Origin of the sequence: Bacillus kalamii (genome assembly GCF_047238185.1) — a bacterium.
In the GTDB taxonomy this organism is placed as follows: Bacteria; Bacillota; Bacilli; order Bacillales; family DSM-1321; genus Bacillus_AD.
In genome coordinates, this window is record NZ_JBDFMI010000001.1 from 3,169,749 (window position 1) to 3,227,419 (window position 57,671).

The 57,671-nt window shown below is 34.9% G+C and carries 53 protein-coding genes and 7 pseudogenes (1 of these 60 only partly in view); 20 read left to right on the plus strand and 40 right to left on the minus strand.

Annotated elements, in window-relative coordinates:
- Both ABC357_RS15695 and ABC357_RS15700 read left to right on the plus strand, forming a co-directional pair.
- A protein-coding gene (locus ABC357_RS15695) for a manganese catalase family protein (protein ID WP_412888413.1) crosses the window boundary here: on the plus strand, nt 1-849 show its 3' portion. The gene continues 6 nt to the left of window position 1, outside the view; the window shows 849 of its 855 coding nt (coding positions 7-855); its start codon lies beyond the left edge, outside the window; its stop codon occupies nt 847-849.
- 426 nt (nt 850-1,275) lie between these two features.
- Complete coding sequence (locus ABC357_RS15700) at nt 1,276-1,533, plus strand: hypothetical protein (RefSeq protein ID WP_412888414.1); 258 nt, start codon at nt 1,276-1,278, stop codon at nt 1,531-1,533.
- A 126-nt stretch (nt 1,534-1,659) separates the two neighbouring features.
- Here the strand turns inward: ABC357_RS15700 and ABC357_RS15705 are convergent, their stop codons facing one another.
- Entirely contained in the window at nt 1,660-2,349 is a 690-nt protein-coding gene (locus ABC357_RS15705) for an HAD family hydrolase (RefSeq protein WP_412888415.1), read from the minus strand.
- A gap of 303 nt (nt 2,350-2,652) precedes the next feature.
- On the opposite strand from ABC357_RS15705, the gene ABC357_RS15710 reads away from it, so the two are divergent.
- Nucleotides 2,653-2,781, plus strand: a complete 129-nt coding sequence (locus tag ABC357_RS15710; RefSeq protein ID WP_412888416.1) for a hypothetical protein — start codon at nt 2,653-2,655, stop codon at nt 2,779-2,781.
- Nucleotides 2,782-2,867: 86 nt separating this feature from the next.
- Complete coding sequence (locus tag ABC357_RS15715) at nt 2,868-3,026, plus strand: hypothetical protein (protein WP_412888417.1); 159 nt, start codon at nt 2,868-2,870, stop codon at nt 3,024-3,026.
- An 86-nt stretch (nt 3,027-3,112) separates the two neighbouring features.
- On the opposite strand, the gene ABC357_RS15720 is transcribed toward ABC357_RS15715, so the two are convergent.
- The 9 genes from ABC357_RS15720 to ABC357_RS15760 form a co-directional block, all read right to left on the minus strand.
- Complete coding sequence (locus ABC357_RS15720; protein WP_412888418.1) at nt 3,113-3,658, minus strand: DUF402 domain-containing protein; 546 nt, start codon at nt 3,656-3,658, stop codon at nt 3,113-3,115.
- 180 nt (nt 3,659-3,838) lie between these two features.
- Nucleotides 3,839-4,414 (minus strand): histidine phosphatase family protein, encoded by a 576-nt coding sequence (locus tag ABC357_RS15725; protein ID WP_412888687.1) that lies wholly within the window; start codon nt 4,412-4,414, stop codon nt 3,839-3,841.
- 142 nt (nt 4,415-4,556) lie between these two features.
- The gene (locus ABC357_RS15730) at nt 4,557-5,381 is read right to left on the minus strand and encodes an MBL fold metallo-hydrolase (RefSeq protein ID WP_412888419.1); all 825 of its coding nucleotides are present in this window, start codon (nt 5,379-5,381) and stop codon (nt 4,557-4,559) included.
- A gap of 267 nt (nt 5,382-5,648) precedes the next feature.
- Complete coding sequence (locus ABC357_RS15735; protein WP_412888420.1) at nt 5,649-6,107, minus strand: GNAT family N-acetyltransferase; 459 nt, start codon at nt 6,105-6,107, stop codon at nt 5,649-5,651.
- A 21-nt stretch (nt 6,108-6,128) separates the two neighbouring features.
- The gene (locus ABC357_RS15740; protein WP_412888421.1) at nt 6,129-6,548 is read right to left on the minus strand and encodes a VOC family protein; all 420 of its coding nucleotides are present in this window, start codon (nt 6,546-6,548) and stop codon (nt 6,129-6,131) included.
- 440 nt (nt 6,549-6,988) lie between these two features.
- On the minus strand, nt 6,989-7,747 hold the full coding sequence (istB, locus tag ABC357_RS15745) for an IS21-like element helper ATPase IstB (RefSeq protein WP_412885551.1): 759 nt from the start codon (nt 7,745-7,747) through the stop codon (nt 6,989-6,991).
- Nucleotides 7,747-9,030 (minus strand): IS21 family transposase, encoded by a 1,284-nt coding sequence (gene istA / locus ABC357_RS15750; RefSeq protein ID WP_412885845.1) that lies wholly within the window; start codon nt 9,028-9,030, stop codon nt 7,747-7,749. The genes istB and istA overlap by 1 nt, the downstream gene beginning before the upstream one ends.
- 889 nt (nt 9,031-9,919) lie before the next feature.
- Complete coding sequence (locus tag ABC357_RS15755) at nt 9,920-11,374, minus strand: sensor histidine kinase (protein WP_412888422.1); 1,455 nt, start codon at nt 11,372-11,374, stop codon at nt 9,920-9,922.
- Between the two features lie 17 nt (nt 11,375-11,391).
- The gene (locus ABC357_RS15760; protein ID WP_412888423.1) at nt 11,392-12,078 is read right to left on the minus strand and encodes a response regulator transcription factor; all 687 of its coding nucleotides are present in this window, start codon (nt 12,076-12,078) and stop codon (nt 11,392-11,394) included.
- 200 nt (nt 12,079-12,278) lie between these two features.
- Between ABC357_RS15760 and ABC357_RS15765 the strand changes: the two genes are divergently transcribed.
- Complete coding sequence (locus ABC357_RS15765; RefSeq protein WP_412888424.1) at nt 12,279-13,049, plus strand: M15 family metallopeptidase; 771 nt, start codon at nt 12,279-12,281, stop codon at nt 13,047-13,049.
- 328 nt (nt 13,050-13,377) lie between these two features.
- On the opposite strand, the pseudogene ABC357_RS15770 reads toward ABC357_RS15765, so the two are convergent.
- The 4 genes and pseudogenes from ABC357_RS15770 to ABC357_RS15785 form a co-directional block, all read right to left on the minus strand.
- Nucleotides 13,378-14,082 (minus strand): annotated as a pseudogene (locus tag ABC357_RS15770) (Type 1 glutamine amidotransferase-like domain-containing protein).
- Nucleotides 14,083-14,256: 174 nt separating this feature from the next.
- Entirely contained in the window at nt 14,257-14,688 is a 432-nt protein-coding gene (locus tag ABC357_RS15775; RefSeq protein ID WP_412888425.1) for a GNAT family N-acetyltransferase, read from the minus strand.
- 176 nt (nt 14,689-14,864) lie between these two features.
- On the minus strand, nt 14,865-15,137 hold the full coding sequence (locus tag ABC357_RS15780) for a CD3324 family protein (protein ID WP_412888426.1): 273 nt from the start codon (nt 15,135-15,137) through the stop codon (nt 14,865-14,867).
- 609 nt (nt 15,138-15,746) lie between these two features.
- Nucleotides 15,747-16,289 (minus strand): TetR/AcrR family transcriptional regulator, encoded by a 543-nt coding sequence (locus tag ABC357_RS15785; protein WP_412888427.1) that lies wholly within the window; start codon nt 16,287-16,289, stop codon nt 15,747-15,749.
- Nucleotides 16,290-16,457: 168 nt separating this feature from the next.
- Between ABC357_RS15785 and ABC357_RS15790 the strand changes: the two genes are divergently transcribed.
- The 3 genes from ABC357_RS15790 to ABC357_RS15800 all read left to right on the plus strand — a co-directional run bounded on the left by ABC357_RS15790 (nt 16,458) and on the right by ABC357_RS15800 (nt 20,099).
- The gene (locus ABC357_RS15790; RefSeq protein WP_412888428.1) at nt 16,458-17,888 is read left to right on the plus strand and encodes a DHA2 family efflux MFS transporter permease subunit; all 1,431 of its coding nucleotides are present in this window, start codon (nt 16,458-16,460) and stop codon (nt 17,886-17,888) included.
- A gap of 880 nt (nt 17,889-18,768) precedes the next feature.
- Nucleotides 18,769-19,470: an immunoglobulin domain-containing protein gene (locus tag ABC357_RS15795; protein ID WP_412888429.1), complete on the plus strand. Its 702-nt coding sequence runs from the start codon at nt 18,769-18,771 to the stop codon at nt 19,468-19,470.
- Nucleotides 19,471-19,766: 296 nt separating this feature from the next.
- Nucleotides 19,767-20,099 (plus strand): cupin domain-containing protein, encoded by a 333-nt coding sequence (locus ABC357_RS15800; RefSeq protein WP_412888430.1) that lies wholly within the window; start codon nt 19,767-19,769, stop codon nt 20,097-20,099.
- A gap of 399 nt (nt 20,100-20,498) precedes the next feature.
- Here the strand turns inward: ABC357_RS15800 and ABC357_RS15805 are convergent, their stop codons facing one another.
- Nucleotides 20,499-20,957 carry a MarR family winged helix-turn-helix transcriptional regulator gene (locus tag ABC357_RS15805; RefSeq protein WP_412888431.1) on the minus strand — a complete coding sequence of 153 codons (459 nt, stop codon included), beginning with the start codon at nt 20,955-20,957 and terminating at the stop codon, nt 20,499-20,501.
- 146 nt (nt 20,958-21,103) lie between these two features.
- On the opposite strand from ABC357_RS15805, the gene ABC357_RS15810 reads away from it, so the two are divergent.
- Both ABC357_RS15810 and gshAB read left to right on the plus strand, forming a co-directional pair.
- The gene (locus ABC357_RS15810; RefSeq protein WP_412888432.1) at nt 21,104-22,426 is read left to right on the plus strand and encodes an MATE family efflux transporter; all 1,323 of its coding nucleotides are present in this window, start codon (nt 21,104-21,106) and stop codon (nt 22,424-22,426) included.
- Entirely contained in the window at nt 22,416-24,713 is a 2,298-nt protein-coding gene (gene gshAB, locus ABC357_RS15815) for a bifunctional glutamate--cysteine ligase GshA/glutathione synthetase GshB (RefSeq protein WP_412888433.1), read from the plus strand. Before ABC357_RS15810 ends, gshAB begins: the two co-directional genes overlap by 11 nt.
- Nucleotides 24,714-24,923: 210 nt before the next feature.
- On the opposite strand, the pseudogene ABC357_RS15820 reads toward gshAB, so the two are convergent.
- The 11 genes and pseudogenes from ABC357_RS15820 to ABC357_RS15870 form a co-directional block, all read right to left on the minus strand.
- Nucleotides 24,924-25,247: pseudogene (locus ABC357_RS15820) on the minus strand (arsenate reductase/protein-tyrosine-phosphatase family protein); the annotation flags it as partial.
- A 329-nt stretch (nt 25,248-25,576) separates the two neighbouring features.
- Nucleotides 25,577-25,951: a hypothetical protein gene (locus tag ABC357_RS15825; protein WP_412888434.1), complete on the minus strand. Its 375-nt coding sequence runs from the start codon at nt 25,949-25,951 to the stop codon at nt 25,577-25,579.
- Nucleotides 25,952-26,213: 262 nt separating this feature from the next.
- Nucleotides 26,214-27,689: a HAMP domain-containing sensor histidine kinase gene (locus tag ABC357_RS15830; protein ID WP_412888435.1), complete on the minus strand. Its 1,476-nt coding sequence runs from the start codon at nt 27,687-27,689 to the stop codon at nt 26,214-26,216.
- A complete protein-coding gene (locus ABC357_RS15835; RefSeq protein WP_412888436.1) occupies nt 27,679-28,356 on the minus strand; it encodes a response regulator transcription factor in 678 nt (225 codons plus the stop codon). Before ABC357_RS15835 ends, ABC357_RS15830 begins: the two co-directional genes overlap by 11 nt.
- A gap of 367 nt (nt 28,357-28,723) precedes the next feature.
- Entirely contained in the window at nt 28,724-28,963 is a 240-nt protein-coding gene (locus tag ABC357_RS15840; RefSeq protein ID WP_412888437.1) for a hypothetical protein, read from the minus strand.
- 715 nt (nt 28,964-29,678) lie between these two features.
- Nucleotides 29,679-30,287 carry an ABC-2 transporter permease gene (locus tag ABC357_RS15845; RefSeq protein WP_412888438.1) on the minus strand — a complete coding sequence of 203 codons (609 nt, stop codon included), beginning with the start codon at nt 30,285-30,287 and terminating at the stop codon, nt 29,679-29,681.
- A complete protein-coding gene (locus ABC357_RS15850; RefSeq protein WP_412888439.1) occupies nt 30,280-31,149 on the minus strand; it encodes an ABC transporter ATP-binding protein in 870 nt (289 codons plus the stop codon). The genes ABC357_RS15845 and ABC357_RS15850 overlap by 8 nt, the downstream gene beginning before the upstream one ends.
- Nucleotides 31,149-31,526 carry a GntR family transcriptional regulator gene (locus tag ABC357_RS15855; RefSeq protein WP_412888440.1) on the minus strand — a complete coding sequence of 126 codons (378 nt, stop codon included), beginning with the start codon at nt 31,524-31,526 and terminating at the stop codon, nt 31,149-31,151. Before ABC357_RS15855 ends, ABC357_RS15850 begins: the two co-directional genes overlap by 1 nt.
- Before the next feature lie 570 nt (nt 31,527-32,096).
- The gene (locus ABC357_RS15860; RefSeq protein WP_412888441.1) at nt 32,097-32,843 is read right to left on the minus strand and encodes an SDR family oxidoreductase; all 747 of its coding nucleotides are present in this window, start codon (nt 32,841-32,843) and stop codon (nt 32,097-32,099) included.
- On the minus strand, nt 32,833-33,324 hold the full coding sequence (locus ABC357_RS15865) for a cyclophilin-like fold protein (RefSeq protein WP_412888442.1): 492 nt from the start codon (nt 33,322-33,324) through the stop codon (nt 32,833-32,835). The genes ABC357_RS15860 and ABC357_RS15865 overlap by 11 nt, the downstream gene beginning before the upstream one ends.
- A gap of 82 nt (nt 33,325-33,406) precedes the next feature.
- Nucleotides 33,407-33,970 carry a DapH/DapD/GlmU-related protein gene (locus ABC357_RS15870; RefSeq protein ID WP_412888443.1) on the minus strand — a complete coding sequence of 188 codons (564 nt, stop codon included), beginning with the start codon at nt 33,968-33,970 and terminating at the stop codon, nt 33,407-33,409.
- A 128-nt stretch (nt 33,971-34,098) separates the two neighbouring features.
- On the opposite strand from ABC357_RS15870, the gene ABC357_RS15875 reads away from it, so the two are divergent.
- A complete protein-coding gene (locus ABC357_RS15875) occupies nt 34,099-34,974 on the plus strand; it encodes a LysR family transcriptional regulator (RefSeq protein WP_412888444.1) in 876 nt (291 codons plus the stop codon).
- A gap of 73 nt (nt 34,975-35,047) precedes the next feature.
- Here the strand turns inward: ABC357_RS15875 and ABC357_RS15880 are convergent.
- Nucleotides 35,048-35,541 (minus strand): annotated as a pseudogene (locus ABC357_RS15880) (SpoVR family protein); the annotation flags it as partial.
- Between the two features lie 164 nt (nt 35,542-35,705).
- Here ABC357_RS15880 and ABC357_RS15885 point away from each other — a divergent pair.
- Genes ABC357_RS15885 through ABC357_RS15895 form a run of 3 tightly spaced genes read left to right on the plus strand, consistent with a single transcriptional unit; the run spans nt 35,706 to nt 36,532 of the window.
- A complete protein-coding gene (locus ABC357_RS15885; protein ID WP_412888445.1) occupies nt 35,706-35,978 on the plus strand; it encodes a hypothetical protein in 273 nt (90 codons plus the stop codon).
- On the plus strand, nt 35,968-36,243 hold the full coding sequence (locus ABC357_RS15890) for a hypothetical protein (protein ID WP_412888446.1): 276 nt from the start codon (nt 35,968-35,970) through the stop codon (nt 36,241-36,243). The genes ABC357_RS15885 and ABC357_RS15890 overlap by 11 nt, the downstream gene beginning before the upstream one ends.
- The gene (locus tag ABC357_RS15895) at nt 36,236-36,532 is read left to right on the plus strand and encodes a hypothetical protein (protein WP_412888447.1); all 297 of its coding nucleotides are present in this window, start codon (nt 36,236-36,238) and stop codon (nt 36,530-36,532) included. The genes ABC357_RS15890 and ABC357_RS15895 overlap by 8 nt, the downstream gene beginning before the upstream one ends.
- A 344-nt stretch (nt 36,533-36,876) precedes the next feature.
- Here ABC357_RS15895 and ABC357_RS15900 read toward each other — a convergent pair whose 3' ends face one another.
- Nucleotides 36,877-38,241, minus strand: a complete 1,365-nt coding sequence (locus ABC357_RS15900; protein ID WP_412888448.1) for an alkaline phosphatase — start codon at nt 38,239-38,241, stop codon at nt 36,877-36,879.
- 677 nt (nt 38,242-38,918) lie between these two features.
- Between ABC357_RS15900 and ABC357_RS15905 the strand changes: the two genes are divergently transcribed.
- From ABC357_RS15905 to ABC357_RS15925, 5 genes are all read left to right on the plus strand, one after another.
- The gene (locus tag ABC357_RS15905; protein ID WP_412888688.1) at nt 38,919-39,284 is read left to right on the plus strand and encodes an ArsR/SmtB family transcription factor; all 366 of its coding nucleotides are present in this window, start codon (nt 38,919-38,921) and stop codon (nt 39,282-39,284) included.
- A gap of 42 nt (nt 39,285-39,326) precedes the next feature.
- Nucleotides 39,327-40,562, plus strand: a complete 1,236-nt coding sequence (locus ABC357_RS15910; RefSeq protein WP_412888449.1) for an NADH:flavin oxidoreductase/NADH oxidase family protein — start codon at nt 39,327-39,329, stop codon at nt 40,560-40,562.
- Nucleotides 40,563-40,741: 179 nt separating this feature from the next.
- Nucleotides 40,742-41,740 carry an NADP-dependent oxidoreductase gene (locus tag ABC357_RS15915; protein ID WP_412888450.1) on the plus strand — a complete coding sequence of 333 codons (999 nt, stop codon included), beginning with the start codon at nt 40,742-40,744 and terminating at the stop codon, nt 41,738-41,740.
- 76 nt (nt 41,741-41,816) lie between these two features.
- On the plus strand, nt 41,817-43,214 hold the full coding sequence (locus ABC357_RS15920) for an aldehyde dehydrogenase (RefSeq protein WP_412888451.1): 1,398 nt from the start codon (nt 41,817-41,819) through the stop codon (nt 43,212-43,214).
- 105 nt (nt 43,215-43,319) lie between these two features.
- A complete protein-coding gene (locus ABC357_RS15925) occupies nt 43,320-44,087 on the plus strand; it encodes an EFR1 family ferrodoxin (RefSeq protein ID WP_412888452.1) in 768 nt (255 codons plus the stop codon).
- A gap of 400 nt (nt 44,088-44,487) precedes the next feature.
- On the opposite strand, the pseudogene ABC357_RS15930 reads toward ABC357_RS15925, so the two are convergent.
- From ABC357_RS15930 to ABC357_RS15965, 8 genes and pseudogenes are all read right to left on the minus strand, one after another.
- A pseudogene (locus ABC357_RS15930) lies at nt 44,488-45,126 on the minus strand (SpoVR family protein); the annotation flags it as partial.
- Nucleotides 45,127-45,248: 122 nt separating this feature from the next.
- Nucleotides 45,249-45,890, minus strand: a complete 642-nt coding sequence (locus tag ABC357_RS15935) for a TVP38/TMEM64 family protein (protein WP_412888453.1) — start codon at nt 45,888-45,890, stop codon at nt 45,249-45,251.
- A 405-nt stretch (nt 45,891-46,295) separates the two neighbouring features.
- A pseudogene (locus ABC357_RS15940) lies at nt 46,296-47,198 on the minus strand (HAMP domain-containing sensor histidine kinase); the annotation flags it as partial.
- A gap of 182 nt (nt 47,199-47,380) precedes the next feature.
- A complete protein-coding gene (locus tag ABC357_RS15945) occupies nt 47,381-48,067 on the minus strand; it encodes a response regulator transcription factor (protein ID WP_412888455.1) in 687 nt (228 codons plus the stop codon).
- Nucleotides 48,042-48,647 (minus strand): class I SAM-dependent methyltransferase, encoded by a 606-nt coding sequence (locus tag ABC357_RS15950; RefSeq protein ID WP_412888456.1) that lies wholly within the window; start codon nt 48,645-48,647, stop codon nt 48,042-48,044. Before ABC357_RS15950 ends, ABC357_RS15945 begins: the two co-directional genes overlap by 26 nt.
- Before the next feature lie 470 nt (nt 48,648-49,117).
- Nucleotides 49,118-49,756 (minus strand): annotated as a pseudogene (locus ABC357_RS15955) (SpoVR family protein); the annotation flags it as partial.
- 150 nt (nt 49,757-49,906) lie between these two features.
- A complete protein-coding gene (locus ABC357_RS15960) occupies nt 49,907-50,737 on the minus strand; it encodes a hypothetical protein (protein ID WP_412888457.1) in 831 nt (276 codons plus the stop codon).
- A 76-nt stretch (nt 50,738-50,813) separates the two neighbouring features.
- Nucleotides 50,814-51,449, minus strand: a pseudogene (locus ABC357_RS15965) (SpoVR family protein); the annotation flags it as partial.
- A 116-nt stretch (nt 51,450-51,565) separates the two neighbouring features.
- Here ABC357_RS15965 and ABC357_RS15970 point away from each other — a divergent pair.
- Nucleotides 51,566-51,829, plus strand: coding sequence for a hypothetical protein (locus ABC357_RS15970; protein ID WP_412888458.1), 264 nt, complete (start codon nt 51,566-51,568; stop codon nt 51,827-51,829).
- A gap of 481 nt (nt 51,830-52,310) precedes the next feature.
- Here ABC357_RS15970 and ABC357_RS15975 read toward each other — a convergent pair whose 3' ends face one another.
- From ABC357_RS15975 to ABC357_RS15990, 4 genes are all read right to left on the minus strand, one after another.
- Entirely contained in the window at nt 52,311-53,375 is a 1,065-nt protein-coding gene (locus ABC357_RS15975) for a DNA sulfur modification protein DndB (protein ID WP_412888459.1), read from the minus strand.
- A 13-nt stretch (nt 53,376-53,388) separates the two neighbouring features.
- Entirely contained in the window at nt 53,389-54,447 is a 1,059-nt protein-coding gene (locus ABC357_RS15980) for a DNA sulfur modification protein DndB (protein ID WP_412888460.1), read from the minus strand.
- 369 nt (nt 54,448-54,816) lie between these two features.
- The gene (locus ABC357_RS15985; RefSeq protein WP_412888461.1) at nt 54,817-55,623 is read right to left on the minus strand and encodes a GIY-YIG nuclease family protein; all 807 of its coding nucleotides are present in this window, start codon (nt 55,621-55,623) and stop codon (nt 54,817-54,819) included.
- Between the two features lie 483 nt (nt 55,624-56,106).
- Complete coding sequence (locus ABC357_RS15990; RefSeq protein ID WP_412888462.1) at nt 56,107-57,516, minus strand: SpoVR family protein; 1,410 nt, start codon at nt 57,514-57,516, stop codon at nt 56,107-56,109.
- Nucleotides 57,517-57,671: the final 155 nt, after the last annotated feature.

Below are 57,671 nucleotides of genomic sequence, written 5' to 3' on the forward strand. Positions count from 1 at the left end.
TTTTATAAAGAAGATTTAATCAATACAATCGTCCCAGACCGGCCTGATCCAGCGGCTGCCAAAGTCATTCAGGAGACTCTTGGCGGACAATTCGGCGAAATGCGGACAATGATGCAGTATTCCTTTCAAAGTGCAAACTTCAGAGGAAAGGATAAAAAATACCGTGATTTAATAAGAGGCGTTTTCCTGGAAGAAATCAGCCATGTAGAGTTGGTGCAGACGACAATCAATCAGCTTTTGAATGGGGCAGGCTTCCCACAGGCAGGAGATGCGGGCACAGATCACGCTCCGTTGGATGAAGCGGTCCTTCATGCGAATCCCCATCATTTCATTATGGGGGCGCAAAGTTCCTTGCCCGTGGATGCTGGAGGCAATCCTTGGAATGCATCCTGGGTTTACAGCCACGGCAACCTCATTGCCGATCTTTTGAATAATCTTGTATTGGAATCAACCGGAGTCCTGCAAAAATCACGCATTTATGAAATGAGTTCCAATAAGACATTCCGGGAAACACTTGCTTTCTTAATGGTCCGTGACAACGCACATCAAAACGCATTCGCCAAAGCACTGGAAACTCTTGGAGTTGAATGGGGAAAATTATTCCCTGTCCCTAATTATGATTTGAACAAATATCCAGAATGCAGAAAGTATGTAGACCTAGGCTACCATAATGCCCAATTCAATTACCGTTTGGACGAAACTTCAATCGGAGAGATTTTCCAAGGGACATCCCCGAGCCGAAACAATGGTGAATTAAAGGTGACTCCGCCGCCTGAAGGCTTCCCGGTACCTGTGCTTCCGGATATGCCCAACGAACATAGTCCTGGCCTAAAAGATATGAATTCATAACAAATACGAACAGCCAATCAATTTGAATAATAATTATAAAAGGAATGCCCAATTCTCATACAGGAATTTTGGGCATTCCTTTTATGGTTATTCAACACATCAATGAACCTTACTTCAAATGCCGTTTACAATTTTTGCATATTGCCTCCATAACTCTTATAGAGGGTAGCTTATTGATCTACTTTATTCCATTACTCATGTTCATTCAAAACCAATCTACTTTACAATAAAGTCAACACAAAATCATTACCCTCTCATGGAAATAAATCCATTACACTGTTTTGCCGATTGTGAATATGGTATTATTTAGGAGGTATAGACCGTTTCAAATACAGAACTGCTCATACACATCCAAAAGAGTTTGCCGGCCTATTTTAACTTGTTCCAAAAATAGTAAGGATGTTCTTATTCAGGAGGAGATTTCCCATGAAACCAGGTTCCATCTCTATAGTATTGGGTCTTATCAATATCATAGTCTATATCCTAAGTATGTTTTTTAACATCGGCCTTGGCCTGATCACTTTTTTCTTCTTGTTTATCAGCACTTTAACTGGCATCATCCTTGCCTTGTTAAGCAAACAGGCCCTCTATAAGGCAATCGGCCTTGTAAGCAATATAGCCATGCTTTTTTTGTCCATAATACTGCCTTTCGCCATTATGCCCCTCATTTGGAGCGGCCCTTAAAACTCTTCCCTGGAAGAGTTTTTCAATGGGAAAATAGTGCTTATTTATTCCTACCAGGAACGCGCATGGATACCTATTAGGGATTAAAGATATCGTTCCTAAATATATGTCTTAGATATCATTTCCTTATGATTTTCCACAATCAATGACATGATTGTTTATGCTTCTGATAAGCCTAGGCAATTCATTCAAATCTTTCACTATATAGTCCGCCTCGGCATCATCCTGTTGATCATCCTTTTTCCAAATGCCTGTCAACCCGATTGCCTGGGCAGCTTTCACGTCATTTTCTGGGTGGTCCCCTACAAATGCACATTCATCGGCAATGACATCTAATCTTTCAATAGCCCGCCTGAATATACGGGGATCAGGCTTTTTGATGCCTTCCCAATCTGAGATCAAAATAGCGTCAAAATATCCTTCCATGTTCAAAGCCACTATATTATCCATCTGGAACCGTCCTCTTCCATTTGTTACGATTCCTAAACGAATAGGCATACTCCGTAATTCATCAAGCATTTGCCTTAAATGAGGAAAAGCAAGACAGTGGTGTTTAAACTCGCTTATATAATCCTCGAGCAAATAACCCCATTCGATTTCTGTAATTCTAAATTCCTCAACCAACTGTTGATAGACCTTATCCTTCCAGACATACCCCCTTTGGTCGAGTTCTATGAATCGATTGATATATCTGTCTTTAGGTATATGCCCAAGATATTGATGCAATCGAACATATTGGTTTTCAATAAACCCTCTTACAGATTCATCCCTGTTTAACAATGTCCCATCCAAATCAAACAATACTGCCTTTATCATCTTATATCGCCTCCCCATTGTGCCTATTTTCCTTTTTTATTCCCCCGAGATATTCCTTGTGGTTATTGCATACAAGCATATTGAAAAAACGTCCCCTTTGCGGATCGGACACTTCTTGCCAAAAGAAATGCACCAAATTTAAAAAGGGGCATAATGGCAAATTTCTACCCATTAATCCATAAGGTGAATAATGATTATATCTTCAAGCACGCTTTCATATTGTGGCTTACTGCCCCATTCAACATAAGATCATTAAAAAGGGACAAACTGTATGTATATGGACAAAGAAAGGAGATGCTCTTCATGACCAAAAAACATAATAACGGAAGCCGCAACCAAAACTCACCCCGATTACATGGACAAACTCCGATTAGTGGGGATAACAGTAAAGGAAATAAACGGAACAAGGACCAAAATGCTAAAACGGACTGATCCATCCAGCAGGGCAACAAGCGTTTTTGCAATCATTGCCTATTGGCAAGCACATATACAAGAATGAATAGAAAGGAGAGAATCCGTTGAGCAGAGGCAAACATTTCAACCATAAAGAAAAAGGGCATCCCGGCGATTTCCCCAAAAATAGTGTCGTTGAGGGAAAAGACCATATCCAGCACGGCAAACCAATCGAAAATATAATTCCGGAAGAAACATTTAAAAATCGGGTTAAAGAAGAATAGGCAGCAGCTATTATGCAAGAAGAGGCTGGGAATGCCCTTATATTCCCAGCCTCTTTCTTTTATACCGATAAATGTATGATTGTTTGTCAATTGCTAAGAAACGGAAAAATTTCTTCATGGCTCCACGTTTTTTGGGTGTCGGACACCAAGCCATGCAGTAAAGAATCCATACACTCGAGCAAAGCATTCAAATGTCGGAGGACAGAGCCTTCTTCAAATAGAGGCAAAGAGACAGGGAGCTCATCCTCATCCAAAATACAATAAGATCCATCCGGGAAAGACAGGACATCAATAATCATATCTTCAAAAGAGACCATATGCTCCATCAAGTTTGTTTGCTGCACTAAATTAAAATAGGCTCCCAAATAAGTTCCCCGGTAATCTCTCCAAACATATACGTTATAGGGCCGGTCTGCCCAATAATGGGCAACCGTATAGCTTCCCTTTGGTATGGTCAGTTCGTAAGACGATCCTTGCATGGTAAAAGGCTCCACTATTTCATGGAATAGAACCATATGCTGGCCTTCCCATTTCAACAACTCACAATCGGTATCGACAACAGTTGAATCATAACGGATCTTTCTCTCTATCATTTTTCGTGCAGGTTGAAAAGATAAGCTTTGAGATTCCATATCCATGCCCCTTTTATTTACTTAGAGTCGAGTTCCTTCACTTAATATAGTCCAAGTTGCATTACCGCTCAATTAAGGGAGAAGGCAGAGACAGCACTTTCTCATCCAGCAGATCAATATAAGCAGGAAGAATCAAATTCTTTCACTATGCTGGATATGGATCAGACGTGAAAAATACCATTATTCGACCTTCCACACTCTTTCAACACCAAGCAATAATTCACCTTCAAATTCCAAGCGGTATACATCGGGCTTGGAGGTTTGCAGCAAAAAATCGAATCCGTACCGGCTGTCATAATACCCCATCATCAGAGTCATGACCGCACCATGTGTACCTATTGCAATCTTTTGATTACTATACATATGCAGCAAATCCTTTAATACGTTTATAGCCCTTTTCTGGCAATCCTCATTGGATTCCCCTCCCGGCAGAGCAAAACCCGGTTCAGCAAACGACTTCTCCAGTATAGGCAGCAGCTCCTCATCGGGCAGCCGCTTGTTTTCACCAGAAAATATTCTCTCCTTCAACTCCTCAAATATCTGCACTTCTTTTCCTGACCGCTCAGCCAGCTGTTCGATTGTCAGGATTGACCGCCTGTATGGGCTCGATACAAACACCTCGATCATTTCACTCTCCAGTAGATTGGCTAACCGGGCAGCGTCCACCTGCCCCTTTTCCGTCAGACCTCTAGTCCTTTCATTTCCTTCGGTTATAGGTGATTCCCCGTGTCTCACCATATAGATTGAAGTTGTCATCATATACCCCTCTCTCCATAAAACTTACTAAAATTTCCATTTTCTATTGTAACAGACTGTAAGAAAACCGATCCATCTGGACTTGGCAGTAGGATAAAAACAGTCCCATCCATAAAAAGGAAGTAATTTATTGTTCTCCTAGCTAAACTGCTTTTTTTACATACTCCTGAATAATCGAATGTATAATATGCATAGAGTCCCATTCCCCAGAAGAAAAACGGACGATGGGGTATTTTTTAGGAAATAGGCTATTTTTGATCTTATTGATCGGCATCCCCTCTTCAAAAAGAGTGATAATTTTCCCTTGGAGATTCACTAAATAATCGAGCTTCCTTTGCAAAGCACCGCGGCCTTCTTCCAAATATCCTGCATGGCAGCAAAAGACGTCCTCAAAATCATAGGCCAATACTCTTTTTAGGGAGGAAATAATCGATGGAATGCTTTCTTCACGCAAAATAACCTTCGTCTTTTCCTGGCAATATAGATCCCCCGTGAACAACTGGCCTGTTTCACGATTTAAAAAAGCTAAATGGTCGATAGCATGTCCCGGTGTTTCAATGACATCCCATGTTGCATGCCTTGATGAAAAAGTGGATCCAATGGCTTCAGCATGAAAAGGGCTACGTTTCCCCCAAAATAGTTTTCGATACAGTGGATAATCCGGTTTCTTTTCACAATAAGGTAGCATCATGCCATTCGTAAAAATAGGCAGATGAAGTTCATTACGTATAAACGCTGCACAACCTGTATGATCCTCATGAAAATGAGTGATGACCGCTTGATCAATATCCTGGTCGTGAAAAAACAACTTAAATTCCTTTTCTAATGATTTTGCACCCGTATCAATCAAAACCCCGTCGACAATGAAGCAATGAACATTTAATTTTACGCCCTGAAAGGCTACTGTACCGTTACCAAGTTCCACACCGTTTATGGATTCCCGTTTGAACCCTTTCCTGAATATCATACGATCTCCCCTTGTTCCCTATTTCAATCCATTTTACCATATATGAATGGCTGTTCATTCAGATGTCGGGAATTGATGTTTTTTTCGGGGGTGTTAAAAAAGTCCGGTATGTACTATACAACTGCAAAATTTGGGAAGCTCTTGTATTGAGATTCCCCTTTCTTCTTAAACTAAGTCCCTTATATGTAGTCTTTCTTTACAATGCTTACTTGAAGAAATGTTTGCCTTAAGTACCATCTATTCTTGACTACCAAATAATAAAAACTATTAGAGTTGAATAACCATTCTAATCTCTTTATATCTCTTTCCACCCGTTACATATTCAAACTCTTCTCTTTTTTCAAAACCTATTTTTTGATATAAAGCAATCGCATTTTGATTTTCTACTTGGGCACTTGTGTATAATGGAATATGGCCATAGTTGTTCACAAAGAATGCTACGAATTTTTTTAAAGCTATCTTTCCAATCCCTTGTTTTTGGTACTTCTTATCCATCATAAATCTGCTCATAGACCAACCATTTAGTTCAACATCAAAATCGTATAGAATAAAACCAACCATTATATTGTCTTTATATATACCTAATGGGTATAAATCTGGCTCATATGCCGCTTGAACCAATGAAAACATATTTGAGGCCACAAATTTTTTTTGTTCTTCCTTCAAACTAAGTTTTATACACTCATTATAATTAGTTCTAGTAATTTCCTTAAAATCAATATTCATTTTGAACCGCCTCTCTGTATCTCATAACCTTTCCCATTCTGGATTCCAAACGACTTCCCACAAATGTCCATCTGGGTCTTGGAAATATCCAGAGTATCCTCCCCAAAAGGTATCGTGTGCTGGAACCGAAATGATTGCACCCGCTTTCCTTGCCTGTTCCATTACCAAATCAACCTCTTCTTTACTCTCAACATTATGTCCGATCGTACATTCAGTTGGACTTATTGGTGTTTGGTTTATGCTTGAATCGTGAGCTATATCCTTACGATTCCATATTGCGAGTTTTAATCCTGGTTGTAAATCAAAAAAGGCAACAGCACCATGCTCAAATTCCTGCCCCACTATTCCTTTTGTCGAGAGTCCAAGCCCGTCCTTATAAAAGGTTAAAGATCTTTCCAGATCATCTACACCCAATGTGATAACTGAAATTCGCGCTTTCATCTAAAACCTCCTAATAAATCTAGTACATACATATTTAATATATTGGAACTAGATGTTGAATGTATCATTTCAAAAATCGAACCTTATGACGTTATTCCCTTCACCATTACCACTTGCATAAAATAGCATATTGCCAGTCTTGTTCCATTTCAAGAAAAACACATTTTTAGAATCCATGTATATCCGCTTTTTCTGTTGTATTTTATCTTCATGGTAATAGGCACTGTATAATTCACTAACTCCGTCATTTTTTATCAACGAGTATGCTAATCGACCGTTAGGAGTTATGCTAAATGTATTTATTTGTCCTTCCACTATCAATTTAAACTTTTTATCATTAAGACTATATGAAAAAAGGCCTTCTTGTCCATTTACTACACCTTGTATTGTAAATGTCAACATAAATATGTACACTTTCGCTTGGATAAGGATGTACAGAATTACTCGTTCTCTTTTGCTAAATGATCCTTTAATCGGTATGAATCACCTATCATAGGCACAACTGTCGCATGATGTAAAATGCGGTCTAATATGGCATTGGCCAGTTTAGGTTCCTGAAATATTTCATCCCACGCTTTGAAATTCACATTGGTTGTTAAGATGGTACTTCTTTTTTCATATCTTCGATCAATCAGCTGGAAAAACAACTTAGCGTCTTCGTGATCAATCGGTAAATAACCGATTTCATCGATGATTAACAGTCTGTATTTGCTGTAATGCTTCAAACGGCTCTCTAACCGATTTTCTAATCGAGCTTTCCTCAAATTTTGAATCAAGTCATGGCACTTAATAAAATAGGTACTCGTCCGTTTCTTTGCTGCCGCAATCCCTATTGCTGTGGCCAAATGGGTTTTACCGACACCACTTGGTCCTAAAAACACAATATTTTCATTCTCCTCGATAAAACGCAATGTAAGGAAGTCTAGAATCTGCTGTTGGTTAATCGATGTTTGAAAGGTAAAATCGAAATCTTTCACCTCCTTAAAATGAGGGAAAGCTGCGACCTTCACCATCGATTGCGTCATGTTTTTCTCCCGTATGTCTATTTCATACGCAGTCAACTTGATTAATGTGTCGATAAATGACATCTGATGCTTTACGCTGAAGTCTACGATTTCATTTAAATGTAAGCTCATTTGCTTTAACTTTAGATAGTCAAGATTCCATAATAATTGTTGATAGTTTGTAGTTGGATTCATTATTTATACACTTCTCCAATCGTTGCTAAATTCCGTTTTGCTAAATCGTCGATTTCAGGATAATGAGGGGTGGAAACAAGTAAGCTTGCCTTATAATGTTCCTCTTGATAATTAAGTTTAGCGTTACTAATTGGATGTTGGGCGATCAGTTTCATGTTATAATAAATCCACAAGTAGTCATCATACACCTGTAAGCCTACTTTTTTTCCTTGATATTCTGGTGGTACAGAGTATTGATTCGATTTGTAGGAAATCATGTTTGATGCATTGACTTTTACATGTGTATGTTTGATGCGATAGGAATCTCTTACTTTGTCAGTTGGTAGCTGGAGTAAGTGGTTCCTTTCTTTTTTGAATTCCATAATCGGTATTTTCCCCGTTCCTTGATGGATCTGGTGATTCATTCTATTCCCTAAATCCTGTATGAATAGATGAAGTTCCTCCATTGTCAGTTGACCTTGGTACGCATGAATTTCATCAAGGAGTTTCATTGTGGATTCAATTTTCCCCTTGGTTCTCGGTCGTCCTGCAATACATGGTTTGACTTTAAAATCAAAGTCCCTCGCAAACTGATCAAATTTCGCATTCACTTTCCCAGGTTGATAATCAGTCCTCGCTTCATCCATTACCGTTTTCATATTATCCGTAAGGATTTCAGCTGGAACTCCGCCAATTGCTTCAAAAGTATCTGTTAAAAAAGAAAGTAAGGTACTCTGTGACTTAGAAAGACTTAATTGAAATGTTCGGAATCTGGAATTTGATAAAATGAAAGCCGCCACATTGACTTCTATCTTTTCTCCCTCTTTGGTTTCGAATAAAATGTTTTCCTTCCAATCTAATTGGGCCTGCTTACCTGGTGGCGTTTCAAATCGGACTGTCCCTTTGGGTGAAGAAATACGTTTATCCTCTTCAAAGTAGGCATTAAATTCAGGTGTACGAGCTATATACGCACGGAAGGTTGAAGCTCCACATTCCAATCCATGATTGTCTTTTAGGTACTGCCAAAGCATACGACGGTAATAAAATACCTGTTTTGAATCTTCTGATAACAATGCGGCTATTATTTCATAATAAGGATCAATCTTTGAGGGCTTTTCCCTTTTTCTTTTTGGGATAAAGCCATTTAGATATTTATCAATTGTCCGCCGATCCACACCCAATTCCTTTGCTAGCTTACTTTTATTGATTTTCATTTTCATATGCTCCATAATCTGTTTGAATTTCGGTAAGTCTGAAAGACTTTTAATCTCAAAATCGATATCAATATTCATTGTTATGTACATACTAATCCCCCCAAGATTAGTATGTAGATTCATATCAAATTTGTACATATTTATTCGAGCAATACTGTACATATTTAAATTAGCATTTCTACCTTGTATTAATAAACTTTCATTAAATACCGTAAAATCCTGAATAATATCGGCTTCTAAAACTTTCTCCATTCTGCCCTTTTTCAAGTTAATCATGTTAATATATGACTTATTTTGGTCTGATTCTATAATAAATGCTCTATCTTTGGTCAAAGATGTATTAAAGCTACTTACCTTAATCTGGCCAATCCTTGTTTTTTGTTTTAAATTCACTGTGTGAATTATTTCCTTCTTTGGAGTGTTCAAGTTCTGAATAAACAATTGATTTTCATCCAAACCCAAAAAAGCATCTCTTTCCGGTAAAAATTCTAGGGCAATACCGGTATATTCTGCTTTGACTTTTTTACTTTCCAAATCATATAAAAAAATAATATTAGGATTATTCCCATTATTAACTACGGAATACAGAAGTTGCGTGCCGTTAGCAGAAACAACCAATCCCCTAGTTGTATTATTTTCATCAATTGCAAAAGAAGTTTGATCGTTTATATTAATTGTGGCCACTTTAGTTTCACCTATACTAGTTGGATTAATAGTAGTATACACAAGATGATTATTATCAATAATATCTAAGTCCCAAATAGGATAGGATGTAATTATTTTTTTGACATTTTTTACTTCGAGATTATTTTTATTTTTATCAGAAGCATCCTTTTCGAACAATGCATCACTAAGTACAATAAGCCGTTCTGTTTTATTGCTGGATTTTAAAAAGTCACTTAGGATATTAAATCCAAACATAAAAAATAGTAATAATCCAATAAAAATAAAAAAACTACTATATTTTTTATTAAAACCGTTAATTGCAATCAGACCCTTCCAACTCTACAATTACTTCCGTACCCTTAGAGTGTTCACTCTTTATTTGAATACTGCCTCCATGTCTTTCAATAATGCTTTTTACAATAGCTAAACCCAATCCTGAACTGCCTTTTTCTCCAACCGTTCTTTGGGGTGCTCTATAAAAAGGTTCAAATAACCGATCTAAATACTCCTCTTTAATGCCTTCTCCTTCATCCTTAACTTTAATTAGAATCTTTTTTCCTTCTTTATATGCAAGGACACGTACAGAAGAGTTAACCCTACTGTACTTTATTGCATTATCAATTAAATTAAGCAGTACTTCTTTAAGCTTACTTTTGTCACCTATTTTCATAAGATTGTTTTGAACGTCACTTAAAATCGTTATATTATATCTTTTCGCTTTTATTTCCATCTCATTAGCAGTGGCCTTAATTAATTCGGATAGATTTACATTCTCAAAAAAATAGGTATATTTAATTGACGTGGACTTCGATAGTTCTAATATGTCAATAACTAAATCATTCAATCTCTTACTCTCGCTAATCATATAAGACAGACCTTTATTAAAAAAAGCTTTATCAGTAAAACCATTATCTTTTAACACCTGAGAATAGCCTAGAATGGTGGTCAGTGGTGTTTTTAATTCATGAGTAACATTATCAAAAAAAGCCTTATTTTGTGCCTGTACCTTTTTTATTGTATCCCTATCCTTTTCAATCATATCAATTTGCTCTTTTATTCTCTCAGCCATTTTTGTAAATCTTTCTGCTAATTCTCCCATTTCATCCCTTGTTTTAATCGGTATATCAATATCATAATTACCCACAGATAATTGTTCCGAGCTTTTTATTAGTTGCCTTACTGGTTTTGTAATACGTCTAGATAAAATGAAAGAAGTAATAAATATAAAGATAAAAATAAGAACAGCAAAAAAATGAATTAGATTGTTAAATTCATTATTATAATCAAAGATTTCTGTATAATCCTTGCTGTATCTAATAAACCCCACAATATTTTCATAAGATTTAATCGGAAATGATAGAGTTACGATTACTTTGTTTTCTAAATAATTAATACTATATGCTGTCTCACCCCTTAAAGCCTTTTTTAAATCTTCGCCTACTTCCTTATCAATGTTTGGTGAAGACTCTTTTTTTGTTCCAGATGAATCGAAAACTTCAACCCTGCCACCCATTTGCGAACTCAATAGGCTTGAGATATTTCCATTCTCCCCAATAAGTGACTTTTCATCCAACTCGATATTGTTCATTAGGAAATACTGAGTTAAATAAACATCAAGATTTTTTTTTGAACTAATCATGTCATTTTCTATCGTTTGCAAAGTGTGTTTCTTATTAATATTGTTAGATACAAAAAGCAATGAAGATAGTCCAATAAATAGAATGATGGAAAATGGTATTAGTATTTTATATTGAATCGTAAATCTCATTGTCATCCTTTTCCTTTTTATACGATTTTATATCCAACTCCAAATACTGTCTCAACAAATGAATTTTTACTATCATCTATCTTTTTCCTCAACCTTTGTATATGGATATCGACCGTTCTTGTATCTCCTACATAATCAAAACCCCATACCTTATCTAATAAATTTGCTCTAGTAAAAACCTTCCCCTTATTTTCTGCAAGGAACAAAAGAAGTTCATACTCTTTATTTGTCAAATCAATCCTTGTTTTATTTTTATAAACCTCTCTTCTTTCTTTATAAATCACCACTTCTTTTCCTACATTAATTGTTTTAAATGATTCTGATTCAAAAGATTCTTCTATTAAATCAATTCTTCTAAAAATAGCCTTTACTCTCACAATGACTTCTCTTATATCAAATGGTTTAGTAATATAATCATCTGCACCTAGTTCCATTCCAAGGATTTTATCTACAGAATCCGATTTTGCAGTAACCATGATAATTGGAATACTAGAATCCTTAACAATACTCTTACAAACTTCAAAACCACTAGTATCTGGTAGCATCAAGTCCAAAATAATCATATCGGGATCACATTCTCTAACAAGTTTGATCCCCTGATCGCCTGTATAAGCCAAAAATGTTATAAATCCTTCTTTTTCTAAGGAATACGATAATAAATCTGATATAGCTACTTCATCTTCTATAATAAGTATCCTTTTCATTATTTCTCCCCACCCTCCCTAGTATCATATCTTTTCCTCATTCCTTCTGAAAGATATATCAGGAGAGTTTACAAATTAGATACAACTATTTTAATAATCGGAAAAAAGATATGCATATTCTGAAAAGTTCATCTACTACTATTGTGACATAGCAACAAAGACAATGTAAATCCGAAGTAAAAGTGAAGAAGGAGAAGAATATGCTAAAATTCATACAGAAACCAGCACCCAAAATAATAGTAATACTCATTGTTAGTCTTTTATTTAATTCCGGATGTAGTGTCAATCAATTGGAGGATACTAAAGCGCCTTCCTCCAATTTAAAACAAGCTACTAAAAAACCCCATGCTTCATCTAATGATTCGAATGCTATTGAAGTAGTCTCTAAGCCAGATGATATTACCGTTCTAGTGAATAAAAAGTATCGACTTCCAGACCACTATGTCCCGAATGATTTAGTATACCCGAATGTTCCCTTTATCTTTGATGAAAAAATAGACAAGCGTAAAATGAGAAAAAAGGCTGCTGAGGCATTAAAGAAAATGTTTGATGCTGCTAAGCTCGATGGAATCTATTTAGCTGGCGCCTCTGGGTATCGTTCAGAAGCTACACAAAAAACACTATTTGATAACTATGTTAATAAGGATGGGCTTGAAGAAGCTGATAAATATAGTGCTCACCCAGGACACAGTGAACATCAAACAGGCCTTTCTATAGACGTTTCAGGTATTACCGGAGAATTTGCAATTGAAGATGGATTTGCTAATACAGTAGAAGCGAAATGGTTAGAACAACATGCACCCGAATATGGATTTATCATCCGATTTCCAAAAGGAAAAGAAAACATAACTGGCTATAAGTATGAACCTTGGCATATTCGTTATTTGGGAATAAAACTAGCTACGGAAATAACCCAAAAGGGCATGACACTAGAAGAATACTACGATCGTTATCTTCTAGTTAATAAGTAAAATAACATGGCTAAATAATTCCTAATAAGTTATAAAGAGCGGTCCGAAAAAGCTTGAAACTAACTACATTAAAGTAAAGAACGATTTTCTTCTTTCGCCAATCCAAAAAGGGAACTGTGAGCAGTTCCCCCTTATACCATTCCACACACTAAGATTGTATTGTTCTTTTAAACCGTCACCGCATTACCTGAAGGTTCAGGAACGCCGGTAGCATATTCACTTTATTTACCAGAGGGCAATTTAATGGCCAATTAATCATGTTTTTCCTTATTGATAGAACACCCATTTCTCCTTCAGCCCTGCTGTTGTACTAATCACGCCAGCTGGCTCAATAAGAACCTAAAAATTCCGTTTCAATTTCTTCTTCTTTTATTTGTTTATCTTTATTTTTATAGACTTTATATGCCTTTGAATTAGGCCTTGAACTAACAATTTTACTTAAGTCTTCCTCAATGCAATGAATAGCAACGCCATCATCTGTCGCAATTCCATATTTTATTTTGTTAGAACCAATTAATTTATGATAGGCCGGTCTTCTGCCTTTTTCACCATCATAATGTGGACAATTACTACCCTTTAAAAAACCTAAACAATTTAATGGCTCAAGTCCGTCACCATATGAATCCGTTACTCCTTCTTCAAACCAACAAATGGAACCAGCGCTTATTCCGGCCAATAACACTCCTTGTTCCCAAGCCCTTCTTAAAATAATATCTAATCCCCATTCCTTCCATAAGACTAGTAAATTCTTAGTGTTGCCACCACCAACATAAATAATTTCTTTTTCTAATAAACAGCTCTCCAAATCTTTGGTGGGTGGTTTAAATAGTGATAAGTGAGAAGGCTGGCACTGCTGTTATTCAAAAAAACGATAATACCTGTAGATATAACGATCCGAATCTCCACTGGCAGTAGGAAGGAAACAGATTTTTGGATTTGTTTTACCCGACTGTTGAAGAATATATTTATCTAACAGTGGATTTTTAGGCTCCATAGAGAAACCTCCACCCCCGAGAGCAATTATTTGTCTCATCATCTTACATCCCTTCGAATTAAAGCACTTTAATAATAACTTCTCCTTAACCAATTTCAATTCCTTCTTGAATTAACCTGCACCGGTAGCTTCATAAGAAAAAAGAACTGCATTCACAGTTCCCCCATTCATTAAAGCCCCAGTTTGTTTTAGTTTTTTACAAATTATAATCATTCAAAAACTCTTTAATTCTTTCTTCAAATAATAATGCTCATATTCCCTACCTACATTATCTATACTTCCGAATACTTGATAACCGTTCTTTTTATAAAAATCCAACGCTTGAAAACTCAATGTATCTACTTTTATAAAATCACATTCTTTTTCCAAAGCTATTTTCTCCAGTTCTAACAGTAATCTAGTTCCATACCCTGATTTTCTTATACTCTCATCTATCATAAAAATGTGAATCTCCAACCAATTCCAACATACCTCACTCAGGATTCCACCACGAACATTATCATTATCATCCTTAAGAAACAAACAAATTTCTTCATATCTGCCTTCCAAATCTTTGGGAAAGTGCTTTAAATTAAACCTGTAAAGTTCATCGTTAATATATTGCTTACCCTTACTATTTAACTCTTTAGTAATATGAAGTGACATTGTACTTTTCTCCTATTGTATAGTTATATTTATCAATTCTTGAAGTAGGTATTTTATTTAGGCATTTGACTTATTTAGATTATATATTTTAAGAGCTGTTAGAAACGCCTCATACTTATTTCTTAAAAAACAATAAGCCAATGCGATTTTATATCACATTGGCTCAATATTAGATATTATTCATTTTTTACAGATAATACGATTCTTTGAATACTTTTAACCGATAAGTAATAGCTTGTACTTAATGTATTCATATCAATTCCGGATAGATAATCGTTATATATTTTTTTATTCCTTTGCTTCAATTCTTGTCTTGTATTTGTAGTAGATCCCCAACTTTTTTTATTACATTCTTTTCTTGGGATATAGATATATTCACCATCGATATATTCTTGAATCACTTTCAACAGTTCAGATGGTAAGTGTTCCGTTGCTTTTTTATAGCTCATTTCCACACTCCTAATAATTTATTAACTATTTATTAGAAACGAGCAAAAGCTATATTTATTCGATTGCACATAGCCTTTGCTATGCAGCTGAAATAAACTTTCTCATATGATAATGCCCCCCCTTCTAAATTACATAATATTCTAAATTATACTATAACATACTATTTATATTTAAGAGTAAGCAAGAACCAATACCCATTTAGCAGCATAAGCAAATCCTATTATGGAGCTCTTTCCATATATGACTACATCTAGTTTTAAAGTCAATTTTATTTAGAATACTGCTTTCTAAATTGGACTACCTGTGCCGATCGTACAATAAAAAATCAGCAAAAATCTGTAAGAGAAACGATTATTCAAGGGCATAAAAAGCCGATTGGTGTACATGACACCCAATCGGCTAATAGAACAATTTTAATATGAACATTTCAATATGGCACCCTATGCCTTTATCTCTTGCCTTACATGCAATAGTCCAATCCCATATGGACTATTCGTTAAACAAACAGCAGCAGAATCCAAAAAGAAACACCTATCCGGAAATAGCCATTTATAAATTCTCGGAATCATTCAGATCCTAGTTCTTCTCAAGCACGTTATCCATCCCAATTAACCATATAATTCGATAATTTGATTCGCTATATACTCGGAGCTGAAATGGACCCCATCTTTAAGCCACCACATAATGATACCAAGAATAGAAGAAGCGATAATATCCATTGATAAGATGATGTTTTTATTATTCATTTCTTCTCCAACACTTTGTATGAATATCGTTTCCTTTAGAAACATATGCAATTTCTTTTTGAATCCTGGATGTTCAAATAACACTGCAAATATTTTACGGTGCTTATAAAAATAATCTAAAAACGCAATTAATTGATCTTGATTATTTGCATTATCAATTTGGAAGATGGGCGACATTTCCAACGACAAGTCGTCGAAAATATCGTAAACCAATTGCTTTAATAAATCATTAATATCTGTAAAATGCAAATAGAATGTCGCACGGTTCAATTCTGCACAATTGGATATTTTTTGAACTGTCAGTTTCGAAATATCCGGGTTTTCAACCAATAATTCCACAACCGCTTTTTTTAACATTCGTTTAGAGCGGGTTGTACGTGGATCCTGTTTTTTATGTTTGGACAATTTAAATCTCCTTTATCTATTAACTTCTAAATTATTACATACATTTTCCGAATTTGTTGTTTAATTAACACATCTTAAAAAACTGTAAATAGGCAGTAGCAACAATAGATGTTAATATCTATTTTATTGACATGATGTCAATAAAGCAATCATAGAGGGGAAAATAATATGCCGGAAACAATCAATAAAAAAGTATTTTTGACCGTATTAATCTTAGGCTGTTTTTTATCTACTTTAAATCAAACGTTATTAAACGTTGCATTAAGTAGCTTAATGGATGTTTTTTCTGTATCCGCTACAACCGTACAGTGGCTATCTACTGGATTTATGCTGGTTAACGGGGTGCTGGTCCCTATTACCGCATATCTAATGAAGCGTTTTTCCACACGCCAATTATTTATAAGTTCAATGATGTTCTTATTAATCGGATCTATTTTGTGCGCAGTCTCGCCAAGCTTCTCAATCTTGCTGATAGGCCGGATGGTTCAAGCCATTGGAGCAGGAATTATTATGCCATTGCTAATGAGTGTTGTCATGTTTATATTTCCTCCAGAAAAAAGAGGCAGTATGATGGGGTTAATAGGACTAGCAATGATTTTTGCCCCAGCCATCGCCCCGACCTTAGCAGGATTTGTTATAGACTATTATTCATGGCGCTGGTTATTTATCGGAATCGTCCCACTTGTAGTGATCGTCATTTTATTAGCAATGAAATACTTAATAAATGTGTCAGAGGCTGCAAAAGCGAAGTTAGATATGGTAAGTGTCATTTTATCAACAATCGGCTTTGGACTGATTTTATACGGTTTCAGTAATGCGGGCAGCCGTGGTTGGGATGATAAGATTGTTATAGGATCTTTAGTTGCAGGAATAGTGACCACAGCATTGTTTTGCCTAAGACAAATTAAATCAGCCGATCCACTTCTCGACTTATCGGTTTTTAAAAATAAGCTATTTACGCTAACATCCATTATCAACATTATGGTCACGATGATGATGTACGCGGATATGATATTAATGCCAATCTATTTACAGGACGGAAGAGGATTTTCTGCATTTGACGCTGGTTTATTGTTGCTGCCCGGAGCCGTTGTCAACGCTTTTATGTCTCCAGTAACCGGAAAAATGTATGACCGTTTTGGCGCGAAGCCTTTATTTATTACCGGCTTGATTTTTATCATTCCTTCCATGTGGATTGTCACAGATTTAACTGAAACAACCTCTTTCCTATTTTTAATGATACGTACCATCTTCTTACGTATAGGATTAAGCTTCATTACAATGCCCTTGAATACAGCTGGTTTAAATGCTTTGCCAAGAACATTGGTAACGCACGGTACGGCAGTGAATAACACTGTTCGCCAAATTTCCGGGGCAATTGGAACGGCTATAGTCATTACTATTTTCACAGCGCAAACGACAAACCATGCGGAAACATTACTAAAGGAAACGCCGAACGCTGCAATTGGGGCTATTCGTTCACTTGCATCCATTCTGGGTTCAAGCGATGCCTATTATTTCATGACTGTTTTAGCTATTTTTGCATTGGTGCTAACATTATTCGTCCCATCTAAAAAAAGAGCTAAACAGATGCCGTAATCTTCAGCGGATATTTTTTATTCTACTCTAACGTAATAAAAGCTCTGCCTTCATTTATATTTTCATTCTGTTTTATGAATGCTAGGATTGAAAAAAGGCTGTCTGACAGTAGACAGCCTTTTTTTGCTCGATAAATTAACCCACCTCTTTAAAAAAACCATTATTTTATTTCCCGATGCTAACTCCCTTTACTTTCCATTTCAATATGAGATAATAGCTTAACGACTAATAGTCGAATCAATTAAAGGAGTGTTGACCCATGTTTGCTCTTTATAGAAATATCAATGGGGCAACAGAAACTCTAAAGGACTCTAATAGCCGTAGAGTTAAAACCTTTACCGATTTCTCTGCCGCATCTCAACTCGCGCAGAATCTTAACACACACACGACCTTGCATATGCAATGGTCTGTTAGTAAAATAGACAAGCACACCATAGCTTATTGATAAAAAATGTACCCATTCTTCAATGAATGGGTATTTTTTATGATCGATTTCTTATTCCACAGCATAAGATGGCTAGGCTTTTTGAAGTAAATCGAGATCATTACACATATGATCATTAGGTCCCCGCTTAGACCTGCTGTAAACATTAAGCCCATCTTTAAAACAGATAGGAAATTTTAGTTCTCACATTAAATTTGAAATACATATAATAATGTATACACCTAAAACATCACCTTTTTTCATTTCAGGCTATCCAAATTCTTGGATAGGCTTATTATGTTTAACCATCCATACTTTTAATGTCTCTTTAACATAGATTCATTTTACGTGGAAATTTTCCATACGGAATCTTGAGCTACCAAAAATATCCTCTTATGGTGACAGAAATATTCTTGATATACTAGTTTATATACTTATACTTACGAGGATTCTTAAATGAACATAAAAATAATAACAAGCGTTACTTCAATAATCACTACAGCTTTTCTTATTTTTTTATTTCTTCAGCATCATAAAGACATAAAAAATATAGAAGAAATCTCTTCAAGATTAACTAACTCTATATCCTTTGAAAATTATATAGAAAAAGCTAACAGCAAATATAAAAACAAAAAAGAATTGATAATCATTGATCTAGAATTAAAAAAATCATATGAGAATCTAAATGTAGTTCGACAATACGCTATCTTAGAATATTTCAGTAATCAACTTAGATATTTTATGCGCAATGGTGATTTCCATTCATCTTTACATAGTTCTAAAATTAGGATAAACGCTAAATTAAATAGTGATGTCTATCTATTCAATACCTGTCTTCCAGAAAAAAAAGCTTTCATACGAACAGAAAGCACTTTTTATAAAAACAACGAAAAAATATACACATCAGGCCAATTCACTCAAATGTTCAATAACTATATGTCTACTCCTTCTGAAACTATTCGTGAAAAAGAAATAATCAACTATTCTACAAAATTTTTCAATACACTTACAAGAAACGGAAAATATTTCGATCCGCAGAAAGATGCTCAAATTTTAATGGATGCTGTTTCTAAAAAATTCAATATTACTGCTAAAGAATACGATTTGATTTATCAAAAGTATCAGCTTGGTATAACAGGTGCCCCTATATTTGAATGAGGCACCTTTTTATTGCACATTCAATCATGCGGTGTTACTTAAAATTTTTGATAAACACCGACTACAAATGTGGTATTATATTCCAAAAGGAGTTTCATTCAGTGCAAAACATATCTATATTTCTACTAACTTTCTCCATGATATTCATATTTATATTCCCAATGGTGTTACTCATTCTAAAACAGTCTAAGTTGATAAGATTGCAACAAGAAAATAATAACCTTCTTAGAAACATAACGCATAAGCTAGACCATAAAAAATAACTTTTGTTGGTTTCCAACTGGAGGTAGACATAAATGGACCTGCTACGGCAAAAAATCCATCTGTTAAATTCTATTGCAAATGAGCGAGAATATAATAATTCCGTAGTTTCACAAGTGAATGACCATGTACTAAGACTTGCAGTTATAGATGGAGAATTCCATTGGCACCAACATGAAACTGATGAATTATTTATGGTACTAGATGGTGAGTTATTTATAGATTTCGAAAACAATCAAACAATTTCTTTAAAGCCTGGTGAAGTTTACACGATCCCTGCATTTACCCAACATAGAACTAGATCAAATCAACGGACGGTTAATATTTGTTTCGAAAAAGCAGAGAATAATATTAATGGCATTTCTTAAGCACAATCCCCTGGAGTGTGCTTTTTTAGTAAACTGAATAAATTTTATGTTTCATAAAAAATTTATTGGAAAAATATATACTCATGATATAATTGTTAAAAAAAGGATTTTTTTATGTCCAAACCTTTATTAACCTTCATATTAATCCTTATTTTAATTGGCCTATTTTTAATTTATAAAAATGGAAAATTACCACACCCTGCCACTACTTTTTTTACAGTGTTTGTAATTATGTGTCTTCTTTATATAGTCGCTTCCACCTATTGGGGTATATGGTTAAGGTTAGTCTGACCTAGTCTTCTTCCTCCCTATTCATAACTAAATGAAATCAGATCACGGCCTTTGCTTCTTTTATTTCGCCTAAAGCATGTTACTGCCCAAATCACCCATAAGATTGCATTATCCTATGGGTGTCGTACAACATTTAGTTGTCTTTGCCATACTTTTATTGAGTAATTGAATAGAGTGTAAAACCATTTCCTTCTCATCTTGGCTCATATTTGAGAAGACTTCATCTATATATTGATTCATTTGTTTATCAATATTGCCGGCCACTTCTTTACCTTCCTCCGTAAGGGACAAAATGGAAATTCTCCGATCTTTTGAATCAGTTTTTTTAGTGACCAGGTTGATTTTAATTAAGGATTGAACCTGTCTACTGAAAGTGGTTATATCAGTTCCCAAAGTATCGGCAACTTGTTGAATGGAGCGCTCATGTTGACGGCCAATTTCATATAAAATATGGCTTTGTACTAATGAAATATCGTGGCCGCCTACTTGGCAGCAATGTTTATTCAAAAAGCCGAAGCGTCTGGTAAAGACCTGGAATAATCCCCTCACATTTTGTTCCATTTTCATTCACCTCATCCTTTTATCTATTGCTTTATGTATACCCTTCGTTGTTAATTAACAATATAAAAGGTTTACTTGCAAGTTGCAAGTAATTAATTATACTATAAGGTTAACTTTATATAAGCATTTAGTTTTATAACAGGAGCGTACACATGAAAATAAAAGATTTAACTTCCGGAAAAGAACTTTCTGTTATTACCCTTCTTTCTTTACCGTTGATAGGAAGCTCCTTGCTTCAATTCCTATATAACTTTATCGATATGCTCTTTGTTGGCGGCTTAGGTCCCGATGCTATTGCATCCGTAGGTTCCGCAAGCTTCTTTATCAATTTGGGTTATGCCATCCAAGCAATGATCGTCGTTGGCGGAGGGATAAAAATTGCCCACTCCATGGGCAGTAAAGAATCAAATGAAAGCATTTCCTATATTGGAAATGCTTTGTTACTGAACTTTTTCATTGGTCTTATCACTATTGTAGGTTTGATATTCTTCGGTAATCAACTGTTAGACTTCCTAAATTTGAATAATGAAACTGTTCAAACAAGCGCGTATCAATATTTATCTGTTTCTGCGTTCATGCTCCTTTTTTCATATTTCAATACGTTTTTCATTCGCATGTTCAGCAGTTTCGGGAATAATAAGCAAAGCTTTTATATTAGTGCCTTTGGCCTTGTACTAAATATTATCCTTGATCCGATTTTCATCTATACGTTTAAGTGGGGCGTAATCGGCGCAGCATTTGCTACACTTATCGCCCAGATATTGATGTTTGTATCATTTGTCTACTTAGCGAGAAATGTATTATTCCAAAAGAATATTATCCAAATCGGTCTTCAAAAATCGGCAGATATAATGAAATTGGGCATGCCCATGTCCATTCAGAGAGTTTTGTTTACCGTCATTAATATCATACTGGCTAAATTAATTGCTTCGTATGGTACAGATGCAGTAGCTGCCCAGAAAATCGGCCTTCAAATTGAGTCGGTGACCTTCATTGTGATGGGTAGTTTGAATGGAGCTGTCAGCAGTTTTATCGGCCAAAACTTTGGAGCGAAAAAATATAGCAGAATCTTAAAAGGCTATCGTGTTAGTTTGATACTAGGCATCGTATATGCCCTCCTGACTAGCATCATTTTCATCTTCTTATCAGAAGAATTAGCCCGTCTTTTTACACGCGATTCAGAAACGGTAGCCATTACTTCATCTTATCTGCAAATTATTGGGCTGTCACAAATTTTCATGTCCATTGAAATGATCGGCACAGGTGTTTTCACAGGTATCGGAATGCCTAAAATTCCTTCTGCTATTTCAATCGTATTTACATTTATGAGGATACCTCTTGCCTTAATGCTTACCCCTATCTTCGGGTTAAACGGCATTTGGTGGAGCATAGCGCTATCTTCATTGATAAAAGGATTATTATCCATCATCATTTTTAACACTGTATATGGGAGGAAGTACAAACATGAAATGTAATCTGTTTTCTAATCTTACAAAAAGACAAATATTAGATGCCAGCTTTGGACTTGAACGGGAAGGATTACGTGTTACAAACGAAGGTGCCCTTTCATTAACTCCACACCCAAAGGTGTTTGGTGATAAAAAAGAAAATCCTTATATCACAACCGATTTTTCTGAAAGCCAACTGGAATTGGTTACTCCAGTCTTCCAAACGGCAAGCGATGCTGTTGGATTTTTGGCCTCGTTATATAACATAGCGGTATTGGAGTTGAAAAACGAATATATATGGCCGCAATCCATGCCAGCTAATACGCCAGATGATCAAGAAATACCGATAGCCATCTTCTCAACACAAAAAAAGGATGAACGTTATAGAAAGTATTTAAAAAACAAATACGGTGGCAAAAAACAACTCATTTCTGGTATTCACATTAATTTCTCTTTAGGAGAACCATTAATACACACACTTTATCAACGAACAAAGCAACAAAAACCTTTCCAAGAATTTAAGCACGATCTTTATTTAAAGCTAACCAGAAACTATTTACGTTATCATTGGTTCTTGGTATATATCCTTGGAGCAGCCAATGCTCTCCATAAGACATATGAACAACAATGCGTAGAATCACTGGATGAGATTTCAAATGACACCTATTCGAATGCAGATGCCACTTCTTATCGAAACAGCGTTTGTGGTTATCAAAATAAAGGATTCATTCAATTGGATTACTCCACTCTTGAAAAGTACATCGACTCCATTGCCGCCCATATAAAAAGTGGAGTGATTGAAGATATAAGGGAGCTTTATACACAGGTGCGCTTGAAAGGAAGAGGCTCCTCCTATTCAATAGACAATTTACGGCAAAACGGCATTGAATATCTCGAGATTCGGACAATCGATCTCAATCCATTTGAAAAGAGTGGATTATCCATTGATGATTTGAACTTTATTCATTTGTTTTTATTGTATTGCCTTGAAAAAGAAGAGACACAGTATGAAAATTGCCAACTGGAAAGTGACCAGAATAGAAAAAAGATAGCAACCCATGGTCAAAATCCACAGCTGACGCTCTTAAAAAATGGAACAGGCATTTCAATGGAAAACTGGGGGACTGAAATTATAAATGAGATGTTGGACATGAATCAACAGTATGATTTACAGTTCACTGATATTCTGAAGGCTAAAAGAGAGATCATCCAAAATCATAAAAAAACATATGCTTATAAACTGGCTCAGCTTTGCAAAGAAAAAGGCTATATATCTGCACATATGGAATTAGCCAAACAGCATAAAGACAAGGCATTCCAGGAACGGTTTCTGTTAAAACCCTATACAGATATGGAGCTTTCTACACAAATATTATTGAAAGAAAGCATTAAAAGAGGCATTTCTTTCAAAATCATGGATCGTAAAGAAAACTTCATCGAGCTCACAAAAGGATTGAAATCACAGTACGTAAAACAGGCTACAAAAACAAGTAAGGATCAGTATGTAGCTGTATTGATAATGGAAAACAAAAGTGTAACGAAGCAAATCCTGAGAAGGAATAATATTCAAGTTCCTGATGGAGAAGAATTTTTTGATCTCTCCTCAGCTAAAGAGTCTCTTCACCGTTGGATAAATCGGCCATTGGTCATTAAACCAAAATCAACGAATTTTGGCTTAGGAATCTCTATATTCCCTAATGGGTCATCTGAAAAAGACTTGATCCAAGGATTGAAGATTGCTTTCAGCGAAGACGATACCATTCTCATTGAGCCTTTCATTAAAGGGAAAGAATATCGGTTCATGGTCATTGGGGATGAAACGGTTGCCATCTTGCATAGAGTGCCTGCAAATGTGACAGGTGACGGAACCTCAACCATTGAACAATTGATAAACAAGAAAAACAAAGATCCATTAAGAGGAAAAGGATATAAAACCCCTCTCGAGAAGATACAAATTGATGAAAATATGCAGCTTTTTCTTCACCAGCAACAGCTTACAATTGATTCAGTTATTCCTGAAGGAACCGTACAATATTTACGCGAAAACTCTAATATTTCAACGGGTGGAGACAGTGTGGATGTGACAGATCAAGTTCCAAGCAAGTTCAAAAAAATAGCTGTGGAAGCATCTAAAGCAGTTGGAGCGAATATTTGCGGGGTAGATATGATGCTTGAAGATTTGACGAATGAGGACTCGCCTTATTCAATCATTGAATTAAACTTTAACCCTGCCATCCACATCCATTCTTATCCTTATATAGGGAAGGAACGGAATATTGCTTATGACATTTTAAAGCTCTTGAAATTCGGTTAATTTCTTGTAGGGAATCGTTTGAGTTTAAGCGATAATTTTCAAAGAACTACCTAGTTTAGCAGTTCTTTTTTCTGATGGATGTGTAAAAGATTAGCTTACCCTTCATCTGGTTATACCAATTGAATTTGTGTGATTGAGGGGCTCCATCCTTTTTTCTTTGGCATATAGATGTGTATCTATAATGAACAGAATCCCTTGTCTATATGTTTGTCATTCTCCCGAACAGGCAAAATGCTCAATACGTTCGCCAATTTCATCGCGCACCCGCTGGAAGAAAGCCCATTTTTCTTCATCTGTACCTTCTGCTTTTGCTGGATCATCGAATCTCTAATGCACGCTTTTCACGTGAGGAGGAGCCATTGGACAATACTCATCGGCATGGCCGCATAAGGGCACTACCAAGTCTGCAGTGTGCAGAATATCTGCGTCAATGATATCTGATGTTTGATAGGAAATATCAATGCCGATCTCTTTCATGGCTTTGACGGTACTCGGATCCAATCCGTGTGCTTCCAAGCCAGCACTTCTCACTTGATGTAAGCCATAAGGATGTTGAGCGCTAGCTTACATGCGAAGAACAACATACATGTTATCAGGACTTCCGGTAAATACGGAAGTCCTTTTTAAGTTAGCCCCCGCTTACGGGCGATTGTTGCCGTTCGTCGACCCTTGGTGACTACAGATATGCTGAACGTTATTCTCGATTATAAAACGAAGGTGTAAGGTTAGACATTAAAAAACGTCACCGATCCTTTTGAACAGCGTATTCGTCCTTGAACATCTTCTTCAAAAGGAAATGGGCGACAAGCATAAGAAGAGCTATGCTTTGAAACCCTCTTTTGATTTTAAAAGAGGATTATACTTTAATTTTTTCTAGTCGAATTGGTGAAGCTCTTTATCGTTCCATCTTCTGTAGTTTGTTCTGTGCTTTCTTCTAAAGAATTTTCATTGCTTTCTACTTCTTTTTGTGAAAGCTCTACTTTAATATCTTGGTCGAAACCTTTCTCAACATCCTGTTCTGAACCTTGTTCTGTAAATAGTAACGCGCTATTTTCATCCTGTTTTAAACCTTTTTTAGCTTCTTGATTTAAATCCTTTGCATCACTTTGTTTTGAACTAAGCTCAACTTTTTCTTCCAACTTATTTGGGGCATCTTGATTTTGCATACTAGCAAATGCTGTTCCTGTTGCGGCAAGCAATCCTATTGATGCTACACCGATCATCATCATTTTTTTCATTACTACATTCCTCCTAGATAAATTTTTGCAACCAATTGGTTTCTCTGCTATTTGGCTACAAGTAAAATATACTAGGGCTGTGTGTCAGGAAAATGGCAAGCCTTAAAGAACAATCCGTTTCTTTCAAGACAGTCCTTCAAAAAAGGAGAAATCCGAGCTAATTCATTATTCTAATAAAGAATTCAGTTCGGATTTTTCATTGATAAAATTGTTTTAGTTCTAGCCTCTTTTTCTGTGGCTTAACACTTCTATTACATATACATTATTTTACGTTTGGTAGGATTAAACGAAATACACTCCCTTGTGTAGAGGTGCTAAGTAAAATGATATCTCCATTATTTGCACGAGCATAGAGTCTACATAAAGGAAGCCCAAGCCCTAAGCCTTTCTTTTTATTTCGTTTACTATTACCTTGATAATATCGCTCAAATATAAAGGGAACTTCTGATTCCTCTATCCCTTTACCGTTGTCTCTAACATCTATCATCATTTGATTGTCTAGTACCTCACATCTGAAAGAAATCTCTGTCGCTCCAGCTATCACACTGTTCATCATTAGATTAATTAATATTTGTTTAATCTGTCCTTCATCTCCATATATTTTGTTATCCTCAATCGGAATATCGATGTGTACATGATAAAATGACGGAGTTGAACGAAGTTGCTTCATAATACTTTTAATAAGCTGAGTAAAATCAATAATAGAAGAATTAGCCTGAACAGCTCCTGCCTCCAAGGATGAAAAGTCTAGTAAATTATCAATCATTCTTTGCATTCGTTTCGCTTCATCTAAGGATATATGCAAAAATTCATCTGCCTCTTCCTTTTCTACAACTCGGTTGTTGACTGCTTGTATCATCCCACGTATTGAAGTTAGAGGCGTTCTAAGTTCGTGTGAAACGCCTGCTAGTAAATCCGTTCGCATTTGTTCTAACGCTTTTAGTTTAGTCGTCATTTCTTTAAAGGAATGGATTAGTTGTTGAAGCTCTAGTTCCTTAATATTGTTAGCACTAGGTAAATTAGGCGTATAATCTCCATCAGCTACTTGTATCGCAGCATGAGCTAATTGACTCATCGGTCTCGTTAACTTTCTTAATAACAAATAAATAACACACCAAGCTACAATTGCAATGCCAATAATAATAATAGAAACATATATATACATTCTTTTCGTTTCTTTATAATCAATCTTTACGGGTGCACTAAGGCTGATACCACTAATATCATCATTTTGTTTAGATAAAGGGACGGCAACACTTTGCCATAATTCACCGTTATGTTTGTATTGCTTTTTAATCGTCTTTCCTTTTAAAACGGGACTAAAATCAGGTGGATTTAGCATATTATTTTTTGATGAAAGCGCGACTGATTGTTCTTCATTTTCATCATTAGTAATTATTTTTTCTTTAATTGAAACTACTTTATTTTCTTTACGAGTGCCTAATAATAGCAATACCTCTCCTTCTAAAGGTTTTATAATTTGAGAAACCTTGATTGTACTTTGTGTTTGCAAAGAGTCTATGTCATTATTAGTTTGTGTATCTGTATAGCTTCGACTATAGATGTCGGCAAATTGTTCGGCTCTGGCTTCTAGAACAGCAAAGCTTTTATTATTGTTGTTATAACGAATCCAAAGTGTAGCTATAATACCGATTAAACACATCGTTATCAAAAGAACGAACGCATATCTCCACGTCCATATTCTCAGCATAGAGGTGGACGTTCTTCTATTGAACATGAAGCGTATACCCCACTCCCCGAACTGTCTGTATTTCCCCCTCTGATTTGGGCCAGTCCTTTAATACCTGTCGAAGCCTTTTAATAGTCGAATCGACTGCACGATCTCCTCCTTCATAATCAATACCCCAAATTTGATCTAGAAGATGCTCTCGGCTGAAACACTGATTTGGATGCTTAGCTAAAAAGGCAAGTAAATCCCAATCACGAGGATATATAAACAATGCTTCATTACCTAAATGAGCAGTACGAGCTGTAAAATCAATATTTAGACTTCCTAACTTTACATTAGTATTCTCCACTAAATAAGTAGAACGTCGGAGCACAGCTTGTACTCTTGCAACCACTTCCTCAGGATCAAATGGCTTTGGAATATAATCATCTGCACCTTGTTGAAGCCCTTGTAACCGTTCTGGCACTGAACCTCGCGCTGTCATAATAATAACGGGGCAGCTACCATCTCGACGTATCTTCCTCAAAATATCCATACCATCATATTCTGGTAACATTAAATCAAGTAGGACTAAATCAGGCTTATACGATAGAAATAATTCTTCCATATTTCCTTCTCCTATATTCCATAACACATCAAAGGACTCACGTACTAGATACGCTTTTAATAAACGTGCTATAGGTGCCTCGTCTTCTATTAATAGAATTTTCTTCATATTTAGGCATGCCCTCTCTTATAAATACAAATAAAGTAAAGTATATTTTTTAAGTTAATTAGACGATTCAAAGTCTCATACGTCTAATACCTTATTTTAACTTCACTATGTGTCACAAATAAGGCATTATTATTTATATAGGGTTAAAACACATAAATCCTATTTAACCTAATACTCTTTAATAAATCCTCTATCCCGCATTTAATTGTGGTTTCGTTGCTCTTTCTTACTCATAACTAAACATCTCTTTAATTTCTTCACTTGCTTCTGGCAAATCCATTCCCTCTTTCCAAATTAATTTATGATGTTTTGGAGTACCGTAATATACCGCTTTCATCTTGATTCCACGATCTTTTTCACGAGCTTCTTATTCAAAGAAATCATAACCCTTTACCATATAATTTTTATAACGGGCTTTACTCTTAATAATAGGTCTCTTCGGAATCAAGTAAAAATCACCTTTTTCGTCTATCTCATATTTCAATCGATTTACATTATAATTGTCAGTTAACTCAATATAAAAAACTATTCTACCATCGCCTAATGAACTTACTTGACTAAGCTCTACCACATCCATCGGAACATTGGTAATATTCCATTTAAACAAACCTCCATAGACTAGAAAAATGGATAAACAAATGATTACACCTATAAAAAAGGATTTTATCCTGTTCTTTTATTTTAGGAATGTTGCTATGGTATCATAAGAAGTAGAACAAAAAGTTGCATTCGTTCTATATTGTTCAGACAGTAATTTCTGGTTGAACTATATATTATGAACGCACCCGATCGTATTATAAGGTTGACCTTTTTATTTGAGGTACAGAAACATAATTGAAGCTTTTCACATGATAGTAATAATACCTCAATATAAAAAGGGCTTGATATTTACGGATAAATATCAAGCCCTTTTACATCTTTATCGGGGTCATTTACTACAAGTACAATTTATTTAGCCAATGACTCACATACCTTTTTTGTCTCTTTAATTATGTATTTTGTTAATGAATTCTTTATTGATTAAATAATGTTTTAGAGTTCTTTAGCCAGCTTTTTATTGAATATGCATGGTGTGCTAATGTTCTTTACTATTTGTTTATCCCGTTTCTTTAAAAAAATAATAATTAAATAACCAACCATCCCAAGAATAAGGCTCCTTAGAAATTTGTAATATATATGATTAGGCGTGTCTAAATATTCCTACAAAACCGGCCAAAATAGTACTGCAATGATATATAAGACTAGTTTCATTATGAAAGAACCTTTCGAATCTATTCGCTCTACTTAGTAATGGTCATTTTTATTTTGCTTCTATTTGTATATTAAAATACCTTTTTCTCATAAATCCTTACAGAGAGGATCCAAGAGACTACATAAAATAATATAAGTATGGCACCTGTACCTAGAAATATTTGTATGTTATTTAATTCTATAATTCTAGTTGTTATGCTTCGAATTTCATCGTTTAAATTTGGAATTAAAAACTTCAACACAGCTAAATAGAGTACAAATAAGCCAATTGAAGCAGTAAGCAAATATTTGCTTGTAAATTTATAGGAAAACGGAAAAACGAATGATATTAATACCATAACAACACTAGTAATAAAATATATTTGTTTCCAGTTAGTCACTTCTTGGTTTATAAAATAATTACTCACCACGACAACACTCATGACTAAGAACAGACAAACAAAAACCGACACATATTTTGAACTAACCACTTCTCTTCTAGTATAAGGCAGTGAACTTAACAATGTTTGTATAGACTTTTTTTCATCACTGGAGAATATATGCATGGCCATAGCGAACGTAAAGAGTACCCCAACGAACATTACTGATACATCTATAAACGCATAGAAAACGATTCCTGCAAGTGTACCTAGCAACATTTTTTTATGGATAAAAAAATCCTTTACTATTAAATTAAACAATTCTATCCACACCCTTCTTTGTATAATACATAATATCTTCTAAGGTAGCCTTTTCGAATAGTGCTATGTCTTGAAATAAAGAATAAGCTCTTTCCTTATTTGCAGATAAACCTTCAAATCCATGTTCCGACTTACGAAGTGCAATAAACTCTTTCTCTATGTCTGAATCTAATAAGCTTAAATCCCCTTTAACAACCGCATATTGCTCTTGAATTTTATACGTTTCATTCGTAAAAATATGATGGCCATTATGAATAAACGTAATATAGTCAGCAATTTTATCTAAATCCGCAGTAATATGCGTTGAAAAAAAGATTGTTTTTCCACCATCACACATCAAATCGTGTAAAATATCTAGTAATTCTCTTCGAAAAATGGGATCTAGACCTGAGGTGGGCTCATCCATTATAATCAGTTCCGCATGATGAGATAAAGCAATGGCTAATGATGCCTTCATTACCATTCCCTTTGAAAATAGTTTCATTTTTTTATTCAAAGGGAGCTGAAAAGATTGAACATAGGACTGAAATAAGGCATCGTCCCAATTTTTGTAAGAACGCTTTACTATATTTTTCATTTCATGCAATGTTAAGTGCTCATAAAATATGCCTTCATCATAGACAAAACCGATACGTTGCTTAATCTCTTTTTCATAATTCTTATAGTCGAGTCCAAAAATTTTTATTTCTCCGCTATCAGGTTGAAGAATATTCATTATCAGCTTTATTGTTGTGGATTTCCCGTCACCATTTCCACCTATAAAGCCCGTCACAAACCCCTTCTTAATTGATATAGAAAAATCCTTTAGTTCAAAATCATTGAATTTTTTATTCACATTTTTAATTTCGATTACATTTTTCATCACTCAACCTCCTCATATAACACGGAAAGCAATTCTTTGAGTTCTTGTAAATCCAAACCTATTTCCTTACTATTTTGAATGGCTATTGTAAACTGTTCCTCAATTATTTTTCTTTTTCTTTCGATTATCATTTCATGATTTTGCTCTGAAACAAAAGATCCTTTCCCAACAACTGAATAAATCAAACTGCTTTTTTCAAGCTCTTCATAGGCTCTTTTGGTTGTAATAACACTTACATCTATCTCTTTAGCCAAATGTCTCATGGAAGGTAAAGGATCCCCAGCCAATAAACGTCCTGATAGAATGTTCTTTTTTATTTGTCGATATATTTGTTCATAAATTGGCTCTTTGGAATTATGAGATATTAAAATTTGCATACAATCATCCCTACCATATATTGTATATATACTTTATTTACAATATATACAAAAGAAATCTGAATGTCAATAAATACCATTAATAAAAATGATCTCAACTTTATAAACGATAATCAACTCAATCTTCCTTCCAAATCAATCCTGTTTTTTCACTATAAAAGGAATCAGTTTTATTACTGAAATCTCTATACTTTAAAAAGCATAGCAAAAAAGCCAACGATACTCGTTGACTTCAACTATTATAAATACTTCTTATAAATCCCCTTACTATCATAGCTTTACAAGATCCCCTTATCTTCCACCATCGCTTCCATATGGACGCCGCACCCCCATAGCTGTTAAATATAAGGCAGCACCTTCTCCAAATATATCACATCGAGCGGATACGCTGATTCCAGTAGGATGCCCAGCCATGGTTCTTCTAAAGGGGTTATTTCCAAACGTAAAGTAAATCAATCCCCATATTAGCCACTTCTTATTTAAAAAAATCTAGATATAATTTAGGAAAAGGCTATCGAGGTCTACTCAACAGCCTTATATTTAAATAGTAATTCTCTTACTTACGATTAATTACCATGCCTGACTTGTTGGTCCGATTGTGAACTCATTTACGTTTGTATCCTCTGGTTGATCAATGGCGAATGCAACGATATTTGCAACTCGATCAGGTGTGATACCATATTTATCGTACAATGCAGTCATACCTTCTAAAGAAGTTTTATCAGTAATCGTATCCAAAAGTTCTGTGTTGATCGCTGCTGGATAAATAGTTGCTGTACGAATGTTAGTACCCTCTTGAGCCGATTCCATACGTAAAACTTCCATTAAATCTCGTACAGCCCACTTAGTTGCACCATAGACAGCACCACCTGGATAAGCTTTTAGCCCTGCTACTGATGAAGTGGTGATAATATGGCCAGACTTTTGAGATATAAATGTTGGTAATACCGCAGCGATACCATTTAATACACCTTTAATATTAACGTCAATCATTCTGTTCCACTCGTCAAGTTTCAATTCAGAAAGGGGTGAATTAGGCATTAGTCCCGCGTTCAAAAAGATTACATCGATACCACCAAAACTATCTTTTGCTAGTTGAACAAGTTGTTGACTATCCTCTGGTTTAACAACATCTGTGACACGGTATGTAGCTTGACCACCAGCTTTTTGGATATCCTCAGTCAATGTTTTTAGTTTCTCTTCTCGACGAGCACCCATAACAATTTTTGCACCTTTACTAGCCAATAATTTTGCAGTTGCTTCACCAATCCCACTTGAAGCACCTGTTATGATTACTACTTTATCTTTAATTGCCATTTTCCATCTCTCCTCTATTGTTGTTTATAGCTTGTAATTTTACTTGAAGACTTTCATGTCCTAAATGGGTAGCTACTTGTTCAAAATCTACAATCCTTCCCAGTCTCGTATAGGAATAGGTCGTTTTAAAGTTCTCATAAAATAGAACTAAGCAATTTGATCCAAAAAGCATAATATCACCCTTTTTTATTTCTGTGACTTGCTCAGAATTAGTGGGCAAGTCTTTAGGTAAATAATAATATTTTTCATTCCCGTTTAATTCCTGCATTTCAATAGCCAGCGGAAAAAGTTTGATTAATTCACTTACGCTTTCATTATTTTCAAGAGATAATTTGTAAGATTTCCCGAGAATCACTAATTCATAATTGTTCATTTCTTCACTAATCAAATTCTTATCCACCTTACTATTCTCTGAATCATCACTTAAAGATGAGTGGGTAGCTATTGTTTGATCTTTTGGCTGATTCTTTAATGATTCCAAGGAACAACCTATTAGAACAAGACTTATTGAAGTGCAAAGGAAAACACATAATAAAATCTTTTTATGAATAGTGACTCCTCCTTTATTCAGTAGCTATTTCTTTAATAATTCTCGCAGGAGTTCCAGCTACGATAACATTATTTGGTACATCTTTAGTGACAGTAGTATCTGCTGCAACAATAGAATTTTTCCCCACCGTCACCCCAGGTAAGATTGTCACATTTGCTCCAAGCCAAGCATTCTCTTTAATGCGAATCGAATCTACATAGAGTCCTCTTCTTCTTTTCGGATCTGCTAGGTGGTTTACTGTGATTAAGCGTGTACCTGGACCAATTAGTACATTATCTTCAAGATAAATACCTCCTAAATCAACAAAAGTAACATTTTGATTAATAAAAATATCTTTCCCAAATACAATATGATTTCCAAAATCCGTATAGAAAGGCAAAGAAATAATAATAGAAGGATCAATAAAACGACCAGTGATTTTTTCGAGTATAGTGTGAATATTTGATTGCTCATGATATCCAGTATTCAATTCCATGACTAATCGTTCGTTTTTAGCTTTTTGCTCATGTATTTCTCTAAAAATAGGAGAATCTTTTTCTATTTCCTTCCTAATGATTTTATTTAATAAACCTGGCATATCAGCACCTCCAATTCTTCATTACGTAACGATTATTGTTAACTTAATGATACTGAGGTAAGCTATAAATAACTAATACTTATATAGAATACATAGGTATTCGTTTTATCTATATGAGGAGGGTTTCTTTGGATTTTAGAGTATTAAATTATTTTTTAACTGTTGCTAGAGAAAAAACAATCAGTAAAGCAGCAGAATCCTTGCATCTATCCCAACCCACATTGTCAAAACAGTTAATGGAATTAGAAGAACAACTGGGCGTACAATTATTCATACGCGGAAATAGAGAAATCATTTTGACTGAAGACGGACAATACTTAGTTAATCGAGGGAAAGAAATTCTTTCATTAGTCAATACGACGACAGCAAACTTATCAAGTAAAGAAATCATCAGTGGTGAATTAGTCATTGGTGGCGGAGAAACGAGGGCCATGCAATTTATTGCTAAATGTTTATATTCTCTCTCCAAAGAATATCCTGAAATGAAACTAAATTTATATAGTGGCAATTCAGATGACGTCATTGAAAAGTTAGACAAGGGCATTTTAGATTTTGGCATCGTAATTGATCCAGTAGAAAAGAAAAAATATGATTACTTGAAACTCCCGAAGACGGACAAGTGGGGCATTCTCATACGCAAAGATCACCCTTATGCAAAACAAAGAACGATCATACCTGATGATTTAAAATCACTTTCCCTCTTTGTTTCAAGTCAGTCTTTAGTAGATGACCAAATTGGAGAATGGCTAGGCAAAAATCTCGAGAGCAATCAAATCATCGGAACTTATAATCTTCTGTACAATGCCTCTATTATGGTAGAAGAAGGTATTGGTTGCGCTTTGTGTATCGATGGAATAATCAATACGAAAGGAACTGATTTGACATTTATTCCATTAGAGCCAGATTTAACAGCAAGCTTGAATATCATTTGGAAAAAGAACTACATTCCTTCGAAGGCAGCTTCGACTTTTTTAAAAGCAATAAAAAAAGCAATCACTCAGTAGAGACAGATACTAATAAAAAGCAACGATATTATAGGACTTTATCGTTGCTTCTCATTTTAGGAAATTCAAATCGATAATTCACATCGGGTTCGATGCCTTCATACCAATGCTTCAGATACGACTCGCCATTCCGCAAATAGTCGCCGTCATTGACTGTTATATACGGGAAACCACCGTTCACCCACATCCCGACCAGCTGGTCGCCGACATGAGTCCATTCCTTTTCGACCACTTTATAGTCACGCCACTGCTTCTGGAACAGATACATATCTTCGCCCATGGCCAAATCCTTGGTGAGATAATTGCGGAGGAATGAAATGTGCGATTCCATCTCGAACATCTGCTGGCGGCCTGAGCCCGGCTCCACTCCCCTCCTTTTCATTTCCTCGGTTGGATTGTCAAAGCTCTCCTGGATATGCTCAAAGATTTTCAAGCCTAAGTAATAGGGGGTGATGGTCGTCCAAGAAGGCTGGACGACCCAACGTTGAGCTTGGCGAACTCGATTGATTCATCCAAGGTTATGTCTAACTCACAGAGGATACGCTGATCCCAGTAGAATGCCCAGCCAAGTTTCAGCTAAAACGGTTAAGCATACCAATCAAATTCTTCATTTGAATTTCATGTAGAAACATCAATTTTTTTAATATAACATTTTTTCTAAATCTGATATAACCTTCGATAATTTCAAGCTATAATAGGACCTTAACAACTTGAATCTACGGAGGATTTTTATGACTACAATAGGAAAATGGACAATTATTATCGAACAAGCAGAAGAGAATGAAATGAATGTATTTCGCAGTGAAGATGAGGAAACATTATTAATCGTAGATAACGACCATGATAAAGTGGCAAGTCTAATGGTTGAAGAAGATGATAGCTTAGTTATTTTACACTTATCTTATGATCGAATTATTACTGTTAATCAAAAGACACATTCGGCAACGATTAGTATGAATCCTGCCTATTTAGATGATGAATTTGGTGCAGAAGATGAAGAGTAAAAAACAAAGACTTGAAACATTTACAATACCTTTAGGTAAGGAGAACATAACCTTAACGACGCCTAAAAACGAGAACGCATTTATGCTTATTCATGAGCATAAATTGCGTCTATATGACACTAAATATTCCAATGAAATGATGAACTTAACATATACGGAGCAAGGGATTGCGGTAAATCTTGAAGGGCCTCCTGAAGGTCTAGTTATTAAATTTGCATATAACGAACCTCATGTAGCGATTGTAGGAGGTTTATTAAATGAATGATTACGAAATGGAATATATGGCGATTGAACTAAGAAACGATTGGGTGTTATTGCAAAATACTGCTTCTGAAAATCTATTGGCATTTTTCCATCCGGATATGAATGAAATTTTTGTAGCACATGACTTCTTTGAAACAGGAACGATTGTTTTTAGAGCCAAAATGAATGATGATGATACTCTAACTATTTTAGTCTTAGATGACTCTATAATTAGCCTCATTGATTTCGAAGAGAAACAAATTCGTATTGATGAAGTTGAAGTTTTAGCTGAACTAGAAGAAGAGTATTAATCGATCTAACAGCAGCGGTGGCATAGCACCTAATATCCGCACCATAATCTCGCACCTACGATCTGCATCGTGGTAAACGCTACCTTCGCGTTTTCCTTCTTTAAATCCCCGCACCTATTAGGGTGCGATTGAAAATGATGTAAAAATTATGCAAATGTTAAATCTTTAAATCCACCAATAAGCGTGCGATAGCCATAAATAGGCCTTTTGTTATGAATTGCGCACTTTTTATTTAATTAATAGTTAGAATAACCTTTCGTAAAATAAGAGTTAGATTGTAAGGCCAGGATAAAAAGCAGAAGGATACCCTGAAATGTAAGAGCCTTCTGCTTTTATATAATACTTTATTTATCTGTGATTTTATGGTTACTGTTTAGAATATCAAAAATAATTTTTGCATTGTCCGTATTATCGATCAAGCCAGCGAACCTATTCTTTTCAGGTCCGTATGCATAAAGAGGAACGTCTTCACCTGTATGTCCGCTGGTTGTCCATCCCGTATATGACCTTGCATTAAAGATAGCTTCTACGGCATCGTCCACTTTTTTAGTGGCAACCGCATCTTTAACGGATTGGATTTCCTGCGCAGTCAAGTTTAGGTCGATATATTTCTTCAAGGTTTCTTCCACATTGGCTCCATTCAAGATCTCAGAAGCGATGAAATCTGGAGTACGTTTTGCCGCTTTAATAATCTCTGGGAACCAATTGTAAACACCATTGCTGCCTACGGTCAATCCACCAGTTCCGTGGTCAGCCGTTGCAACAACGAGTGTATTTCCGTCTTTCTTCGCAAAGTCAACGACAGCCTTGAATGCACGTTCAAAATCTTCCATTTCACTCATAGATGCGACGATGTCGTTATCGTGATTTGCCCAGTCAATTTGGCTTCCCTCAACCATTAGGAAGAATCCATCTTTATCGGTACTTAATTTTTTGATTGCGGTCGTGGTCATTTCTTCGAGGGATGGGATATCGCTCGTGCGATCGATCATTTTTGGCAGCCCGCCTGGTGCAAACAGTCCTAACATCTTGTTATTTGAGCTTTTAAGCATTTCTTGCTTGTTTGTTACATAGCTGTATCCATGTTTCTTAAACTCCTCCGCAATATTGCGATCTGATCGAATGAAGTTTGTGGTGCCGCCCCCTAATAGTACATCGACTTTGTGCTGCCCTTTTATTTTTTCGTCGAAGTAGTCATTCGCAATAGCATCCATGTTTTTTCGGTTTTCATCATGTGCCCCAAAAGCGGCAGGTGTAGCATGGGTTATTTCAGCTGTGGCAACCAATCCTGTTGCTTTCCCCTTTTCTTTTGCAGCTTCCAATACCGTTTTCACTGATGACTTATCGTTGTCCACTGCAATTGCTGCATTGTAGGTTTTAACTCCACTCGACATGGCAGTCGCAGCAGAAGCAGAATCTGTTATGTTCTGGTCTTCATCTTGTGCAAACGTCATCTGACTTCCGACTTTGTATTTATCAAAAGTAGTCCTGTCCAATCCTTTTGTGTTCGGATTATCCTTCATGTAGCGGTGAGCTGCGATATTGGCTTCTCCCATTCCATCACCAATCATAAAAATAATATTTTTTGCTCTAGGATGCTTGTCCATTTTTGCATCAGCATGTTGTTTTACTCCTGCAAACCCTCCAACTAATAATGAAGCCACAACAGCAAATGGAATGATCGTTTTTGCGATTTTTTTACCAGCCATTTTACTCCTCCTCTTTAATCTGTTTACTTTATTTATATAGGTATGTACGCATAAGCATGGATTAAAATGTAATTTTAACCAATTTTATCAAAATTAGTTCATTTTAATACTATAAAAACTACAATATTTTAACAATAGTCCTTTAGATAGAAAAAAATTTTTTAGGTTATCCCCTAAATAATCCTTAACAACAGCCTCCCGTTTGACCTTTTGGCACAACAATATCCTAAATGGCCATAAAGGGGCTTAAAGTAAGGGTTTCTTTATTTAAAATCATTGGGGCAACCTGAAAAAAACGAGGTAAGCGATGATTACCTCGCAACTAACAACTATGTGGACTTTTACGTGCCCTTGTAATTCTACTTTCTATCCCATTCAAGGTTAATTCTTACACATTCTCTTTTTTATTATAGAAAAACAAAATAATTTTTTTCTTACAAAAACTTCTTATAAATCCCCGTACTATCATAGCTATACAATAACCTTATTAACTTCTTCATTTGAGATACATCCTGCCAAAATCCTCTAGTTTAGGAATGCCTTACACTGGAATACTTATGTTTATAACTGAACATAAGTGTTCATTCAATGGTCTTGATTTTCTTTCCCAATGTTTTTTCACAAAAATAATATGTTATGATTCATTTGTTCAAACGAATAAACCTTCAAACGTAGGAGTGATACTCATGAAGAACTCGGCAAAGCTAGATCAATTAGCTCAAGAATTTGCGGATTGTCAGGAAGTGTTGCTTGCCATAGGTGATCAAACGAGACAATCCATCATCATAACCTTAATAAGCGCTGGCTGTGAAGGAATGCGAGTAGGAGAAATTACTAAGAAAACACATCTTTCTCGACCAGCTGTTTCTCATCATATAAAGATTTTAAAAGACGCAAAAATAGTAAGTCTGAACCGCCAAGGAACAATGAATTATTACTATCTTGATCCAACAAAGAGCACCATTCGATTACTGAATAATTTAACAGAGCATATTGAAGAATACATGTTAGACTCTTGGGATGTTACAAACGAATCTCAATAATATTATCATAAAATTCTGATTATATAGGGAGAAAAACAACAAATGAAAAGTTCTATCTTAGCAAACCCACTAAAATTATCTGAAACAGTAACCATTAAAAATCGTTTTCATAAATCAGCCATGAGTGAAACATTAGGGACAAAAACGAACAATCCAAAACCAATATTAGTTTCTTTATATGATGCATGGGCTAAAGGAGGAGCTGGTCTCCTCGTAACAGGAAATGTGATGATTGACCGCAAGGCTTTAGGCGAACCAGGTAATGTCGTAATTGAAGATGAACGAGATTTAGACATGTTAAAAAAATGGGCGAAAGCTGGCACTCAAAATGGGACGCATTTATGGATGCAACTAAATCATCCTGGGAAACAATCACCAAAGAGTGTATCAAAAACGCCAGTTGCACCAAGCGCGATACCACTTTCCGGCCACGTATCCAACATGTTCAATAAACCACGCGCTCTTACAACAGAAGAAATTAAAGATCTCATCAAACGTTTCGGGAATGCAGCACGTATAGCTAAAAAAGCTGGTTTTACAGGCGTTCAAATCCATGGCGCACATGGCTACTTAGTCAGCCAATTTTTATCACCCCACCATAATCAACGTACAGATGAATGGGGAGGAAATCTAAATAACCGTATGCGCTTCTTATTAGAAACGTATAAAGAAATTCGTCGTCAAGTAGGTGAAGATTTTCCTATTGGATTAAAGTTAAACTCGGCTGATTTTCAAAGAGGAGGATTTACAGAAGAAGATTCCATGCAAGTATTGAAGAAAATGTCAGAAGTCGGAATCGATATGATTGAAATATCTGGAGGCAATTACGAAAGTCCAGTCATGATGGAAAATGCGAAAAATAAATGGGACAAAATGAGAGAGGCTTATTTCTTGGAGTACGCTGAAAAAGCGCGAGAAATCATATCTGTTCCTTTAGTTGTAACAGGTGGATTTCGTTCAGAGAAAGGAATGACGAACGCCCTAAAGAGTGGTGCCGTGGATATGATTGGAATTGGAAAACCATTTGTTTTAATTCCAGACCTACCAAATCGGATCTTTGCAGGTACGTATGAAACAATTAACATTAAACCTATTAGAACAGGTGTGAATTGGTTAGACGCCAGAGTTGGCTCTATGTTGGATTTAGGTTGGTATGAACAACAGCTAATCCGCATCGGTAAAGGAAGAAATCCGAAACCGAATTATAGCCCTTGGTTATCGTTATTTCAAAATATGGCTAATCATGGTTTAGAAGTATTTAAAAAAAGAAGGGCTTAAAAAACAGCCAGTTTTTATCCCTCTCAAACGGGCACTTTGACTCCCACTTCAAAACGGAGTCAAAGTGGATTCTTTTAAGTGGGAGATTAAGCACCAGTTTGAGCCCCATTAGTTCAACTCATGCTCGGTGGGGATATCCCCCACCGAGCAAAGATTCAATTTATATGGAGGTAAAGTCAATGAAAGCAATGGTTATTGATCAGTATGGAAAAGCCCCTTTACGCTTGGCGGAAATGCCCATACCTGAAATCACAGACTATGAAGTGTTAGCGGAGATTCATGCAGCTAGCCTTAATCCGATCGATTTTAAAATACGCGATGGGAAAGTGAAATTATTGGTCAAATACAAAATGCCACTCATTCTTGGCAACGATTTTTCTGGTGTTATCGTTAAGGTGGGAGCTAAAGTGACTCGATTTAAAGCCGGCGATGAAATATATGCCCGACCACGCAAGAGTAAAATTGGTACATTTGCGGAATATATCGCCATTCATGAAAACGACATCGCCTTAAAGCCGAAAAATCTGAGTTTTGAGGAAGCAGCCTCCATCCCGCTAGTTGGGTTAACTTCCTATCAGGCCTTGCATGACATATTAAAAGTACAACATGGAAAAAAAGTATTGATTCAAGCAGGGGCTGGTGGTGTTGGCACCTTTGCTATACAACTAGCTAAATTATTGGGTGCCACCGTCACTACTACTGCTAGTGAAGCTGGTATGGATCTAGTAAGGTCTCTTGGTGCAGATGAAATAATTAATTATAAGACAGAAAGGTTTGAAGACCGATTAAATCATTATGATGCTGTATTCGATACTCTTGGGGGTGAAAATCTAAAAAAAGCCTTTGCTGTTGTAAAAGATGGCGGAAAAATCGTTTCTGTTTCGGGCTTACCCAATGCTCGTTTTGGTAAAGAAAATCATTCAGGATTTTTAAAAACGTTGTTATTTTCAGCGGCAACTAAAAAAATAACTGCACTTGAGAAAAAACATAATGTTCAATATACATTTTTGTTTATGAAGCCAAGTGGCTATCAATTACAAATAATTGCAAACATGATTGAGACTAACAAGATAAAACCAGTGATTGACCAGGTTTTTTCTTTTAAAGATGCTCAAAAAGCTATGGACTATTCGGAGTCAGGAAGGGCCAAAGGGAAGATAATCTTAAAAATCAAGTAATTCCCCTATCGTCTGTTGTATGGTTGCAATCGAAACTTGAGTTGCTATGACTGTAAGTAGGAGGTCTAAACCACTGATGAATCATGTTGAATTAAATTCAGAGAATGTTAGAGATATATTAAAGGAACATGCAGAATTCTTTCAAACAAATCAAACAAAAGAGATCCATTTTCGTTTAAAAAAATTAGATCAATTAAAAAACGGAATCATCCAGTATGAATCTAGAATCAACGAAGCTCTACAAAAGGATTTAGGAAAGCATCCTTTTGAAGCCTATACCTCTGAAGTAGGACTTGTCTTAAATAGCATTACCCATACGAAGAAACACCTAAAAAAATGGGCAAAAACAAAAAAAGTGAAAACGCCATTAACCCTACATCCATCAAAAAGCTTGATTCGATATGAACCATACGGGACAGCACTCATTATTGGCCCATTCAATTATCCGTTTCAACTTGTCATAGAACCGTTAATTGGAGCCATTGCAGCTGGAAATTGCGTTGTTCTTAAACCATCTGAGTTAGTTCCCAATGTATCACAAGTCTTAACGGAAATGATTGAAGAAATTTTTGATTCAAACTATATACGATCCGTTCAAGGTGGTATTGAAACAAATACAGCATTGGTCAATGCACCATTTGACTATATTTTCTTCACTGGAAGTGTTCCAGTTGGAAAAATCATCATGAAGGCAGCTGCTCAAAATCTTGTACCTGTCACGCTTGAACTAGGTGGAAAAAGTCCTGTCATTGTTGATCAAACTGCCAATTTAAAAATGGCAGCCGACAGAATCGTTTGGGGAAAAACAGTCAATTCTGGCCAAACCTGTGTTGCTCCTGACTATGTTATGGTACATGAAGATGTCAAAAAAGAATTGATTGAAGAAATGAACCGTTCTCTTAAAGATTTTTATGGCTCAACGATTGAACAGAGCAGCGATTTTGGCCGCATTGTAAATAGCAGGCATTTCGAACGATTAAATACAATCCTTGAAAGGGATAAAGAACATATTATCTTTGGAGGGACTACCAATAGTACTAAACGCTTTATCGAACCAACCCTGATTGATGCCAATTGGGATTCTGCTTCAATGGAAGACGAAATATTTGGACCGATTCTTCCCATTTTAACGTATGATCGTTTAGATGATGCTATTAAATCCATTAATAAACTTTCTAAACCGTTAGCTCTTTATCTATTTACATCTGATAAGAAAATAGAAGAAAAAGTACTAATGAATATTTCATCAGGTGGAGTAAGTATTAATAATACCATTACTCATTTAGCCAACCCTCAATTACCCTTTGGTGGTGTAGGTCATTCAGGGATGGGAGCTTATCATGGGCATTATAGTTTTACAACGTTCTCACATCAAAGAAGTATTCTAAAAACGAGCACTAGATTCAATGTGTCCCTGTTGTTTCCACCATACAACGAGAAAAAATTAAACCTAGCCCGCCGATTTCTGAAATAAACCATAATTTGGATGGTAAAGCGATTCTTTACCAATGTCCAATTCTTCTTTTTATTCGCTATAATCTTAAGGAGTTGCAACGAAAGATGGTGATTAAAAATCATATTGTATTATTCAGGCACTGGAAACAGTGAGTATGTGGCCAAAAGAATTGGGAACGAAGTTCAAGATGACGTAATAAATCTTTTTAAAAAAATTCGAAATCAGGATTTTTCTGACTTATTTTCTGATAGGCCATGGGTAATAGTAGTACCTACCTATGCATGGAGGATTCCACGTATTGTAGAGAAATGGTTATGGAAGACAAAATTAGTTGGCAGCTCAGATATTTATTTTGTGATGACGTGTGGTGGCAGCAATGGCAATGCAGGTGCCTACCTAAAGAAGCTTTGCAAAGTAAAAGGTCTGTCTAATCAAGGATGTTTTTCGATCACGATGCCTGAAAACTATATTGCTCTTTACAGTGCACCTGAAAAAGATGAAGCACTGGCGATTATTGAAAGAGCTGAACAAAAAATAGCAGATAGTGCGCAGTCTATTAGAATGGGTACAGCGTTTTCAGAACCGCAGGTGACATCAAAAGATCGATTGAAGAGTGGTATAGTAAACGATCTTTTTTATCCAGTATACGTACACGCCAAGAAATTCCATGTAACAGATGACTGTATTTCCTGCAGAAAATGTGAAAAGGTGTGTCCATTGAAGAACATTAGGATGGAAAACGGAAAGCCTATCTGGGGAAAAGAGTGCACTCATTGTATGGCGTGTATTTGCCGATGCCCAAAAGAAGCGATTGAATATGGCAAACATACTAATGGACTGGTACGGTATACTTGTCCTAAAAAATGTAAAGTGAAAAATACGATGTGTTGATAGCTGATTTTTTAATCTGAAGAATCAAAATTGAAAATTCCAATTGGATTAGCAGTTAATTGTAAGATTGACTTTTCTTTCTGCATCTATTTTTTTAAGGATTAATTGAATAGAGTTTAGCCAATAAGATATTAAACCTTATTCAATAAACAGATTAATCTAATTCCTTTATCCTTTTCATTGTGATCTTCATTATGATAAAGATTCAGTTGCTCATTTTTAAGAACAAGACTGCTCAAAGCAGCCTTGTTCTGTTCTTCCACAGACATTTAACTAGAATAATTCATCACTTGTCTTCTAACTAACATCTAATATAAAATTCCAGATACTCATAAGGGATAGTAATTAGACATAATAAGATGGCATTTCAACATGGGTTGATCGCTAAAACAATAGGCAATTACAAATATTTCTTATAAATCCCCTTACTATCATAGCTATACAATAACGGCTTATCCTCCACCATCGTTTCCATATGGACGCCGCGCCCCCATAGCTGATAAATATAAGGCAGCACCTTCTCTAAATATTTCACATCGAGCTCGATGCCCTCATACCAATGCTTTAGATACAACTCGCCATTCCGCAAATAGTCGCCGTCATTGACGGTTATATACGGGAATCCACCGTTCACCCGCATACCAACCAGCTGGTCGCGGACATGGGTCCATTCCTTATCAACTACTTTATAATCGCGACCCTGCTTTTGGAAGAGATACATATCCTCGCGCATCACCAAGTCCTTGGTGAGATAATTGCGGAGGAATGAAATGTCCGATTCCACCTCGCGTACCTCGAACATCTGCTGGCGGCCTGAGCCCGGCTCCACTCCTCTCCTTTTCATTTCCTCGGTTGGATTGTCAAAGCGCTCCTCGATATCCTCGAAGATTTTCAAGCCTAAGTAATAGGGGTTGATGGTCGTCCGTGACGGCTGCACGACTCCCGCGTTGAGCTTGGCGAATTCGATGGATTCATCGGTCGTCAGGTCCAGTTCTCTGAGGATGCGCTGATGCCAGTAGGATGCCCAGCCTCGTTTCACCTAAAGCGGTTATTTCTTTAGCCCATCAAAAGCCCATCAAAGAAAAAATTAAAATTGCCAATGCCATTTTCTAAGTTAGACTAATAACTGAAGTATAGTTCTTGAATGAGTAATTTTTATAGCTAAAATTGTTGCAACTGTGTTTTTTGCTTAAGGTTGTTCCAAATTTTTATTGATGCAATAATTACCAACACTAATGATCCTATAACTAAGGCTAGGCCAATCATAGATTCACTAAAGCTGATACCAATAAAACTATATAACAATCTTAAAGGCATATTAGCAATAATTATTGTTAAAATATAGGTTGAATATTTTATACCAATTGAAGCAGATAAAAAACAGGTTACATCCGTTGGAGCTATTGGACATATAATTCCTAGTGCTAGAAACTTATAATTGTAAGTTTCCAACAAATTGTTTAACTCTGGATGTCGATTCTCTAATTGCTTTTTCACTATATGGCCAGCAAAACTTCTTGAAAATAGATAAACCAAAGTTTCACTCAATACTAGACCCACTGTCGATAATAGTAAACCTTCAATTGGACTGAAGCATAATCCACCCAAGATTATAAGGGGTGTTCCTGGGACAAGAAAGAAAAGTCTAACAATCCACAGAACTATGAAAAGTAAGAATGCATAATTTTGATACTCTGAAATAAATTCTTTAACCGTATTCAGATCAAATGAAACGAAATGAAAATGCTTTAATATATAAACAAATAAAATCCAAATAGAAATGATATAAAATTTCTTTCTCAATTTCTTCACTCTCCTCATTGCCTTCAATATATACATGGTAAGCAATGAAAATTAAGAAATAGGACGTCAAATCATTAAGGATTCTAAAGATTATCATTCTATAAGGCTCGCCCTCAATTTATTAAAAATAGTAAGTATCCCATCTTTACTTAACGAATCTTATGATTTGCACTAGACAATAAATTACAAATTATATGAATAGGATGGAACAGAATAAAACATAAAAAAGATGTATAGGGTACCAATTCATCCATTCAGATTAAGGTATTCCATATACATCTCATGGTTCTCTCCATATCATACTGACTCATTTTAATTATATAAGACTCCAAAAGAGACTTAAGAATGTGCATAATAGCCTTTATAATGTGTAATGGACAAGCAAAAGATATCAGAAATATTCACCTATACATCGTTATCTTGTATAGGATGTTCAACAATAAAGCTTATCCAACCATCCTTGTATTCCGCACGAATGTCCCCATTATGAAGTTGTACAATTCTTTTGGAAATTGAAAGTCCAAGACCAGTCCCTTGTGCATCCATTCTTGCCTGATCTTCCCTGAAAAAGCGCTCAAATAATTTATTCACATCTTCTATGGGTGGTTTTTCCACTCTGTTTGCTACTTTTAATTTCGCGGTATCACCTTTAACACTAAAGCTTATTTGTATATCAGAAGGTTTCGTACTGTATTTTATAGCATTCATAAAGAGATTTTCATAAACACGAACCATTTTTTCTACATCGATTAAAACAGGGATATCTTCCTCTGTTATTGATTTTTGAACACTTAATTGTTCTTTCTCAAATATAGGAATATACTCTCCGACTATTTGATGCAATAAACTCGCTAAGTCAACTTTATTCAAATTTAACGTAACATCAGGGCTTGATAAGCGGGTAAATTCAAACAGTTCATCAATCAGGTATTTTAATCTTTCTGATTTTAAATAAATGGTTTCAAAGTACTCCTGAAGTTGCTCTTTATTATCATATTCCTCATTTTTTATTAAATTCAAATAACCTATAATAGATGTCAATGGTGTCCGTAAATCATGGGATACATTTGTAATAAGTTCATTTTTTATTTTTTCTAATTGTCTTTCATGAATAAATTTGTTATTTAACTCTTTTGACATATAATTTATGTTCTGAGCTAGTTGAGCTAATTCGTCACCCTTACCTTTAATCTCAATTGTTAATCCTAAATTTCCATTAGCAATATTGCTAACACTTTCGGAAATATGTTTCAAATACATTAATTTCTTTCGTACCAACAACAAAAAAACAACAATAAAAATCAAGATAACAAGAAAAATAACTAAATACACCAGCAAAACACTTTTTTGATAACTTAGCTCTATAAAATAATTTATTCCGACCATCTGAATAAATAATCTAGAAAGGATAATGAATAAAAAATACGTAACAAAAAAACTTATTGCGATTGAACCAAGTAACTTTACAGTTAATTTATTCCTAACCTTTATCATATTTTATACCCTACGCCCCAAATCGTCTTGATATAGATTGGATGTTTGGGATTTATCTCTATTTTTTCTCTAATTTTTGTAATGTGTACCATCACCGTATTATCAGATTTAAAAAAGTCTTCCTTCCAAACCGCTTCATAAATTTTTGCAACGCTTAAGACAATCCCTTTGTTTCGGGCAAGAAGTTCTAATATATCGAACTCTTTCGGCGTCAACCTAATTTCTTTCTTTTGTACCCAAACTTGGCGCGTATCTGTATTTACCGTTAAATCGCCTATGTCAATCACACTCTTATCGATGGATGAATTGGTATTGTATTTTTTATATCTTCTCAATTGAGATTTCACCCTGGCGATTAACTCCAATGGGTTAAATGGTTTAGATAAATAATCATCCGCACCAGAAGCAAGACCTTGAATTTTATCCATATCTTCTGATTTGGCTGAAAGCATGATGATAGGCATACTACGTTCTTCCCTAATCTTCATGCATGCTTGAATTCCATCCATTTTTGGCATCATAATGTCTAAAATAACTAGGTCAAATTGATCTTTCTCCAACATTCTCATAGCTTCAATAGCATCTTCAGCTTTTTGAGTTTGCATACCTTCATTTTCTAAATAAACGGCAATAAGGTTTCTGATTTCTTTATCGTCATCAACAATAAGTATTTTTGACATCATCAAATTCCTCCGAATGTTTTTTTGACTTAATACAGCTAAAGATGTAAGCAGGTGGAAAATTCCTGTATTCCCTTTCCTGCTCTATTTTGGTGAAAAATTGATTAATGAATGCCTTTTTAAATTTTGTATATTGGAAAGTAATAAACCGTCCATCCTCTTTTAAGATATTGGTGGTGTTTACTAAAATGTTGTTTGAAACGTTAGTAGGCAAACTCGAAAAAGGTAGGCCAGAGATAACATAATCAACATAAGGAATATCATATTCCCTTAAATACTGTTCAATATTTTCGGCAGATCCGCAGACAATGAATACATTCTCTTCCTCTTTATATTTTTCATTAAGCAAGGAGTAGAACTCTTTATTATTTTCCACTAATAAAATTACTGTTTTAGATTCTTTGTTTTTTATTAATTTTTCTGTGAACACACCTGTACCTGGACCATATTCAACAATATATTTTGCTTTCTTAAAATTGATTCTTTCAATCATTTTATCACCAAGAAATCGTGAACTAGGAAAAACAGCACCTACTGTTTTTGGATTCATTATATATTGATATAAGAAAAAAATGTTGTTCACATTTATTCACCTCTTGAGTTTGAATTAATAATCATACTTTAAAATCCAAAACTTAAGAGAGAATGGCAAAAAACCTTAAGAATCCTTAAGATTTATTGAATTTAATTCTAATTATCAACACTAAGTTAGACAACTTTTAGGGTGTTCAAGTATTGTGTTAACAATCCAATAGGTTAAATTGTGAATCAAAACACTTGAGCTAACAAGTGTTTTGATGGAACAACAAAGAAGTACTCTTTTAGATGAGTGAATAATCGAAAATACAAAAAGCCAAGAATGTTGTTAAATCAACATTCTTGGCCTTTAAATTTGATTTCATATAATTCAACAACGAACATTTTAGACAGCCCAATTTAACTCTGAAAGAATTTCAATTGCTACAATTACAGATAAGGTCAATTTCATTTTTTAACTTGTTAAAATAGAAATAACAATGTGGGCTCCTATAAAAAAAACCACAAATATTTCTATTATAAATACTTCTTATAAATCCCCTTACTATCATACGTATAAAGAATTGGTTTCTCCTCCACCTTCGTCTCCATATGAACACCACGACCCCAAAGCTGATAAATATAAGGCATAACCTTCTCCAAATACTTCACATCTAATTCAATACCTTCGTACCAGTGCTTCAAATACAGCTCACCATTACGTAAATAGTCACCATCATTTACCGTGATATAAGGGAATCCACCATTCACCCTCATATTAACAAGCTGATCTCGCACACCTTTCCACTCTTTATCTACAATCTTATAATCCTTGCCCTGCTTCTGGAACAAGTACATATCTTCTCGCATCACAAGGTCTTTCGTTAAATAATTACGCAGGAAGTAAATATCTGATTCTATTTCACGCACTTCATACATTTGCGCTCGACCCGAATTTGGTTTCGCACCTCGACGAATCATTTCTTCAGTTGGATTATTGTAGCGTTCTTCGATGTCCTCAAAGATTTTCAAACCTAAGTAATAAGGATTAATACTCGTACGTGATGGCTGTACGACACCTGCATTCAACTTTGCAAATTCTAAAGATTCACCTGAGGTTAAGTCCATTTCACGTAGAATCCTTTGGTGCCAATAGCTAGCCCAGCCTTGTTTCAGCTAAAGCGGTTATTTTCAAGCGCAAAGAAAAAAACTCACTAATATTTAATTCTTTATCAATTGAGGTAATTGAATAGTAACTTAAAACATCTGAAAAGAGGAATTTACCAATGAAAAGAAAATGGTATTTATCTAACTGATCTACAATTATTATTTTTTATTCAAAGCTGGATGTTGCCAGTAACTATCTGCAATTGTAGGTATATTGTCTGTTAGAAGATTATCAAAGTTAATTTTATCAATTGTTTCTTTAGAAAATGATAGTTTCATGATAATATCGTTGCTTTCTTGACCATATTGGTCCTGCATCGGAAACACAATATTGAAATCAATCATTTTTAGATCGTCTTCATCTTTTAATAATTCCAGTGTGTCTCTAACATCCATCCACATGCCTTTTCGTATCATATTGGTTGTAAGATTATCAGAACCATAAACTTTAACAAGGATAAATCCAGTTTCTTTATTGTAATTGATTCCAAGAATACTATCTTTTTTATCAAATGAATTTTCTTTGCCGAATGCTTTATGAATTGCCTTTTTAACTTTATTATCTAAACTGCTGGCTTCAGCAGCTTTTTTCGCCTCGACTGCTTTCTTTGCCTCAGCCTCTTTCTTTGCTTCGGCTTTTTCCTTCGCTTCTGCTTCTTTCTTTGCTTCTGCTTTTTCTGCTGCTAAATCTTCTTTAGTTGACTGAGATTTTGGATCATCAATAAAAAAAGTAGACCCTATCATTAGTATGAAAAAACCTAATGAATACAAAAACATTCTCTTTACATTAGCTTGTTTTTTAATTGCTCGTTTGATGCCAATCAGTATGGTTACTATTACACCAAAGAATGCTATTACAAGTATAAAATCCAAGATGCCACTTCCTTTTGAAATTGCTAAATTATTAAATAAATTCATTTTTAAATTATATTCTAAATTAATAGTATTTATCAATAATATTCCAACTACCTTTTTATACCAAACATACATAAAGGAAAATCATTTCCTGCTCAATATCCACCAGAAATAACAAAAAAGCCAACGAGTTGCTCGTTGGCTTTCACTATCACAAATACTTCTTATAAATTCCCTTACTATCATAGCTATACAATAACGGCTTATCCTCCACCATCGTTTCCATATGGACGCCGCGCCCCCATAGCTGATAAATATAAGGCAGCACCTTCTCTAAATATTTCACATCGAGCTCGATGCCCTCATACCAATGCTTCAAGTACAGCTCGCCATTCCGTAGATAGTCGCCGTCATTGACGGTGATATACGGGAAGCCTCCGTTCACCCTCATCCCGACAAGCTGATCGCGCACGTGGGTCCATTCCTTATCAACTACTTTATAATCGCGACCCTGCTTTTGGAAGAGATACATATCCTCGCGCATCACCAAGTCCTTGGTGAGATAATTGCGGAGGAATGAAATGTCCGATTCCACCTCGCGCACCTCGAACATCTGCTGGCGGCCTGAGCCCGGCTCCACTCCTCTCCTTTTCATTTCCTCGGTTGGATTGTCAAAGCGCTCCTCGATATCCTCGAAGATTTTCAAGCCTAAGTAATAGGGATTGATGGTCGTCCGTGACGGCTGCACGACTCCCGCGTTGAGCTTGGCGAATTCGATTGATTCATCCGAGGTCAGGTCCAACTCGCGAAGAATGCGTTGATGCCAGTAGGATGCCCAGCCCTCGTTCTCCTAAGGATCTTCCATATAAATATTAAAAATCTAGAATGTCCAAATCATTAACTCCGACAAAAAGAACAAACCTTCTCACAATGAAGATAAGCAACAGGAAATGAGCGAATACTATGAGCTACCATTTATTTGATGAACACGTTAATCCTTCAGTACGTTTTGATGGAAATCGAATAAGTTTAAGAATACCAGTTATCAGGATTTTAAAAGATAACCAAGCCGAAATTAAAAAGATTCAATTTTATGTATTAACTAAACAAGAAATCATTGATAGCTTTGTAGTTCTATTTGAAATGGCATGGGAAGATAAAGAACATCATTATGAATGCTTTGAATATGAAAATGAAGAAAAACATTTTACCTATACTTATTCGTAAATCCAGAATACAAGGAATTGGAACTATTAATACAATTTGCTCAAAACATTAAGTGTGTACGAATATCCACTCTATACGGCAAGATTTCATTTAGCCAATAATAAAAGTGAAATTTATGAACAACTTATTGAAAACAGTCACCTTTTCTTTCACGACGACCTTATGAGCGTAGCTAAAAAAAATAAGGTTATTCTTTCTGCATCGTAAAAAAGCCAACATGGAAGTGTTGGCATTCTTTTAATTATTAGTAATTTATCAATATATATTGACAGATTAAAAATAGACACTTATCAGAGGACTTTTCCAAAATAATTATTTTAAACTATTATATAAATTTAAAAATTATCATTAGATAAGTTCCCCCCTTGCGATCTTTTGTAAAACTTGTATATAAAATGAAATTTCTTATTCATTTTATATACTTTAAACATTTTAAGCTCGATTAAAGTGGATCTAATGCTCGTACACAGTGAATAATTAATTACACTAATCTTTTCATTATCACATCTTTAAGACTCAGAGTAGTTGTTTCTATAAAAGATTGATATTCATATTGACTATTTTTTCTAGCTACATACATAAATGGAAACCAGTCTCTATTTTTCACTGACCAATTTATCATACTCAATTGTTCGACTTCATCTTCCCAAGTTTCTAACCATTTTATGTTACTTTCATTATCAATGATAATAGATTCGTTCAAATAAAGCGCAATTGCATTTTGTATTGGTTCATGCCCTAGTACATAGTTCTTAACATCTCCAGGATTAGAAGGCAATGATAAAAATAAAACACTAAAAAGTTTATTTAAAAATGCATAAATTTCATCATATTGTTCTTTTATTTGTTTCTCATTTTTTTGACTAGGTGATTCTTTTCCGAAAATAGTTAAGTTAATGAATTTTTTCAATCTAACACTAGTGGTAAATGTAGTATTGTTAGGCCTTACTATACGGCTTTTATTAAACTCTACTTTTACAGCTTGTAAAGCATCTGAACCATGATATAGTTCTCTTACTAATAAGTTATATATATCTCTAGTATCATAACTTGTAACTAATGATCTTGAAACTCTTTTAGCATTAGTATTAATATCTGTAAACAATTTTCTTTCATCACTATTAGATAATCCAAAATATATTTGAACAGTTAAATAACTATTTAATAATCTTTCTTTAAGTTCATTATCTATATTTCCCTTGTTTAAAAAATGTTCTATCCCTTTAATTCTATGTTGCCCGTCAATTACGACTAACTTATTGTTCTTCGAGATATACAATGATGATGTTTCTGAATCGTAACATGTTGTTGGGTCACCCCTAAATGACAAAACGATTGCAGGCAAAAACACCCCCATATTACCATCAATATTCTCTAAGTATTTAACTAATTTAGGTAGTCGATGATATCCAAGGTCTCTATTTACTTCCTTATCAATAGAATAAATCTCCAAAATATCTCTTATACTAATTTGAGTGGACATAATGCCTTTATCTTTTTTATTAATTAAAGTATCAATAGCACCTTTTGCAACTACATTAACCATTTAATTCTCCCCTTTATGAATCGTATTTAGTAATTAAAAATTCTGCAAAATCCCTTACAGTTCTACCCGTGGATCCAAAATTATATTTTTTAGTTTTCTTATTGTACTTTGCTGATAGCTTTTTAAATTCATCATTTTTATGACTCCAATCAACTTTTGAAACTACATTATTAAATAAATTATCCATTACTACATTCGGATTTTTTCTTTTTACTTCATAAATAAACTTTGCAATAGCTACTAAGATATTGGAACTCATAATAATATACTTATCCCTATTATTTGCATCAATTGGAGTATATTTTCTTAGTAAAGTGATATATTCCATAGTTCTTTCTTTGTATAACTCAAAATTATCTTTGTTTATGTCTGCTTTAACCTTCCGACTGTAAATACCTTCATTTATTGTTTTAGCTACTGAATATAATGTCGATGCTGTCATCAATTTAGTTCTTGTAGTTTTTGCTCTACATTCGATTAAATCTTGAGGTAAAATCTCTATTACTTCTCGTACTAACTCTCCATATAAGTCATCTGTCTTGTACATAATTAATAACGTATTATTAACTTGTGATGATTTAGTATTAATATCCGTAAACAATTGTTGTTCTTGTTCTATGCTTAAATTTGCATAAACTTGTATGGTCATAGGGAAATTTAATAGTTTTTCATATACTTCATCATCTACATCACTGACTTCCATTCTTTTTTTTAAGTACTCAAAGGCTTTAATTCTGTGCTGTCCATCTAATATTACTAATCTTTCATCCATATTTAATGTGAATTCTGATTTTACTTCATCAAATTTCCCTTTATCTCTCGCCGAAAAAATCAAAGGTGAAAAGTAAATATCATTACCATCTAAACCATACTGTATATATTGTCCTATACTCGCAACTTTATTTTCGTCTAAATCCCTTTGTACTCTTCTATCTATTTCCAAAAATTTCAATATATCATTAACTGTACACTGAATAGTAATTACTTTCTGATTAAATTGTTCTCTTCTTGTTCCACTAAGCGTTATATGATTTTTTTTGGTCCCTCTTGTAATATTCGATAAATCAATCACTCTTTTCCCCCGCTTTCGTATTTTTATCAATTATATTTAAAATACATTTAATTTTCAATTAACTAACTCTTTATAAATGCTCATTCATCAAATTTCCTCGTGTTAAAATATATATTATTGTTTAACTTTATAACCAAATTATTTTACTCTCCACGTTGGTAAATCTATTTTTCTTTCATCCTTTGATAAATTGACTTTTATACTTATATTCCAAGATAGAGGTATTTGCAAGAAAAATCCAGTGGCTTCTCACTGGATTTTTCTTGCAAATACCTCTTATAGATTCCCTTATTATCATCTGCGTAAAGAATTCGTATAATATATACTCTAACTTTTTATGTTAAATAATTAGGTTTTTAACAACATATTTTAATTATTATTCAACTGTATACTATTATAAGGACCATAATTTACTGTACCAAGTGTCTTTTTCCACATTGATTCTTTTTGTATAATTTCTGAAGGTGATCCATCAACAAACTCAATGATGGAAAAAAGGATAGAGTTATACCCATTTTCTAAAACAAATAAGTTAAGATGCTGAGCATCTCCTAGAGAATTCAAATGAGCCATCCATCTTCCAATTATTCCATTTGATCCATATGCACTTCCTATGTACCTACTTTCTCCATCTTTTGACCGTTGGATGTAAACTCCATTTCCACTTAAAATTTCTTTTAATTTATTTTCTTCTGTATTATCTTCCCAAATTGCTATTATCTCTCTCCAAGTAAATGTTTGTCCCATTACTTCTTCCTGTGCAGTATCAACATCTGGAAGTTCTAGCCCCTCAAACTTTGAAGTTCTGGCAAGTTTACTGCTAGCCTTACATTCTTTTATTATTTCATCAGACAATAAAATATCAGCAATTCTCTTTGCCAACATCACATAATTATCTGTCCTATAATCAATCGTTGCATTCTTATTTTGAATAACTTCTGGAAAAGACACTAACATATTTTTAAGATTTTTATTAATACTTGGAGAATGATATACTCTAAAAAAAACATTACTATCTTTTCCCCATAGCTCAAATGCTCTTATCTTGTATAAGTTTGTCTTAACACGGTAAGCTACCCATGGTGTAGATTGAGTTGTATTATCATCTTTAACTTTAAGTTCAAATAAACTAGTAAGTCCACTTGTTATAAGGATTGGTTCTAGTACATTAAACATATCCTTCCTCCTATTTAAACAGTTAATAGCCCTTTCATCGGGTTTCTTTTAACACAACAAAAATGAACAAATAAATTCAATCTACTTGTTCATTTTCATTAAACCAATTTGCATAAATTCACTTTTAAAATAGTTTCACTCTATATTTTTCAGAAATCCCTGCTTGAATTTGCATTTTATTACAAGCTTCTGCGTTCATTTTATAATACTCTTGTTTGGTGAATTTTTCATAAAAGAACTGTTCATAAGCTTCATCAATTCGGCAAAGTAGTCCAACACTTCTATATTTTTTCTCTCCATATATTCAACTAAACCTGCTAAATTGTAATCCACACTTCCTTGTCTATAATAAAGTTCTCCCTCTATTGTTAGACGAGGCTCATATATATGAGGAACATTTTTTACAGTATATTTTCACCATATCTAATAAGACTTCTTTTTCCATTATCGTATCTCCTAGTCGTATTTTGAGAATTACAATTGCTACAAATACTTCTTGTAAATGCCCTTACTATCATACGTATAAAGAATCGGCTTCTCTTCAACTTTCGTCTCTAAATGAACACCACGACCCCAAAGCTGATAAATATATGGCATTACCTTCTCCAAATATTTAACATCTAACTCAATGCCTTCATACCAATGCTTCAAGTACAGCTCACCATTACGTAAATAATCTCCATCATTAACAGTGATATACGGAAATCCACCATTCACGCGCATATTAACGAGTTGATCACGAACACCCTTCCACTCTTTATCAACGATTTTATAATCCTTCCCCTGCTTCTGGAACAAATACATATCCTCTCTCATCACAAGGTCCTTCGTTAAATAATTACGTAAGAAGGAAATATCAGATTCAATTTCACGTACTTCAAACATTTGTTGACGACCAGAGTTTGACTTTACACCTCTACGAATCATTTCTTCCGTAGGATCGTTATAACGCTCTTCAATATCTTCAAAGATTTTCAAGCCTAAGTAGTAAGGATTAATACTAGTTCGTGATGGCTGCACAACACCCGCATTCAACTTCGCAAACTCCAAAGACTCACCCGATGTTAAGTCCATTTCGCGTAGAATCCTTTGGTGCCAATAACTCGCCCATCCCTCATTCATTATTTTCGTTTCTAGCTGGGGCCAGAAATAGAGCATTTCCTCGCGAATCATGGTTAAGATATCTCGCTGCCAGTCTTCGAGTTCACGACTGTATTGTTGAATGAACAAGAGAATATCTTTTTGAGGTTGGGGAGGGAACTTTTTATATTTTTTCTTTTCTGGTGCTTTCTTTTCTTCTAGCTTCTCAAGTCCCCATAAATCATCATAAGGAGAAGCGATAGGTTTGATTTCTTCTTCCTCTTCTTCCATTTCAAGAGTTGTAGCTGGATGAAGTAGGGCTGGATCAATATGTTCTTCGATTGATAACACAGCATCAAGAAAAATCTCTACTTCTTTTTTACCATGTTCTATTTCATACTGATGAATTCGATCAGCCGTTGCAGCCATACTTTCGACCATGTCACGCTTGGTGTTCTGAAAACGAATATTATTTTTAAAAAAATCACAATGGGCTAATACATGGGCTACAATCAATTTGTTTTGTATCAATGAATTCGAATCTAATAAGAAGGCATAACATGGGTTTGAATTAATGACTAACTCGTAAATCTTACTGAGCCCAAAATCATATTGAAGCTTCATTTTATGGAATTGCTTTCCGAAACTCCAATGAGAATAACGTGTTGGCATTCCATATGCCCCAATGGTATAGATAATCTCACTTGGGCAAATTTCGTATCGCATTGGATAAAAATCTAAACCAAATCCACGAGCAATTTCCGTTATTTCATCAATTGATCTTTCAAGAGCTTTCTGGTCATCTATTTTCATGGCTTTCTCCTCCTTTTTTACGCTCTTATCACATCTTATGAGACAGGTTACAAAAAATGACGTTCTATTAGTAAAGGAGATAAGTGTTCTTTTAGATAAAGGAATATTTAAACATTTAACAGGAGAACAACCCCATCATTACGAATTAATAAGAT

Coding starts and splice junctions, on each gene's coding strand:
- ABC357_RS15700 (WP_412888414.1), top strand. CDS start 1,276: ATGAAACCAGGTTCCATCTCTATAGTATTGGGTCTTATCAATATCATA.
- ABC357_RS15705 (WP_412888415.1), bottom strand. CDS start 2,349: ATGATAAAGGCAGTATTGTTTGATTTGGATGGGACATTGTTAAACAGG.
- ABC357_RS15710 (WP_412888416.1), top strand. CDS start 2,653: ATGACCAAAAAACATAATAACGGAAGCCGCAACCAAAACTCACCCCGA.
- ABC357_RS15720 (WP_412888418.1), bottom strand. CDS start 3,658: ATGGAATCTCAAAGCTTATCTTTTCAACCTGCACGAAAAATGATAGAG.
- ABC357_RS15725 (WP_412888687.1), bottom strand. CDS start 4,414: ATGACAACTTCAATCTATATGGTGAGACACGGGGAATCACCTATAACC.
- ABC357_RS15730 (WP_412888419.1), bottom strand. CDS start 5,381: ATGATATTCAGGAAAGGGTTCAAACGGGAATCCATAAACGGTGTGGAA.
- ABC357_RS15735 (WP_412888420.1), bottom strand. CDS start 6,107: ATGAATATTGATTTTAAGGAAATTACTAGAACTAATTATAATGAGTGT.
- ABC357_RS15740 (WP_412888421.1), bottom strand. CDS start 6,548: ATGAAAGCGCGAATTTCAGTTATCACATTGGGTGTAGATGATCTGGAA.
- istB (WP_412885551.1), bottom strand. CDS start 7,747: ATGAATCCAACTACAAACTATCAACAATTATTATGGAATCTTGACTAT.
- istA (WP_412885845.1), bottom strand. CDS start 9,030: ATGTACATAACAATGAATATTGATATCGATTTTGAGATTAAAAGTCTT.
- ABC357_RS15755 (WP_412888422.1), bottom strand. CDS start 11,374: ATGAGATTTACGATTCAATATAAAATACTAATACCATTTTCCATCATT.
- ABC357_RS15760 (WP_412888423.1), bottom strand. CDS start 12,078: ATGAAAAGGATACTTATTATAGAAGATGAAGTAGCTATATCAGATTTA.
- ABC357_RS15765 (WP_412888424.1), top strand. CDS start 12,279: ATGCTAAAATTCATACAGAAACCAGCACCCAAAATAATAGTAATACTC.
- ABC357_RS15775 (WP_412888425.1), bottom strand. CDS start 14,688: ATGTCACTTCATATTACTAAAGAGTTAAATAGTAAGGGTAAGCAATAT.
- ABC357_RS15780 (WP_412888426.1), bottom strand. CDS start 15,137: ATGAGCTATAAAAAAGCAACGGAACACTTACCATCTGAACTGTTGAAA.
- ABC357_RS15790 (WP_412888428.1), top strand. CDS start 16,458: ATGCCGGAAACAATCAATAAAAAAGTATTTTTGACCGTATTAATCTTA.
- ABC357_RS15795 (WP_412888429.1), top strand. CDS start 18,769: ATGAACATAAAAATAATAACAAGCGTTACTTCAATAATCACTACAGCT.
- ABC357_RS15800 (WP_412888430.1), top strand. CDS start 19,767: ATGGACCTGCTACGGCAAAAAATCCATCTGTTAAATTCTATTGCAAAT.
- ABC357_RS15805 (WP_412888431.1), bottom strand. CDS start 20,957: ATGAAAATGGAACAAAATGTGAGGGGATTATTCCAGGTCTTTACCAGA.
- ABC357_RS15810 (WP_412888432.1), top strand. CDS start 21,104: ATGAAAATAAAAGATTTAACTTCCGGAAAAGAACTTTCTGTTATTACC.
- gshAB (WP_412888433.1), top strand. CDS start 22,416: ATGAAATGTAATCTGTTTTCTAATCTTACAAAAAGACAAATATTAGAT.
- ABC357_RS15825 (WP_412888434.1), bottom strand. CDS start 25,951: ATGAAAAAAATGATGATGATCGGTGTAGCATCAATAGGATTGCTTGCC.
- ABC357_RS15830 (WP_412888435.1), bottom strand. CDS start 27,689: ATGTTCAATAGAAGAACGTCCACCTCTATGCTGAGAATATGGACGTGG.
- ABC357_RS15835 (WP_412888436.1), bottom strand. CDS start 28,356: ATGAAGAAAATTCTATTAATAGAAGACGAGGCACCTATAGCACGTTTA.
- ABC357_RS15850 (WP_412888439.1), bottom strand. CDS start 31,149: ATGAAAAATGTAATCGAAATTAAAAATGTGAATAAAAAATTCAATGAT.
- ABC357_RS15855 (WP_412888440.1), bottom strand. CDS start 31,526: ATGCAAATTTTAATATCTCATAATTCCAAAGAGCCAATTTATGAACAA.
- ABC357_RS15860 (WP_412888441.1), bottom strand. CDS start 32,843: ATGGCAATTAAAGATAAAGTAGTAATCATAACAGGTGCTTCAAGTGGG.
- ABC357_RS15870 (WP_412888443.1), bottom strand. CDS start 33,970: ATGCCAGGTTTATTAAATAAAATCATTAGGAAGGAAATAGAAAAAGAT.
- ABC357_RS15885 (WP_412888445.1), top strand. CDS start 35,706: ATGACTACAATAGGAAAATGGACAATTATTATCGAACAAGCAGAAGAG.
- ABC357_RS15890 (WP_412888446.1), top strand. CDS start 35,968: ATGAAGAGTAAAAAACAAAGACTTGAAACATTTACAATACCTTTAGGT.
- ABC357_RS15895 (WP_412888447.1), top strand. CDS start 36,236: ATGAATGATTACGAAATGGAATATATGGCGATTGAACTAAGAAACGAT.
- ABC357_RS15900 (WP_412888448.1), bottom strand. CDS start 38,241: ATGGCTGGTAAAAAAATCGCAAAAACGATCATTCCATTTGCTGTTGTG.
- ABC357_RS15910 (WP_412888449.1), top strand. CDS start 39,327: ATGAAAAGTTCTATCTTAGCAAACCCACTAAAATTATCTGAAACAGTA.
- ABC357_RS15915 (WP_412888450.1), top strand. CDS start 40,742: ATGAAAGCAATGGTTATTGATCAGTATGGAAAAGCCCCTTTACGCTTG.
- ABC357_RS15920 (WP_412888451.1), top strand. CDS start 41,817: ATGAATCATGTTGAATTAAATTCAGAGAATGTTAGAGATATATTAAAG.
- ABC357_RS15945 (WP_412888455.1), bottom strand. CDS start 48,067: ATGATGTCAAAAATACTTATTGTTGATGACGATAAAGAAATCAGAAAC.
- ABC357_RS15960 (WP_412888457.1), bottom strand. CDS start 50,737: ATGTATGTTTGGTATAAAAAGGTAGTTGGAATATTATTGATAAATACT.
- ABC357_RS15970 (WP_412888458.1), top strand. CDS start 51,566: ATGAGCTACCATTTATTTGATGAACACGTTAATCCTTCAGTACGTTTT.
- ABC357_RS15975 (WP_412888459.1), bottom strand. CDS start 53,375: ATGGTTAATGTAGTTGCAAAAGGTGCTATTGATACTTTAATTAATAAA.
- ABC357_RS15985 (WP_412888461.1), bottom strand. CDS start 55,623: ATGTTTAATGTACTAGAACCAATCCTTATAACAAGTGGACTTACTAGT.
- ABC357_RS15990 (WP_412888462.1), bottom strand. CDS start 57,516: ATGAAAATAGATGACCAGAAAGCTCTTGAAAGATCAATTGATGAAATA.